The organism is Methylobacterium sp. WL12 (assembly GCF_008039475.1).
Taxonomy (GTDB): Bacteria; Pseudomonadota; Alphaproteobacteria; order Rhizobiales; family Beijerinckiaceae; genus Methylobacterium; species Methylobacterium cerastii.
In genome coordinates this window covers 1-43,717 of sequence record NZ_VRUW01000039.1, presented here as the reverse complement: position 1 = coordinate 43,717, position 43,717 = coordinate 1, and the positions used below count along the sequence as shown (strand labels likewise).

40 protein-coding genes and 1 tRNA gene are annotated in these 43,717 nt (G+C 70.6%); 25 read left to right on the top strand and 16 right to left on the bottom strand.

Annotated elements, in window-relative coordinates; translation table 11 throughout:
• Window positions 1-499 precede the first annotated feature (499 nt).
• The 3 genes from FV226_RS15610 to FV226_RS15600 form a co-directional block, all read right to left on the bottom strand.
• Window positions 500-1,264: a hypothetical protein gene (locus FV226_RS15610; RefSeq protein WP_187278770.1), complete on the bottom strand. Its 765-nt coding sequence runs from the start codon at window positions 1,262-1,264 to the stop codon at window positions 500-502.
• Window positions 1,265-1,485: 221 nt separating this feature from the next.
• Window positions 1,486-1,986, bottom strand: a complete 501-nt coding sequence (locus FV226_RS15605) for an HAD domain-containing protein (protein ID WP_147763627.1) — start codon at window positions 1,984-1,986, stop codon at window positions 1,486-1,488.
• Window positions 1,987-2,033: 47 nt separating this feature from the next.
• Complete coding sequence (locus tag FV226_RS15600; RefSeq protein ID WP_147763626.1) at window positions 2,034-4,307, bottom strand: ATP-dependent RecD-like DNA helicase; 2,274 nt, start codon at window positions 4,305-4,307, stop codon at window positions 2,034-2,036.
• 209 nt (window positions 4,308-4,516) lie between these two features.
• Here FV226_RS15600 and FV226_RS15595 point away from each other — a divergent pair, with 209 nt between their 5' ends.
• The 4 genes from FV226_RS15595 to FV226_RS15580 all read left to right on the top strand — a co-directional run bounded on the left by FV226_RS15595 (window position 4,517) and on the right by FV226_RS15580 (window position 8,041).
• On the top strand, window positions 4,517-5,410 hold the full coding sequence (locus tag FV226_RS15595) for a lipase family protein (RefSeq protein WP_147763625.1): 894 nt from the start codon (window positions 4,517-4,519) through the stop codon (window positions 5,408-5,410).
• 265 nt (window positions 5,411-5,675) lie between these two features.
• Window positions 5,676-6,089, top strand: coding sequence for a transposase (locus FV226_RS15590; protein ID WP_147763624.1), 414 nt, complete (start codon window positions 5,676-5,678; stop codon window positions 6,087-6,089).
• Window positions 6,086-6,433, top strand: a complete 348-nt coding sequence (tnpB, locus tag FV226_RS15585; RefSeq protein WP_147763623.1) for an IS66 family insertion sequence element accessory protein TnpB — start codon at window positions 6,086-6,088, stop codon at window positions 6,431-6,433. Before FV226_RS15590 ends, tnpB begins: the two co-directional genes overlap by 4 nt.
• A gap of 102 nt (window positions 6,434-6,535) precedes the next feature.
• The gene (locus FV226_RS15580; protein WP_210246522.1) at window positions 6,536-8,041 is read left to right on the top strand and encodes an IS66 family transposase; all 1,506 of its coding nucleotides are present in this window, start codon (window positions 6,536-6,538) and stop codon (window positions 8,039-8,041) included.
• Here FV226_RS15580 and FV226_RS15575 read toward each other — a convergent pair.
• A complete protein-coding gene (locus FV226_RS15575; protein WP_147763621.1) occupies window positions 8,017-8,325 on the bottom strand; it encodes a hypothetical protein in 309 nt (102 codons plus the stop codon). The genes FV226_RS15580 and FV226_RS15575 overlap by 25 nt on opposite strands.
• Window positions 8,326-8,412: 87 nt before the next feature.
• Here FV226_RS15575 and FV226_RS15570 point away from each other — a divergent pair, with 87 nt between their 5' ends.
• Window positions 8,413-8,673: a pyocin activator PrtN family protein gene (locus tag FV226_RS15570; RefSeq protein ID WP_147763620.1), complete on the top strand. Its 261-nt coding sequence runs from the start codon at window positions 8,413-8,415 to the stop codon at window positions 8,671-8,673.
• 256 nt (window positions 8,674-8,929) lie between these two features.
• Here the strand turns inward: FV226_RS15570 and FV226_RS15565 are convergent, their stop codons facing one another.
• The 3 genes from FV226_RS15565 to FV226_RS15555 all read right to left on the bottom strand — a co-directional run bounded on the left by FV226_RS15565 (window position 8,930) and on the right by FV226_RS15555 (window position 9,834).
• Complete coding sequence (locus tag FV226_RS15565; RefSeq protein ID WP_147763619.1) at window positions 8,930-9,283, bottom strand: hypothetical protein; 354 nt, start codon at window positions 9,281-9,283, stop codon at window positions 8,930-8,932.
• Window positions 9,284-9,321: 38 nt separating this feature from the next.
• Window positions 9,322-9,603: a hypothetical protein gene (locus FV226_RS15560; protein WP_147763618.1), complete on the bottom strand. Its 282-nt coding sequence runs from the start codon at window positions 9,601-9,603 to the stop codon at window positions 9,322-9,324.
• Window positions 9,604-9,758: 155 nt separating this feature from the next.
• Window positions 9,759-9,834: transfer RNA gene (locus tag FV226_RS15555), tRNA-Lys, on the bottom strand.
• 181 nt (window positions 9,835-10,015) lie between these two features.
• On the opposite strand from FV226_RS15555, the gene FV226_RS15550 reads away from it, so the two are divergent.
• A complete protein-coding gene (locus FV226_RS15550; protein ID WP_147763617.1) occupies window positions 10,016-11,095 on the top strand; it encodes a hypothetical protein in 1,080 nt (359 codons plus the stop codon).
• A 15-nt stretch (window positions 11,096-11,110) separates the two neighbouring features.
• Here the strand turns inward: FV226_RS15550 and tgt are convergent, their stop codons facing one another.
• Both tgt and queA read right to left on the bottom strand, forming a co-directional pair.
• Window positions 11,111-12,247: a tRNA guanosine(34) transglycosylase Tgt gene (tgt, locus tag FV226_RS15545; protein ID WP_147763616.1), complete on the bottom strand. Its 1,137-nt coding sequence runs from the start codon at window positions 12,245-12,247 to the stop codon at window positions 11,111-11,113.
• 267 nt (window positions 12,248-12,514) lie between these two features.
• The gene (gene queA / locus FV226_RS15540; RefSeq protein WP_147763615.1) at window positions 12,515-13,615 is read right to left on the bottom strand and encodes a tRNA preQ1(34) S-adenosylmethionine ribosyltransferase-isomerase QueA; all 1,101 of its coding nucleotides are present in this window, start codon (window positions 13,613-13,615) and stop codon (window positions 12,515-12,517) included.
• A gap of 339 nt (window positions 13,616-13,954) precedes the next feature.
• Here queA and FV226_RS15535 point away from each other — a divergent pair, with 339 nt between their 5' ends.
• The 8 genes from FV226_RS15535 to FV226_RS15500 all read left to right on the top strand — a co-directional run bounded on the left by FV226_RS15535 (window position 13,955) and on the right by FV226_RS15500 (window position 21,729).
• Window positions 13,955-14,197 carry a hypothetical protein gene (locus tag FV226_RS15535; protein ID WP_147763614.1) on the top strand — a complete coding sequence of 81 codons (243 nt, stop codon included), beginning with the start codon at window positions 13,955-13,957 and terminating at the stop codon, window positions 14,195-14,197.
• 46 nt (window positions 14,198-14,243) lie between these two features.
• Complete coding sequence (locus FV226_RS15530) at window positions 14,244-14,456, top strand: hypothetical protein (RefSeq protein ID WP_147763613.1); 213 nt, start codon at window positions 14,244-14,246, stop codon at window positions 14,454-14,456.
• Window positions 14,457-14,601: 145 nt separating this feature from the next.
• Entirely contained in the window at window positions 14,602-15,489 is an 888-nt protein-coding gene (locus FV226_RS15525) for a cation diffusion facilitator family transporter (protein ID WP_147754572.1), read from the top strand.
• A 343-nt stretch (window positions 15,490-15,832) separates the two neighbouring features.
• On the top strand, window positions 15,833-16,906 hold the full coding sequence (locus tag FV226_RS15520) for a polysaccharide biosynthesis/export family protein (RefSeq protein ID WP_246691615.1): 1,074 nt from the start codon (window positions 15,833-15,835) through the stop codon (window positions 16,904-16,906).
• Entirely contained in the window at window positions 16,903-18,498 is a 1,596-nt protein-coding gene (locus tag FV226_RS15515; RefSeq protein ID WP_147763611.1) for a lipopolysaccharide biosynthesis protein, read from the top strand. The genes FV226_RS15520 and FV226_RS15515 overlap by 4 nt, the downstream gene beginning before the upstream one ends.
• On the top strand, window positions 18,495-19,142 hold the full coding sequence (locus FV226_RS15510) for a CpsD/CapB family tyrosine-protein kinase (RefSeq protein WP_147753573.1): 648 nt from the start codon (window positions 18,495-18,497) through the stop codon (window positions 19,140-19,142). Before FV226_RS15515 ends, FV226_RS15510 begins: the two co-directional genes overlap by 4 nt.
• Window positions 19,139-20,791, top strand: a complete 1,653-nt coding sequence (locus tag FV226_RS15505) for an O-antigen ligase family protein (RefSeq protein WP_147763610.1) — start codon at window positions 19,139-19,141, stop codon at window positions 20,789-20,791. The genes FV226_RS15510 and FV226_RS15505 overlap by 4 nt, the downstream gene beginning before the upstream one ends.
• A complete protein-coding gene (locus FV226_RS15500) occupies window positions 20,788-21,729 on the top strand; it encodes a glycosyltransferase family 2 protein (RefSeq protein ID WP_147763609.1) in 942 nt (313 codons plus the stop codon). The genes FV226_RS15505 and FV226_RS15500 overlap by 4 nt, the downstream gene beginning before the upstream one ends.
• A 4-nt stretch (window positions 21,730-21,733) precedes the next feature.
• Here the strand turns inward: FV226_RS15500 and FV226_RS15495 are convergent, their stop codons facing one another.
• Window positions 21,734-22,516, bottom strand: a complete 783-nt coding sequence (locus FV226_RS15495) for a class I SAM-dependent methyltransferase (protein WP_238272757.1) — start codon at window positions 22,514-22,516, stop codon at window positions 21,734-21,736.
• A gap of 42 nt (window positions 22,517-22,558) precedes the next feature.
• Here FV226_RS15495 and FV226_RS15490 point away from each other — a divergent pair, with 42 nt between their 5' ends.
• Complete coding sequence (locus FV226_RS15490) at window positions 22,559-23,740, top strand: DUF1972 domain-containing protein (RefSeq protein ID WP_246691614.1); 1,182 nt, start codon at window positions 22,559-22,561, stop codon at window positions 23,738-23,740.
• Window positions 23,741-23,787: 47 nt separating this feature from the next.
• On the opposite strand, the gene FV226_RS15485 is transcribed toward FV226_RS15490, so the two are convergent.
• Together FV226_RS15485 and FV226_RS15480 are read right to left on the bottom strand one after the other, a co-directional pair.
• Window positions 23,788-24,459: a serine acetyltransferase gene (locus FV226_RS15485; protein WP_187278769.1), complete on the bottom strand. Its 672-nt coding sequence runs from the start codon at window positions 24,457-24,459 to the stop codon at window positions 23,788-23,790.
• Window positions 24,456-25,061, bottom strand: a complete 606-nt coding sequence (locus FV226_RS15480) for a serine acetyltransferase (protein WP_187275208.1) — start codon at window positions 25,059-25,061, stop codon at window positions 24,456-24,458. Before FV226_RS15480 ends, FV226_RS15485 begins: the two co-directional genes overlap by 4 nt.
• 173 nt (window positions 25,062-25,234) lie before the next feature.
• Between FV226_RS15480 and FV226_RS15475 the strand changes: the two genes are divergently transcribed.
• From FV226_RS15475 to FV226_RS15460, 4 genes are read left to right on the top strand one after another with little or no spacing between them, the layout of a single operon-like run.
• Window positions 25,235-26,707, top strand: coding sequence for a polysaccharide biosynthesis C-terminal domain-containing protein (locus tag FV226_RS15475; RefSeq protein WP_246691613.1), 1,473 nt, complete (start codon window positions 25,235-25,237; stop codon window positions 26,705-26,707).
• Window positions 26,704-27,666, top strand: a complete 963-nt coding sequence (locus FV226_RS15470; protein ID WP_147763607.1) for a glycosyltransferase family A protein — start codon at window positions 26,704-26,706, stop codon at window positions 27,664-27,666. Before FV226_RS15475 ends, FV226_RS15470 begins: the two co-directional genes overlap by 4 nt.
• Window positions 27,663-29,045 (top strand): right-handed parallel beta-helix repeat-containing protein, encoded by a 1,383-nt coding sequence (locus tag FV226_RS15465; protein ID WP_147763606.1) that lies wholly within the window; start codon window positions 27,663-27,665, stop codon window positions 29,043-29,045. The genes FV226_RS15470 and FV226_RS15465 overlap by 4 nt, the downstream gene beginning before the upstream one ends.
• Before the next feature lies 1 nt (window position 29,046).
• Window positions 29,047-30,174, top strand: coding sequence for a glycosyltransferase family 1 protein (locus tag FV226_RS15460; protein WP_147763605.1), 1,128 nt, complete (start codon window positions 29,047-29,049; stop codon window positions 30,172-30,174).
• Between the two features lie 51 nt (window positions 30,175-30,225).
• Here the strand turns inward: FV226_RS15460 and FV226_RS15455 are convergent, their stop codons facing one another.
• The 3 genes from FV226_RS15455 to FV226_RS15445 all read right to left on the bottom strand — a co-directional run bounded on the left by FV226_RS15455 (window position 30,226) and on the right by FV226_RS15445 (window position 34,703).
• Complete coding sequence (locus FV226_RS15455; protein WP_147763604.1) at window positions 30,226-31,176, bottom strand: hypothetical protein; 951 nt, start codon at window positions 31,174-31,176, stop codon at window positions 30,226-30,228.
• Between the two features lie 121 nt (window positions 31,177-31,297).
• Window positions 31,298-32,680: a 2-hydroxycarboxylate transporter family protein gene (locus tag FV226_RS15450; RefSeq protein ID WP_147763603.1), complete on the bottom strand. Its 1,383-nt coding sequence runs from the start codon at window positions 32,678-32,680 to the stop codon at window positions 31,298-31,300.
• Between the two features lie 364 nt (window positions 32,681-33,044).
• Window positions 33,045-34,703, bottom strand: a complete 1,659-nt coding sequence (locus FV226_RS15445) for a porin (RefSeq protein ID WP_147763602.1) — start codon at window positions 34,701-34,703, stop codon at window positions 33,045-33,047.
• A 570-nt stretch (window positions 34,704-35,273) separates the two neighbouring features.
• Between FV226_RS15445 and FV226_RS15440 the strand changes: the two genes are divergently transcribed.
• From FV226_RS15440 to FV226_RS15415, 6 genes are all read left to right on the top strand, one after another.
• Window positions 35,274-35,528, top strand: a complete 255-nt coding sequence (locus tag FV226_RS15440) for an acyl carrier protein (RefSeq protein ID WP_147754112.1) — start codon at window positions 35,274-35,276, stop codon at window positions 35,526-35,528.
• Window positions 35,529-35,653: 125 nt separating this feature from the next.
• Complete coding sequence (locus tag FV226_RS15435; protein WP_147763629.1) at window positions 35,654-36,796, top strand: acyl-CoA dehydrogenase family protein; 1,143 nt, start codon at window positions 35,654-35,656, stop codon at window positions 36,794-36,796.
• Between the two features lie 41 nt (window positions 36,797-36,837).
• Window positions 36,838-37,764, top strand: a complete 927-nt coding sequence (locus FV226_RS15430) for an amino acid--[acyl-carrier-protein] ligase (protein ID WP_246685438.1) — start codon at window positions 36,838-36,840, stop codon at window positions 37,762-37,764.
• 5 nt (window positions 37,765-37,769) lie between these two features.
• The gene (locus FV226_RS15425) at window positions 37,770-38,732 is read left to right on the top strand and encodes a DUF1839 family protein (protein WP_147763601.1); all 963 of its coding nucleotides are present in this window, start codon (window positions 37,770-37,772) and stop codon (window positions 38,730-38,732) included.
• A 12-nt stretch (window positions 38,733-38,744) separates the two neighbouring features.
• A complete protein-coding gene (locus FV226_RS15420) occupies window positions 38,745-41,192 on the top strand; it encodes a glycoside hydrolase family 2 protein (protein ID WP_147763600.1) in 2,448 nt (815 codons plus the stop codon).
• Window positions 41,193-41,199: 7 nt separating this feature from the next.
• The gene (locus tag FV226_RS15415; protein WP_147763599.1) at window positions 41,200-42,924 is read left to right on the top strand and encodes an alpha/beta fold hydrolase; all 1,725 of its coding nucleotides are present in this window, start codon (window positions 41,200-41,202) and stop codon (window positions 42,922-42,924) included.
• A 366-nt stretch (window positions 42,925-43,290) separates the two neighbouring features.
• Here FV226_RS15415 and FV226_RS28035 read toward each other — a convergent pair.
• Window positions 43,291-43,717, bottom strand: a 427-nt coding sequence (locus tag FV226_RS28035) for an ATPase (RefSeq protein ID WP_187278768.1), incomplete at its 5' end; no start/stop codon positions are given.

The following is a 43,717-nucleotide window of genomic DNA, read 5'->3' as shown; positions in this document are numbered from 1 at the left end:
CCGCACGATGATCATTCTGGTGTGGACGCAGGGCGCTTTGTCGACCGCACAGGCCGATTTGGGATTGATCCTTTCCCTGTCAGCACGCCGCAGCACGACGTCGGGCCGCCGCAGCACGACGTCGGGCTAGAAAAGCATCTCGTCACCGCAAAACATCCAGATCGGCGCACGGTCATCCCCTCGGTCAGCCGGCCTTCAGGAAGACGACGCGACCGAAATACAACGCCGAGCCTCCACCGAACGCTTACCGACCGCCTCGCGCACGCCTTCTGCAATTGATTGCACGAAGGATCGCTCGCTGGGGCTGATTGAGAAGGCAAGGGCCCGGGGGCCGGATCGGGCTTGCGCTCGTTCGGCATCACGTTGCAGCTGCAACATGACCGTATTCGATCGAACGACGATGATCCTCGGGAGCTAGGTTCCGTACGATGGAAACATCATCGGTTTCCCAGCTACCGATCTGATGCAACGGCGCAGTGCTGCGGCGTTGCCTTCACGATCAGGCGGGGACGGGGGCTCTACCAATTGCGTCGCCCGCAAACCGGCGTACGAGATCCGCGAAGCGAGCCGAAACCCGCAGGAGAGGCGAGCGCCACAGGCCGTAGCCGTCGTCGCACAGGGGGTCGTTGACCACGGGACTGCCATCGTTTCCGACGAGGACGTTACCGATGTTTGGGTCGAGGCTCTGGGGCGACACGGCCCGCAACGCGGCAACATAAGCCTCGTAGCCAGGCCACGCGGTCCTGAACGCCTCGCGGATGCCGTCGAAGCTCGGATGGTCGACCCGCGGCTCGTGCGCCGGCCATTCGGTCTTGAACCGATCGCGCACACCCTCATCCATCGCAATTCCTGGATGGTCCGCGATGACGGCGTGGGCGTAGGCCAACCACCATGTGTCGTGGGCGGGATTGGACAGTCGCGAGCCCACTGTCATCAGTGCACCGCAGCGGCTGACGTGCATGTCGTGGATACGCGGTGCATGCGGTCCGTTCGAACCAGCGAACCCTTTGCGGAGCAGAGCCGCATAGTCACCGAAGCCATCGGCCTTTTGTGCAAAGCGCACGACAACGTCCGGGTGGTCCTGATGCGCATGGACGGTGCCATGGTACCCAAAGCCGATCTCGGACCAACCAGTCGCTATGAGGGCCGCATAGGCCTTTGCCGCCGACCGTTCGGCGATGCCCAGCGCGGCAAGTGAAGGACTGGATGCATCGACCTGGTTTCTGAACCCAAACATCGCATCCACTCCTTCCTGCCAATCCACGATCCGACGCGACGCGCTCCAAGAAGCCGCATAGGTGCAGCGTCGAGGAGGGACCAGACGGGCGTGTCCGGCAAAGGTCGAAGTGACCCTGTCGATGTCGGGAGCAGAGTGACGCGCGTGTCACTCCACTGTCATGGAATGACCTGCGCCCTCGGAAAGTTCAATCCCTAAGGGGGCGTTAAATCGGCGGTCGCGAGATGAGATCCGCTCCGACCCATCGTTCAGCGAACGTGGTCCATCCCAGCCAGAAGCCTTCGAGCTTGGGCCACATCTGCTTCGCTCAGGCCGAACTCCGCAATCGGCCGGACGTGCCGGCCTACGTGAGCGGGACCGACCGCGACGTCGTCGAGTACGAGGTAGTCCGTGATGCGGTTCCGAGCCGCATGCTCGGCAATCTCGTCGCCACGCCCAGCTCGCTCGGCCGGGAGCATACCGCCCGTCTCAGCATTTCGGCTCGTTGGTAGGATGGCGGTCCGCCAGTCTGGGTGGAAGCAGGTTTCGGGAAGGCCGGCTTTCACTAGGGTCGGACGGCAGTCGTCGACGCGCCACGTCGATGAGACGACCACTTTGGCATCGAACTCTCTCACCAAGCCGGCCACGAGGGCGATCTGGGTCGGGTTGAGCCTGTCCTTGCCGGCCTGCTGTTGGTAGCCGACCGTCGTCACGACGCCATCGACGTCGAGATAGATCGTCAGCGGTGCCGCGCCTCTATGCTCGTTCAAGAGGCCAACCTCGCCTGGTGCAGCAACCCTGCATCTGTCGCGGACGCCTACAATGCGTTGCTGCTACCGTCCAGCACGCTGCTGAAGAGATAGTCAGGCTCAGGGCGCGCGACATTAATTGCACCAGCGGCCAGCCACTCCCGCAATTTCGTCCAGCGCCGCTTCGCGCTCCCGCCGCGAACTGCCATGCCTATGGCCTTGCGCTGGCCGATCAGCACGACGAGCTGCTTGCCACGTGTGACGCCAGTGTAAAGCAGGTTCCTCGCCAGCATGTTGAAGTGCTGCGTCACGATCGGGATCACCACGGCGGGATACTCCGAGCCTTGGCTCTTGTGGATCGTGGTCGCGAACGCTGGCACCAGCGTGTCGAGCTCGCCGTAGGGATAGATGACCTCGCGCCCGTCAAAGGTGACGATCACGGCGCCTTCCTCCTCGTCGATGCGCGCCACCATGCCGAGATCGCCGTTGAAGACGTCGCGGTCGTAGTCGTTCTGGGTCTCCATCACCCGGTCGCCAGGGGCGAAGCGCCAGCCAAAGCGCTCGATCTGCTGAGCCGGGTTCGGGTTCAGCACGCGCTGCAGCTCGTGGTTGAGGTTGCGCGAGCCGAGCGAGCCACGCAGCATCGGCGTCAGAACCTGCACGTCCCGGGTCGGATCGAGCCCGAAGGAGCGCGGGATGCGCTTGGTTACGACCTCGATCAGCTTGGTGACGCCGACCTCGGGATCATCGATCTCGATCATGTAGAAGTCGGCCTTCTCGCCGGGTTGTGGTCGCTCTGGCATCTGACCTTGGTTGATGCGGTGGGCGTTGACGATGATCCGGCTCTCGGCCGCCTGCCGGAACACCTCCGTCAGCCGCGCCACTGGCACGCGGCCTGAGGTGATGATGTCGGCCAACACCTGGCCTGGGCCGACCGAGGGAAGCTGATCGACGTCGCCGACGAGGAAAAGCCCTGAGCGCTCGGGCACGGCCTTCAGCAGGGCGTTCATCAGCGGCACGTCGATCATCGAGCACTCGTCGAGCACGAGCAGGTCGCAGTCGAGCGGGTTCTCCTCGTTACGCGAGAAGCCGCCGCGCTTCGGATCAATCTCCAACAGCCGGTGGATGGTCTTGGCCTCGAGCCGGGTCTGCTCCGTCATCCGCTTGGCGGCGCGACCCGTGGGTGCCGCGAGCAGGACCTTCACACCCTTGGCCGTGAGGATGCGCAGCAGCGAGTCCAGGGTGCTGGTCTTCCCCACGCCGGGACCGCCGGTGATCACGCAAAGCTTCGAGACCAGCATCAGGCGGATGGCCTCGCCCTGCGATGGCGATAGGGTCTTGCCGGTCTTGCCCTCGACCCAGGGCCGCGCCTTGTCGAGGTCGATGCTGGGCCACGGTGGTGAGCCGCGAGCCCGGATGATGAGCCGCTCGGCGATCGCCCGCTCGGCGGCGTGCAGGCCCTTCAGGAAGACGCAGGCCTCGGCCTCGACCGTGTCGGCGATGATCTCCTCGCCGCGCGCAAGCTCGTCGGCGACGGCGGTGCGGACAAGAGCGATGTCGACCTCGAGGAGCTTCTGGGCCAGCACGATCAGCCGCTCGATCGGCAGGCCGCAATGTCCTTCGTCCATGGCCGTCTGCAGCGCGAACGACACGCCCGCCCGCAGCCGCTGCGGTGCTTCCTTCGTCAGCCCGAGACGCATGGCGATCGCGTCCGCCGTGCGGAAGCCGATGCCGCGGATGTCGCGAGCAAGGCGGTAGGGGTCCTCGGTCATCACTACGATCGACTCGTGGCCGTAGGTCTTGAAGATCCGCACCGCCCGCGCCGTGCCGACGCCGTGCGCGTGCAGGAAGATCATGATCTCGCGCACCGCCTTCTGCTCAGCCCAACCGGAGACGATACGAGCGGCCCGTGTCGGGCCGATGCCGGAGACCTCCTTCAAGCGCTCAGGATCGGCTTCGATGACCTCGAAGGTGGCCTCGCCGAACAGCGCCACGATGCGCTTGGCCATGGCCGGGCCGATGCCGCGCATGTAGCCAGACGCGAGGTAGCGCTCGATGCCCTCGACCCCAGTCGGCGGTGTTGCCTTGAGCGTGTCGGCTTTGAACTGAAGCCCGTGCTGCCGGTCTGTGAACCAGATCCCGGTTGCCGTGATCCACTCGCCGGCGGCAATCGCAGGTGCATGGCCAATCACCGGCACAAGGTCGCGCTTGCCCCGCGCCTGGACCTTGAGCACGCAGAAGCCAGTGTCGGCGTTGTGGAAGGTGACGCGCTCGATCGTGCCGGCGAGCGTCTCGATCGGTGCGCTACGATCCAGTTGCTGCGGCGTCGACCTCTGGCTCATCGTTCACGCCTACACCCTCCTCGCACGACATTCGCCTTATGCTCGCAGCGGCCGCTATGCGACCACGGGCCAGACGACGCGTTGCCCTGCGTCTTCGCATCCACTCATTACAACGCATCCAAGCCCAAAGACCTGCGTTCATTGACGGATCTAATGGAGCTCGGTCGTAGCGAGCAGCCCGGAGTTTTCGAAAGGAACTTTCCTGATCCATGGAGCGCGAATGCATCGTCATCGGCATCCACGGTCTGGCGAACAAGCCGCCCGCCGACGAGAAGACGCGCTGGTGGAAGGCTGCCATCGCCGAAGGTATCGCTCGTAACCAAGGCATCGCCGCCCCGGAGTTTTCGTTCGACTTCGTCTATTGGGCTGACCTTCGCTACGACGCCCCGCTCTCCGAGGATGGCAACCATGAGCCATATCGGCCGTACGACGGTACGGGGCCACTGCCTGGAGGAGAGAAGGCACCGGCGCTCACCACTAAGGACGTGATGGCACCTGTCTACGCCGCGATCGACGCAGTGGAGGAGGCGACAGGCGTTACCCTTGCGGATGATGCCATTCTCGAACATCGCTTCGACGACCTATGGCATTATCACGCGGAGCAAGACTTCACTCGTCAGGTTCGCTCTCGGCTGGTCGAGCGCTTGAGGGCATTCCGAAGCCATCGCATCCTCCTCGTCGCGCACTCGATGGGGGCGGTCATCGCCTACGACGTGTTGCGGACACTGGAGCGAGACGACCCCTCGCTGCGGGTTGACCATCTCGTTACGGCAGCGTCGCCGCTCGGCCTCGCAAAGGTGAAGCTCAAATTCGAGGCGGAACACGGCCCTCTTCGCGTGCCGAACAACGTCTTGGCATGGACGAACCTCGCCGATGGCGAGGACGTCGTTGCCATTATGGGTGCCCTGGACAAGGACTACGCAGCGAACGACGTCGGCATTGGAATCAAGGACCAGCGGGTGGTCAACGCCTTCCGGCGCCCTGATGGGGAGCCGAACCCGCACAAGTCCTACGGCTACCTTCGGACCCCTGAGTTCTCGAGCCTCGTCTCACCTTATGCCATCCGTAGGCACGAAGCCGTCCAGGCCGCGGAACATTCTTGAGAGTCTTCACGGACCTCCCGGCTACAGCTGGCTTTTGCGCCTAGCGAGACGAAGCAACCATCAGCATCGCCTGGAGGATCGCCAGCGCGGCCCCTCCAACGTGGCGCACGGTATCGCTTGAGCCCTCAGGCACGCCGCCTACGTGATCGGGGGACAGCATCAGCGCCTCTCCGGTACGCCTCCGGTGAGGGCCGCGGTCGAGGGCATCGCGCTCTGCGCTGAAGTCTGACCTTAATGCTGGCGTTAAGGTCGGCGGGTCGGGGTGATGCGGGTCGAACTCCTGGAGAATGCCGAACGGCGGCGGTGCTGGTCGTTCGACGACAAGGCGCGGATCGTCGAAGCCTCGTACGAGGCCGGGGTGTCGGTGTGTTCGGTGGCGCGCCGGCACGGGATCGCCCAAGGCCTGCTGTTCACTTGGCGGCGTCAGGCGCGGGAGGGCCGTTTGGGCGGGGACGCGCAGGCCCCGGTCCTCGTGCCCGTCGCGATCGCCCCGGAGCCGTCACGTCCTGTTCCCGCTGCGCAGTCGGATGATCCGCGTGCTCCAGCGCCGCCGCGCCGGCTTCGTCGCAAGAGCGGCGTCATCGAGATCGATCTCGGCGGCGGTCGGCGTCTCACGGTCGACCGGGACGTCGACGCCGGAGCTCTGCGTCGGGTGCTCGATGCCCTGGAGGGCCGATGATCCCGCTGCCGGCCAACGTGCGGGTCTGGTTGGCGACCGGCCACACCGACATGCGCAAGGGCTTTTCCAGCTTGGGGATGATCGTCCAGGAGACGCTGCGGCGCGATCCCCATTCCGGGCACCTGTTCGTCTTCCGCGGCCGGCGCGGCGACCTGATCAAGGTGATCTGGCACGATGGCCAGGGCGCGTGCCTGTACACCAAGCGGCTCGACCGCGGTCGTTTCCTGTGGCCGTCGGTGGCCGACGGTGCCGTGACGATCTCGACGGCGCAGCTCGGCTACCTGCTCTCGGGCATCGACTGGCGCATGCCGCAGGAGACGTGGCGCCCGAGTGCGGTCGGATGAGGATAACGCGTTACAAAGCCTGAGCAATATGCTCTTCTCTCAGGCGTGCCGAACGCGTCCGAGCCCCCGCCGCTCCCCACCGATCTCGCTGCCGCCCACGCCATGATCCTGGCCGAGCGGGCGGCGCGGCTCGTGTCCGAGATCGCGGTCGAACGGCTGAAGCTGGAGGTTGCCCGGCTGCGACGGGAGCGCTTCGGGGCCTCCTCGGAACGCAGCGCCCGGATCGACCAGCTCGAACTCGTCCTGGAGGATCTGGAGGAGACGCTGGCCGAGACGGACGCGCAGGCGGTTGTCGAGCCCGATGCGCTCCCCGGTGTAGCTTCCTCGCGGCGCAAGCCCGCTCGTCGACCTCTCCCCGAGCACCTGCCGCGCGAGCGCATCGTCCATCCCGGCCCGACGACCTGCGCCTGTTGCGGCGGGGCACGCCTACGCCACCTCGGCGAGGACGTCACCGAGACCCTGGAGCGGATTCCGGCGCGCTGGGTCGTGATCCAGCACGTGCGCGAGCGCTTCTCCTGCCGCGACTGCGAGACCATCGCGCAGACCCCGGCTCCGTTCCATCCGATCTCGCGGGGCCGGGCCGGGCCGAACCTCCTGGCCGAGGTGATGATGGCCAAGTTCGGCCTGCACCTGCCGCTGCATCGCCAGAGCCAGCGCTTCGCCCATGAGGGCGTGCCGATCGACGTCTCGACCCTGGCTGGCTGGGTCGGGGCCGTCACCACCGCCCTGTCGCCTTTGGTCTCTCGGATCGAGGCCCATGTTCGGGAAGCCGACCGCCTCCATCTCGACGACACGCCGGTGCCGGTTCTGGCCAAGGGCAAGACCCGCACGGGCCGGCTCTGGACGGTGGTGCGCGACGACCGCCCCTTCGGTGGACCCGAGCCGCCGGCGGCGGCCTACTTCTACTCTCCCGACCGCTCCGGCGCGCATGCCGAGACCTGGCTCGGCGACTTCCACGGCATCGTGCAGGCGGACGCCTTCTCGGGGTTCGGCCGCCTGTACGAACCCGGCCGCAAGCCGGGTCCGATCCACGAGGCGGCCTGCTGGGCCCATGCCCGACGCAAGTTCTTCGAGCTGGCCGATCTGAAGAAGGCTCCGATCGCCATCGAGGCGGTGACGCGGATCGATGCGATCTTCGCCATCGAGCGCGCCGCCAATGGTCTTGCCCCCGATGAACGCTGCGCGCACCGCCGCGCCCGCTCGGCTGCTCTCGTCACCGACCTGGAGACGTGGCTGCGGGAGAACCGCGCTAGACTCTCGGCCAAAGCGCCCACGGCAGCGGCGATCGATGACCTGCTCAAGCGCTGGACCGCTTTTACCCGGTTCCTCGACGACGGGCGCATCTGCCTCTCGAACAACGCCGCAGAACGCTCAATCCGTCCCATCGCGGTGGGCCGCCGCAATTGGACCTTCGCCGGCTCGGATGCGGGCGGCCATCGCACGGCTGCCCTCTACACGCTGATCGAGACCGCCAAGCTCAATCGCATCGACCCGCAGGCCTGGCTCGCCGATGTGCTCAGGCGTCTGCCCGACCATCCGGCCCGGCGTATCGACGACCTTCTGCCCTGGAATTGGACCCAGCCTCAGCCACGGCAGATCGCCGCCTGACACCCGGTTAGAACCACAACCGCGGCCTTCACCGAAGGCGTACCCTCTCCGGCTCCATGACTAGCCTTAGTCACGACCCGCCAGTCCGGAAGTGCGCAGGCCACTGCGATCAACGCCGCCTCAGTCCACGCTTTAGCATCCATGAGGACGGCGAACCGACCTTTAATGTCGGGATGCTGCTTGCCGGTGGTGGCGAACCACACCTCGGCGAAGAGCTCACGCGACGGGGCCGGCGCATCCGCCACCCGCTCGATCAGGCTGTTAAAGCGGGCTGTGTGATCCATCCTGACCTCGGAGTGCAAAAGCTCTGCGGTGCTGCCCATTCGACGGGTAGGGTCCTCCGCTTGAGTCAACGTGAAACGAGCGACGGAATGAACACCGCCTTCATCCTCATGGCTCAGTACGGCGCGACGGTGGTGATCCCGATCGAATCCGTGTGCCGGGACTACTTCTCTCACCTCTCGCCCGAGAACCCGACGCGCAAGATCTCCGCGGGCGATCTCGACCTGCCGCTCGTGCGAATGGACGACGGGCACAAGTGCGCGAAGGGTGTCGCGCTGGTCGACCTCGCCGCTTATCTCGACCGCCGCATGGAAGCTGCCCGCAAGGAATGCCGTCAGTTTTGCGGCTGAAGAGGCCTACACCCGGACCATCGGCTTCCGAGCGAGCACCAGCGGAGGAGAGGCGACCGTATCCCGAGCGCCGCCTACCTGATGCGCCTGCCGGCCGGCGACCGCGCCCTGCGCCTCCGGCGGCTTGGGCAGTGGCACGGCGAGCGCCTTGCGGTGTTCACCGCCTCCGGGTCGAAGAACGGCGCTAGCCGCCACCGGAAGCGCCTGCGCATGGTGGTCTCGGTGGTAAAGCAATGCGAGATCGATATTCGCAACCTTACAAATCGCGCGGAGGCAGTTGAAGGCTTATGATGTAATGCATATAAGCTTTTGCGAATTCTGTTCTAGCGTAATACGGGATCCCACCCACATCTGCGCTGCTTGTGAGCAGGTCAACGTCGAGAAGAAATTTCAACCAGGAGTCAAATCCAAATTCTTCATAAGCTTTTGGGTACTGCTGGACCGTTGCTAAAAACATATCCTTTAGGTCTGGAAGCGAAATACGACCTCCAAGCATGTTGGCTCGAACAAAAGCATTTAATTGGCTTCCAAAAATAATGCGATGAATGCGCTCAAACTTTCTTTCTGTGGCCGCTATCGCATACAGCCGCATAGCAGCTTCTTTTTGCATCAACGCATCGTCGGCAAAATCTTTTTCTATTGTTTTCTTTAGATCAAAAAATCGGTCATATATATTTCATTCAATGGACTGGCCTGTTTGATTTTGCCGTCCTCTATTTTCGGCTGTGATGCCTCGGGCGGCGCCGCCTGAATATTGGCCTGAAGTTCTGTTTTGACACCAGAAGCCGAGGCTTCTGCTTTAATTATTCTTCTGATGAAGTCAGAAATTGATTGCTTGAAATTGAAGACGGTGAAAAAGGTGAGGATCAGGACCGCTATGGGCCAAGCCACGGCCTTAAGGACTGCTGCGATGCCAACCAAATCGCACAATTGCTGTGTTCCATCCGTGTTGCACGGACCAGCCTACGCCCTGCCGTAAGCCGTTGTAAACGTTAGGTTCGTGTTGCACGCAGTTGCAACACTAATTCAGCTGATAGCGGGCATGAAAAAACCCGCCAAGTCATTGACCGGGCGGGCTAAAATGGTGGTGAGCGCGTTGGGGTTCGAACCCAAGACCTACAGATTAAAAGTCCGTTGCTCTACCAGCTGAGCTACGCGCTCGCGTCCGCCGTGCGGTCGGCCGCGCGGGCCGGCCCCGGGGAGGCGTGGGTGGAATAGGGGAGGCCGCCGGACGGGTCAACATGGGGGTTACGCCGAACGGCGTCGCATCCGTGCCGCGCGGGCGCCATGGTCTGCTGGCATCGGCGGTCGGACGCCCGGATGTCGGGCCGGAACGTCAGCCGTGATCCCTCCCCGCCCTGCCCCGACCTCGCCTGCCCGTCGCTGGCCTCGCTTCGCCCTCGCCTTCGCCCTTGCCGCCCTCGGGTTCGGCCTGGCCGCGATCGGTTTCGTCGCGGCGATGGACCCTTACGGCCTGCGCGCGAGCCCCGGGCGGCCGGGCGCGATCATGGATCGCAACCAGCGCTTCATGTACCCGCGGATCGCGCGGGCCGGCGGATACGACGCGGCGGTGTTCGGGACCTCGACGGCGCGCCTCCTCGATCCGCACGACCTCGACCGGGCGTTCGGGGTGCGCTTTGCCAACCTCGCCGTCAACGCCGCGACGCCGGACGAGCAGCGCGCCCTGGCAACACTGTTCCTGCGCCGGAACGCCGTGCGCGCCGTGCTGTTCGCGCTGGATTCCACCTGGTGCGCCGTCGCCCCGCCGCGCCGCACCGCGCACCCGTTCCCGGACTGGCTCTATGCGGAGGGCGCCCCGTGGGGCTGGCTGCGGCAGGTGAACGGGCAAAGCCTCGGGATCGCGGCCCAGGTCGCGCTCCACCGCCTCGGCCTCGCGCCGGCCCGCATCCGCGGCGACGGCTTTTCCGTGTTCACGCCGCCGGAGGCCGCCTACGACCCGGTCCGCGCCGCGCGCCACATCCACGGCGGCGGCGGCCCGCTCGACCCGGAGTCGGGCATGGGGCCGGCGGCGCGGGCGGGCGACGCCGCGCCCGACGCCATTCATGACGCCATGCCGATGCTCGACGTCCTCGACGGGCTGCTCGCCGCGGTGCCGGAGGCGGCGCGCAAGCTCGTCGCCTTCATGCCGGTCCACGTGGCGGCGCAGGCGCCGGCCGGCACGCCGGATGGGGCGCGCGAGGCCGCCTGCAAGCGCCGTGTCGCCGCGATCGGCAAGGCGCGGGGGGCGGTGGTGGTGGATTTCCGCCTACCCTCGCCGATCACCACGCGCGACGAGAACTATTGGGACGCCCTGCACTACCGCCTACCGGTGGCGGCGCGCGTCGTCGCGGGCCTGCAGGCGGCGGCCGAGGCGGGCGCGGACGCCCCCGACGGCAGCTACCGGGTGCTGGCGCATCCGTGATGCGCGAAAGGGCTTTCAGCCGGCGGCGTCGCGCTCGGCCCTGGCCCAGCCCGCGCGGGTCTCCTCGCAGAACGCGTCGAGCCGGCCCTCCGTGATCGCCACGCGCATCCCCGCCATCAGGTCCTGGTAGTAGGCGAGGTTGTTCCAGGTCAGCAGCATCATCCCCAAGATCTCGTCGGAGCGCACGAGATGGTGGAGGTAGGCGCGGGAGTACGCGCGCGACGCCTCGCACGCGGAGGCCTCGTCCAGCGGCCGCGTGTCCTCGGCGTGGCGGGCGTTGCGCAGGTTGATCCGGCCGTGGCGGGTGTAGGCGAGGCCGTGGCGGCCGGCGCGCGTCGGCATCACGCAATCGAACATGTCGATGCCGCGCGCGACCGAGCGCATCAGGTCGTCCGGCGTGCCGACGCCCATCAGGTAGCGCGGCTTGGTGCTCGGTAGGTGCGGCTCCACCGTCTCGATCATCGCGAGCATCACCGCCTGCGGCTCGCCGACCGCGAGGCCGCCGATTGCGTAGCCCTTGAGGTCGAGGTCTGCCAAAGCCCGGGCGCTCTCGATCCGAAGCTCCGGCACGTCGCCGCCCTGCACGATCCCGAACATCGCCTTGCCCGGCTGCTCGCCGAAGGCGGTGCGGCAGCGCTCGGCCCAGCGCAGCGACAGGCGCATCGCCTTCTCGATCGCCTCGCGCTCGGCCGGCAGGCGCACGCACTCGTCGAGCTGCATCTGGATGTCGGAGCCGAGCAGGCCCTGGATCTCGATCGAGCGCTCCGGCGACATGTGGTGGGCGGTGCCGTCCACATGCGAGCGGAAGGTCACGCCCTGCTCGTCGAGCTTCCGCAGCGCGGAGAGCGACATCACCTGGAAGCCGCCGGAATCGGTGAGGATCGGCCCGTCCCAGCGCATGAAGCGGTGCAGGCCGCCGAGCCGCGCTATCCGCTCGGCGCCGGGGCGCAGCATCAGGTGGTAGGTGTTGCCGAGCACCACGTCGGCGCCGAGGTCGCGCACCTGGCTCGCATACATGGCCTTGACCGTGCCGGCGGTGCCGACCGGCATGAAGGCCGGCGTCCGGATTTTTCCACGCGGCATCGAGATCGCGCCGGTGCGGGCTTGCCCGTCGGTGGCGTGGACGGCGAAGGCGAAGTCTGTGTCGGACATGGCGGGGACGGCTTCCAGATGCTTTCGGATCGCACCTCTCTCCTTCTCCTCGACCGGTCCCTCCGTCATCCCGGGGCTGCGCAGCAGAGCCCGGGATCCAGAGCCGCCGACGATGCCAGGCTGGAACACGACCTGCGGTTCTGGATCCCGGGCTCGCCTTCGGCGCCCCGGGATGACGGGGAGGGTCTGGAAGCGGAGTCTAAGAGATCGGCGCGTTCGGCGACCTGCTTGCAGGGATGGGAAGAGGCGCGTTCGGCAAAAACCCTATCAGACCGGGGCGGGAAACAGCAGGCTCGAATCGCCGTAGGAGTAGAACCGATAGCCCTCCGCGATCGCGTGGGCGTAGGCGGCGCGCATGGTGTCGAGGCCGGAGAAGGCCGAGACCAGCATGAACAGGGTCGAGCGCGGCAGGTGGAAGTTGGTCATCAGCGCGTCCACCGCGCGGATGCGCGTGCCGGGGGTGATGAAGATCTCGGTCGGGCCGGCGAAGGGGTGGAGCCGCCCCTCCGCGTCGGCGGCGCTCTCCAGCAGGCGGAGCGCGGTGGTGCCCACCGCCACGATCCGTCCGCCGGCCGCCCGCACCGCGTTGAGGGCGTCGGCGGTCGCGGCATCCAGGATGCCGACCTCGGCGTGCATGCGGTGGTCGGCGGTGTCCTCGGCCTTGACCGGCAGGAAGGTGCCGGCCCCGACATGCAGGGTGAGCGTATGGCGGCCGATCCCGGCGGCGTCGCACCGCGCCAGCAGGTCGTCGGAGACGTGCAGGCCGGCGGTGGGGGCGGCGACGGCGCCGGGGTTGCGGGCGTAGACCGTCTGGTAGTCGGTGGCGTCCCGTGCGTCGGTGGGGCGCTTGCCGGCGATGTAGGGCGGCAGCGGCAATTCCCCGACGGCGGCGACGGCCTCGTCGAGGGCCGGCCCGGCGAGGTCGAAGCGCAGGGTGATCTCGCCCCCCTCGCCCTTGGCCGCGACGGTCGCGTCGAGGCCGCCGCGTTCGCAGGGCTCGCTGGCCCCGTGCCGGCCGAAGGCGATGCGGTCGCCGACGGTCAGGCGCTTGGCCGGGCGCGCGAAGGCACGCCAGAGATCGGGCGCCTCGCGCAGGTGCAGCATCACCTCCGTGCGCTGGCCCGGTGCGCCGGGACGGGTGCGGATGCCGTGGAGGCGCGCCGGGATCACCTGCGTGTCGTTGAAGACCAGGGCGTCGCCCCGGCGCAGCAGGCCCGGAAGGTCGGCGACGCGCGCATCCTCCAGCTCGTCGCGGTGAGAGCCTCCGCCGGGGCGCACGACGAGCAGGCGTCCGGCGCCGCGCGGCTCGGCCGGGCGGAGGGCGATGCTGGCCTCGGGCAGGTCGAAATCGAACAAGTCCACGCGCATGGGGCCGGCACCTGCACCGCCCCGCGCCGGGAATCAATCCGGGCGGGGGCAATCGCTTGGTAGCGCTTGCCCTCTTTTTCTTCCGGCCTCAATCGCCGGCGCCCGCCTCCGCGGGCTTGGGCTTTCGCTCCGCTCGACGCTTTTCAGAACCGAGGTCCTGAAAAGCCCGCTCTGCGGGGCGCTCTTCGCGCCCTGAAGCCGCCGAAAGCGGCTTCAGCGATCACCCTGCGTCAAGCGAAGCGGCGGCCATCGATGCGGCGGAGGGCGGGGAACCGCGTCCGACCGCCCTCCGTTCACGGCAGGCGTCGATCCCGCTTTGCTTCCCGACTCGGAGCCTCCATGCCCTGGTACGCCGTGCGCCCCCGCGATCCCGCCGACCCGCGCTGGCCTCTGCCGGGCAAGCCGCAGATCGTGCTCAAGGGCGCGGACCCGGCCGAGGCGCGCGAAAAATTCGAGCAGGCCTATCCGAGCACGCCCTTCGGCACGCCGTCCACCCCGGTGCCCGACGGCGCCGGCAGCTTCGAAGGCGACGCCGAGGCGCTGGTCGTCGAGGAGACCGCGGAACCGACCCCGCCGCGTTGAGCGTTCTCGGATATCGGGCGTAGGCCCTTTCCGGGCGGAGGGACGGATGACGGCGCAGGCGGAGCGGACCACCCTCGACGGGCAACTCGTCGGCTACTGGGCGCGGGAGGCCGCCCGCCTCGAGGCGCTGGCCGCCGCGGCCCGGTTCGGCTGGCAGAAGCGGCGCTTCCTGCGCCGGGCCGCAGACGCGCGGGCCCGGGGGGCGCAGAGCGAGGCGCGCGAGACCGCCCGCGCGAGTAGAGCCGCCTCCCCCGCCTGATCACAAGATAGCTTCGGCTAAGTTCCTTGCCCCGGCGTGCAAGGTGTGCAGCAGCCTCGAAGCTGTGCTGTGGCCTTGAACCTTTGCCGTGGCCTTGCGGGTGGGCGGTCGACTAGAGCCGCCGGGTCGTTTCCCCGGACCCGCCATGAGCCGCACCCAGAAAGCCGCCCTCGCCAGCGCCGTCGTCGGCCTTGCGGTCACGGGGCTGAAATTCCTCGCCTACTGGCTCACCGGCAGCCTCGCGCTGTACTCGGACGCGCTCGAGAGCATCATCAACGTGGTCGCGGCGCTGAGTGCGTTCGTCGCCCTGCGGGTGGCCGGGCTGCCGGCCGACGAAGACCACCCCTACGGCCACCACAAGGCGGAGTTCTTCTCGGCGGTGATCGAGGGATCGCTGATCATCGTCGCGTCTCTGCTGATCCTGCGCGAGGCGTATTATGGCATCCTGGCGCCCAGGCCCGTCGACGCCCCCGCCATCGGCCTCGCCATCAACGCCGTCGCCACGGCGATCAACGCGGTGTGGGCGTGGGCGCTGCTGCGCTGGGGCAAGGCCTGGCGCTCGCCGGCCCTGGTCGCAGACGGCCGCCACGTGCTCGCCGACGTGTTCACCTCGGGCGGCGTGCTCGTCGGCGTGGTCCTGGTGCTGGTGACCGGCATCCCGGTGCTCGATCCGGTGGTCGCGGGGCTCGTCGCCCTGAACATTCTCTGGTCCGGCTGGAAGATGGTCCGCGAATCCGTCGACGGCCTGATGGACCGGGCCGCGCCCGGCGACATGGTCGGGCAGATCCGCTCGCTGATCTCGCTCCACGGCGAGGGCGCGCTGGAGGCGCACGACGTCCGCACCCGCTACGCCGGTCAGGCGACCTTCATCGACTTCCACCTCGTCGTGCCCGGCGAGATGAGCGTGCGCGAGGCGCACGAGATCTGCGACCGGCTCGAGGACGCGCTGGAGACCACGATCCCCGGCGCCGTGGTGGTGATCCACGTGGAGCCGGCCGAGCACGCGAAGTTCCGCGGCGTGCCGGTGCTCTGAGACCGCGTCTCGAGACCAGGAATCCATGAGGTCCGGCGGATGACCGCCCCGCCGTCGCGGGGCGCGTCGGACCCACCGCATTCCGAGGCGACGCCTGCCGGCCGGAGCGTCTGCGCATTCTGCCACGCCTCCGGATCAATGCAACTTATGGTGGGATAGGACCCAGGGGTTTCAAAGTTCGTTAACCAGGTTCTCAGATTGTACCGGGTGCCACGATACGTTCACAGGTTGTTATCGAACGGAACGTGGCCGAGCATGGTGCGGCTGAAGGCCTATGATGGTGTGTGCTTCTCCTGTCGATCGCAATGCCGGCCGGCGCGGCCGGCGGGCGGCCCGCCTCGCGGTGTCGCTCGCCTGCGCGGCCGCCCTGTCCGGGTGCATGGCGACCCGCGCGCGGCAGGCCGCGCCCTCTGCGCTCGGCGACGTCGCGCGGACGGGCTCCATCCCCGAGGCGCCGCCGGCGGTCGTCGCCGCGGCGCAGGAGGAGGTCGGACGCACCATGCGCCTCGGGCTGATGAACTACCGCCTCAACGTCGGCGACAACCTCGAGGTCTCGCTGCTGATCGATTCCAGCGTGGTCCAGCCGACCTATCGGCTCAACCCGAACGACGAGTTCGACGTCGATTTCCGGACGCACCCTGAATACAACCGAACGGTTGTGGTCCGGCCGGACGGGCGGATCTCGCTGCCGGGCAAGAACGGCATCATGGTCGCCGGCCTGTCGCCCGAGCGCGCCGCCACCCTGATCCGCGAGACCTACGACGACGTCCTGATCAACCCGGTCGTCACGATCCTGCTGCGCAAGTTCCGCACGCCCATCGACGACTTCCGCGACCTGACCCAGCGGTCCGACATCGGCCGCGTCAAGCTGATGGCGATCGAGCCGGACGGCAAGATCAACCTGCCGATGGTGCCCCCGGTCCAGGCGGCCGGCCGCACCGTCAACGAGGTCTCGGCGGCGCTGTCCGCCGCCTACCGGCACCACCTCGCCTCGGTCAGCCCGAGCGTGCGGCTGGCCTCGCTGGTTCCGGCCAACACCATGGTGTTCGGCGAGGTCCGGGTGCCCGGCCCGGTCACCCTGTCGGGGCCGCGGACGCTGGCCCAGGTCCTCGGCACCGCCGGCGGCGTCCTGCCGACCGCGGCCGGCGAGGCGGTGCGGATCATCCGCTTCGACGCGGGCGCGCAAGGAACCGTGCAGGTCGTCGACATCAGCGTGCCGGGCCTGGCCGACTCGATCGTCGTGCCGCCGAACGCCACGGTCTACGTGCCGCCCTCGGTGCTCGCCAAGACCGCGCGCGCGGTCGACCTCGTGGTCCGCCAGATCCTGCTCTTCAACGGCACCGGCTTCGGCGTGAACTACATCACCGGCCCGTCCGCCTCGACCTCCACCAGCACCACGGCGAGGGCAGCCCTATGAGCGGCACCGAGACAGCCCTCGACCCGCGGGGCTTCGAGCGGCATGGCTTCGAGCGGCATGGCTTCGATCTGCGCGACGGGCTCGGCGCCCTGTTCCGCCACGCCCGCCCGGCGCTGCTGATCCTGGCCGCGGCCCTGGTCGGGGCCGGGATCTACCTCCTGCTGACCCCGACCGAGTACACCGCGGACGCCAAGCTCATCATCCGCCTCGGGCGCGAGAAGTCGGCCGCCCCGATCAATGGCGGCGCCAACCAGAACTACATGTTCTCCGAGCGCGCGCAGAACGTGAACAACGAGATCGAGATCCTGCGCGACCCGAGCATCGTGCGCGGCGAGTTCGAGGCGCTGAAGCGCATCATGCCGCTGGGCGACCTCGGTCCGTCCCCCGAGGAATGGGGCGCCTGGCTCGTCTACCAGGGGCGCCAGCTCGTGCGCGCCGCCAAGGCGGTCAAGACCTGGGTCGTCGACACCCTTCGGATCCCCTTCGAGGCGGTCGGCCTGCTGCGCCACCTCAGCCCGGACGAGAAGCTCTACGAGGCCTACCTCGCCTCCTTCAAGGTCGTGTTCGTCAAGGAGACGGACGTGATCGTCACCGGCTTCACCTGGACCGACCCGACCTTCGCGGCGGACGCCCTCAACCGCCTGCTCGACGCCTACAAGCGCCGCCACGTCGAGGTCTACGCCGACGAGACGCCGGCCTCGTTCTACGCGGGCAAGCTGGAGCGCGCCCGCGCCGAGCTCGCCGCGATCGACCGGCAGCTCGGCAAATACCTCAAGGGCGCCAACACCGCGAGCTTCGCGATCGAGCAGCAGAACGACCTCGGCACGCTGGCCGACCTCGCCCGCCAGAAGTCCGCGGCGCAGATCGAGCGCGAGGGCGTCGAGACCCGCCTCAGGCGCACCAAGGAATCCGGCCCCGACCGCTGGCAGCCGACCCCGGCGGACGCCGACCCGACGGTGGCCGCCTTCGACCAGCGCTTCGCCGAGCTGCGCACCCGGCGCTCGGAACTCGCCACGCGGTTCCGCCCGGCGGCGCCCGAATTCGCGAGCCTCGACCGCGACCTCACCGAGCTCGCCCGGCAGAAATACCGCGCGCTGATCAGCGCCGACACCACCCGGCTCGCGGTGCTCGCGGAGAAGATCGCGGCGATCTCCAACATCGAGGCGTCGCGGCGCCAGGCGGCGATCGGCCAGAGCGACGCCTCCCTCGCCTTCGGCCGGCTCGGCCAGCAGAAGAGCCTGCTCGGCGACGAGATCGCCCAGACCCAGCGTCGCATCGACGAGCTGACGACCGGGACCGGCCTGGATTCGCAGTCCGTCACCTCGTCCGCGCTCGTCGCCCGGGCGGTGCCGCCGCGGCTGCCGAGTGGGCCGAACCGCCTGCTGATCCTCGGGCTCGCTGCCGGCCTCGGGCTCGTCGCGGCTCTGGCCTACGTCGCGCTGGCCGAGATCCTGGCCCAGACCTACCGCAGCGCGTCGGACGTGGCGCGCTCGCTGGGGGTGCCGGTGCTCGCCGCCCTCCCCTTGCGCGACGAGGGCCGCGCCGCGCCGCGGCGCTCCCGCGCCCCCGGCCTCCGTGGAGCCACCGCATGATCGCCGCCACTTACGATCCGGCGGTGCCCGACCGCGCAGTGCTCGAGCCGGCCCTGGTGCAGCTCAACCGGCGCGAGGGGCCGCCGCTCCGGCGCATCGGCGTCACCGCGGTTCAGGCCGGCGACGGCGTCACCTCGCTCAGCCGCCAGCTCGCTGGGCTCTATGCCCGACGCGACCTCGACGTGGTGCTGATCGAGGCGAACTGGGCCAAGCCCGCGCTCGCCGCCGCCTACGGCCTTGCGGGCAAGCCGGGATTCGCCGACATCGTCGTCGGCGCGGCGGCGCCCCTGGACGGCGTCCACCCGGTGGCCGACGGCTTCCACGTCGTCCCCGCCGGCACCGCCGCCGCGATCCGCGAGGCCGGCCTCGACGACGCCCGCGTCGAGGCCTTCCTCGGGCTCGTCGACCAGCGCTACCACCTCGCGATCCTCGATTGCGCGCCGATCGGGCAGATCGGCGACACCGCGGCGCTCGGCCCCCTCGTCGACGGCTTCGTCGTGGTCGTCGGGGCCGAACGGACCCGGCGGGTCGTGGCCGAGCAGGCGATGCGCGACCTCGACGCCGCGGGCGGCACCGCCCTCGGCGTCGTCCTCAACCGGACCCGGCGGCCGATCCCCGACTGGCTCTACCGGCGGCTCGGATGAGGCTCGCGCTCCGCACCCTTCCGCCGCTGGCGATCGGCGCCGGCGCCGCAGCAATGGCCGTGTCGCTGGCGAACGCGCCGCCGAAGTTCGCCGTCGTCGGGCTGGTCGCGCCGCTCGGCGGCCTCGCCGCCCTGATCCTGGGGCAGCGCGTCCGGTTGACGCCGTTCCTGCTCGTCGCCTTCGCGGTCGGGCTCACGGTCAAGCTCGACGTCAGCGTCTTCCAGCACTTCGAGGCGGTCGGACAGTACCTGCCGAGCATCGGCGGCGGCGCCGGGCTGACCGTCAGCGTCGCCTTCCTCGTGGCGCTGACGCTGATCGCCTTCCGGCTCGTCGGGATCGGCGAGGCCGGCCCGCAGCGCGTGTCGCTCGATCCGCCCCTGGTGCTGACGCAACTCGCCTTCATGGCGGCCGGCGTGCTCTCCCTCGTGAACGCGGGCGACCCGACCTACCTGTGGTTCGACGAGTGGCGTTTCCTCACCCTGCTCGTCGTCTCGGTCGCGATCGCCAACCTCGGCCCGCAAGACGTCCGCACCCTGGCGCTGGCGATCTGCGTCCTATGCTTGGTCCAGACCGCGGCGGCGGCGGTGCAGTACGTCACCGGCTCGGAACTCGGCCTCGGAGTGCTCGGCGAGGAGCAGATCGTCGAGGAGAACATCAACTTCCAGGCCCAGCGCCGCGCCGCCGGCTTCAAGGTCCACCCGAACATCCTCGGCTACTATTACGAGGTGGTGTGGCCGCTCGCGCTGGCTCTGGCGCTCTCCCACGGCCCGGCCTGGCTGCGCCTCGTCGGGGCGATGGGCGCGCTCTCGGCGCTCAGTGGCGTGGTGCTGACCCTGTCGCGGGCCTCGTGGCTCACCTACCCGCTCTCGGCGTCGCTCGTCGTGCTGCTGGTCTACCGCGACCGGCTGCTCTCGCGGGCGAGCCTGGTCGTGGCGGGTCTCCTCCTCGCCGTGGGCGTCGTCGCAGCGATCGTCGTCGGTCCGATGATCTGGGAGCGGCTGTTCGCCGACGACGGCGGCTCGGCGGCGCAGCGCGGCCCCCTGAACGCGGCGGCGCTCGCGCTGTTTTCGCAGTTCCCGATCCTCGGGGTCGGATTGAACAATTTCGGCAACATGTTCGCGACGCTGGACCACACCGGCCTGTCGCGGCTTGCCGGCCTGTTCGACCGCTCGAACCACGTCGTCCACAACCTCCACATCCTCGTCCTCACCGAGGTCGGGATCGTCGGATACGCCGCCTTCGCCCTGGTCTTCGGGATCGGCCTGTGGCGCGGCTTTTCCGCGGTGCGGCGCGCGCCGGTCGGCGACCCCCTCGCCGCGATCGCCGGCGCCTCGGCGATCGGGCTCCTCGCCCACCTCCTCCACGGCCTCGTCGACCCCGGCTTCCGCCTGAACCTCGGCATCGCCGAGCTGCTCTACACCGCGCTCGGGATGATCGCGGCGGTGGCGGCGGCGCAGCGCGCCGGCCGCATCGCCGCCCTCACCGCACCGAGCGCGGGTCCCTTCTCCCAGGGGGAGCAGGACAGGATGAGGGGCGTGACCTTTCCGGATGACGCACGCCCCTCACCCCAGCCCTCTCCCGCTGGGAGAGGGAGTCGCGGCGTGGCGTCCCGCGCCAGATCCCAACGAAGAAGCGCGAGCTTGCGATGACCCCCGCCCTCAGCGTCCTCGTCGTCACCTACAAGTCCGGCGCCGACGTCGACACCTGCCTCGCCCTGCTCGCGGCGAGCCGGATCGACCGTCCCTACGAGGTGATCGTCGTCGACAACGCGTCCGGCGACGGCACGGCCGAGCGGATCGCTGCCGCCTGGCCCGACATCCGCGTGATCGCGGAGACGACGAACCACGGGTTCGCCGGCGCCAACGCCATCGCCTACGCCGCGGCCCGCGGCGACGCGATCCTGCTGCTCAACCCGGACGCGTACCTGCGCGACCCGGATGCGGTCGCGGTGGCGCTCGCCCACCTCGACGCCCACCCCCAGGTCGGCGCCGTCGGCCTGCGCCTCGTCTTCGAGGACGGGCGCCATCAGGTCGGCGACGCCGGGTTCGAGCCGCGCCCGCTCACCGTCGCGGTACACGCGGCCGGTCTGTCGGGGCGGTTCGGCCTGCGCGGGGTCTACCTGTCGGGCGGCCAGGCGCGAGCGCCGGGGCCGGTCTCCGTCGACTGGCTCTGCGGCGCCTTCCTGATGTTGCGGCGCGAGGCGGTGGAGGCGATCGGCGGCCTGTCGAGCCCGCTGTTCCTCTACGGCGAGGACGTCGACTGGGGCTGCCGGGTGCGCGACGCCGGATGGCGGGTCGAGTACCTGCCGGACCGCAGCGTGGTCCACCTCCAGGGCGGCTCGGGGAGCACCCGCTCCCCCCGCTGGCTCGACGGGCTCGCCGGCGTCTATCGGCTGCGCAACGGGGGGCGCCGGCTGTCCTCGCCGGCCTTCTTCGCGGTGCCGCTCTGGCTCGGGTTCACCGCGCGCGCGGCCGTCTACGGCCTGCTCGGCCGGCTGCGGCGCCGGCCGGACCTGTTGGGCAGGAGCCGCGACATGAAGCGGTTCGCGGACCACCTCGCAAATATAGAAACCACGAAGGCGCTGTAACCGCTCAGCGCTTTCGGATGAAGACCATGTGATAGCCCTTGAACGGACCCGGCGTGAGCCGGAACAGCAACTCCCAAAACTTGCCCAGGACGATGTTCTCGCCATGATAGAACGGTTGCCCGTCGAACGCGTAGGTGAAGTGCTCGAACCGGTCAGTTGGGAAAAGCCGCTTCCGCGCCGCCTCCGTGTTCATCGTGTAGAGCGGCACGAACGAGTCGATCTCGACGCGGCGTGGCTCGACCAGGCGCAGCACCCGGGCGTGCAGCCGCTTCGGGACCAGCCGGGCTCCGACCCCGACATAGCCCCAGCGGTTGGGCGTCCAGGCGCAGAGCCAGCCGCCGGGGGCGAGGATGCGGCCGAGCTCCTGCGCCGTCCGCTCGGGCGTCTCGATGTGCTCCAGCACCGAGAAGGCCGAGATCAGGTCGAAGCTGGCATCGGGGAAGGGCAGCAGCCCGTCGTGGCCGACGAGCTTGACGGCGTCCGCCGTCTCGTTTCCGAGCACCGCCTCGTCGACGTCGCAGGCGGTGACGTGGGCGCAGCGCCCGCGGAAGTCCCCGAGCTGGCGGCGCAGTGGAACCGGGTCATGGCTCCACTTGCCGCGCCCGGCGCCGAACTCCATCACCCGCATGTCGGGGCGCAGCAGCGTGTTGACGCGGACGATGTACTCCATCCGGTGGTCCTGCCGGGAATAGCCCCCGGCTCCCATCTCGCGAAAAAGCCGCTCCTCGACGGTGACCGGCTCTCGATGGGGCATCGCGTCCTGGCGCAGAAGGGTGTCGTGGCCCATGAATCGTCCTCCTCAAGCGATGGGGTGGTGGGGACGCGCCGCGTGCGGGCGTCCGATGGCGGGCGGCACGCCGGCGCAGCGCGCCCGGCGGTGGCGATCCTCGGCACGCGGGGCGTCCCCGCGGCGCATGGCGGCTTCGAGACCCTGGCCGAACGGCTCGCGCTGGAGCTGGTCGCCCGCGGCTGGCGGGTCGAGGTCTACTGCCAGGTCGACCGGCCGACCGCGCCCTCGACCTGGCGCGGCGTCGATCTGATCCCGGTCCAGGCGTCGGGCGACGGCCCGCTCGCCACGATCCTGTTCGACTGGAAATGCACCCTGCGGGCGGCGTTCCGCCCCGCCCTGCCGCTGGTGCTCGGCTACAACACCGCCGCGTTCTCCCTGCTCTACCGGCTCACCGGAAAGCGCAGCGTGATGAACATGGACGGGATCGAGTGGCGCCGCGACCGCTGGTCGAGGCCCGCCAAGGTCTGGTTCTGGCTGAACGAGCATTGCGGCAGCCTGTTCTCGACGCACCTCGTCGCCGACCATCCCGAGATCGCCCGGCACCTCGCCCGCGTGAACGCGACGCGGCGCATCACCACCATCGCCTACGGGGCCGACCCCGTGGCCGACGCGCCGGCAACATCGCTGGCCGCCCTCGGGGTGGAGCCGCAGCGTTACGGCTTGGCCATCGCCCGCATCGTGCCCGAGAACCTCGTGCTGCAGGTGGTCCGCGCCTGGAGCGAGGTGAGCCCTGGCCTGCCCCTGGTGGTGCTCGGCAAACTCTCGGAGGCGGACGCCTACCACCGGGCGGTGCGCGCGGCCGCCGGGCCGGACGTGATCTTCGCCGGCGCGATCTACGAGGCGGACCGCGTCGCGGCTTTGCGCCGGCACGCCCGCTTCCACATCCACGGTCACACGGTCGGCGGCACCAACCCCTCGCTGGTCGAGGCGCTCGGCGCCGGTTCGCCGGTGCTCGCCCACGACAACGTCTTCAACCGCTGGGTGGCCGGACCCGACGCCGCCTTTTTCGGCGACGAGACCGAGTTGCGCCATGGCATCGTGCGGCTCGCCCGCGCCCCGGCCGGGCAGCTCGCGGCGATGTCGTCCGGCGCGCGGGCACGTCACGCCGAGGCCTTTGCCTGGGACGGCATCGTCGACGCCTACGAGCGGGTGTTGCGGGCGCAGCTCCCCGAAACCCGCGCCCGCCGCCGGTCCGCGGCCCGCGTCGAGGTCGCGGGCTGAGGCCACGGGATGGCCCCCGGCCCGGTGATAGAGGTTACGGGGGCGTCTCATGCGGCGCTCCTGTCCCGGGCGGGCCCGGAGGCTTGCGCGATCGTGATGTCTTCGGCGAGCACAGGATCCGGCTCGCGGGTCGGGACGCTGGTCTGGCGCAGGCGCTGGACCGATACGGTCCCGGTCGGGATGTCCCGCAGGGTGGCGACCCCGACGCCGACCATCGCCCCGTCGCCGACCGTCACCGCCCCGAGGACGAGCGAATGGGCGCCGACCACGACGCCGTCGCCGAGGCGCGGCGCGTCCGCGGGGAACGGGTCGGCGGCCAGCACCGGGCGCGCGGGCGCGACCACCACCGCCGGCAGGATCACGAGGTCGCGCCCCGCCGTGCCACAGAAGCCGATCCGGGCCGGGTGGGGCACGAACAAGCCGGGGCCGATCCGCGATCCCGGGTGAAAGGAGGCGCCCGTGAGGCGCGTCGACAGCCCGGCGACGGCGGCAGCGCTCCGCCGCCATCCGCGCAGGTGCAGCAGGTGGGCGACCCGGTGGAACGCGGCGCATTGCATTGCCGGCAGCAGCACCATCATCGCCGCGCGCGCGCGCGACATCGGCCTGTCGCCGCTGATCTGGCGCACGATCCGCGCGAGGTCGGCGGCCAGCATCCGCCGCATCACCGCCGGGCGGGCGTGGTCGAGGTCCGGTTCGGGCAGGGGCCGGGCGTCGCTCACGACGCGACGCCCCGTCCCGGCAGCGCACGCCAGTCGGTCGGCGCCAGGTCGGTGTCGGGTTCGATGTCCTTGAGCACGAGGCAGCGCGGCCCGACACGGGCGCGGTCGCCGATCAGCACCGCGCCGAGCACGATCGAGGCCGGCTCGAGGACGACGTCGTCGCCGAGGCGGGGCAGGCCGGGGCCGCCGCCGACGTCGCGGTCCGGCGTCTTGTAGAGGCCGCCGATTGAGGCCTGGAAGCCGAAGGCGGCGTCGCGCCCGACGGCGCCCGCGATGATCGTGCCGTAGGGATGGGGCAGGAACATCCCGCCGGCGATCCGGGTCGAGGGCGGGATGTCCGAGCCCGTCAGCCAGCCGTTGACGATCCAGAGCAGCCACGCCGCCATCCGCCAGCCGTTCTCGTGGGCGTAGCGCGACATCCGATAGAGCCAGATCGCCTGGTAGCCGCGGCGCAGGCGCACCGGCCCGGGCATGCGGCGCGCCCAATGCGCCCGGTCGGCGCGGAGCGCCGCGCGCGTCTCCGCCCAGGAGATCGCGGCGACGCCGCCTGGATCGGTTCCGGCGAGGTCACGGGCTGCGAGCACGTCGGCTGACTTGGGCATGCCACTCTCTTTACGGTTGTATAATACTTATAGACGCAACCATAGGGCGTGTTCGCGGTATGCCCGTCCGGGCCGTGCGATCCTACAATCGTAGGTAGCATTCTTCCGGCGAAAATCACCGAAAGATGCGTATGGTGGTGAATCGAACCGACACGGGCCAAGACCGGAGGGGGATGCGCTACGGCATCAACCTCGTCGGGCAGGCGGCCGGCCGCGGGATCTACCTGCTGGCGGGCTTCGCGGCCTTCGTGATGGTCGCGAAGGTCGCCGGGCCGGTGGTGCTCGGCCATTACGGCATCGCGCTCGCCGCCCTGGCGATCGCCCTGATGGCCGCCGACTTCGGCACGACGCTGACCTTCGCCGCCCGCATCGGCGCCTGCGAGCCCGACGCGCGGGCCGCCGCCCTCGCCGCGATGCTCTCCGCCCGGCTGATCCTCGGGGCGGGAACGGGCCTCGCGCTGCTCTGCGCCCTGCCGCTGCTGCCGGCGCCGACGCGGCCCGCGCTGACGCTGGCGGCGCTCGCCATGCCGCTCGTGGCCGCCCGCTTCCTCGACGCGCTGTTCCAGGTCTGCGGCCGGCCCGGCTGGTCGGCCTATCCCTCCCTCGCCAACGCCGCCGTGCTGGTCGTCGGGACCGCGCTGGCGCTCTCCCTCGACGCGCCGGAGGCGGTGTTGCCCCTGGTCGCGGTGGCGGCCGGGACGGCCTACGGCGCCATCGCCCTGGTGCTCGCCGGACGGCTCGTGCCGCTGCGCGTCGCCGCTCTTACGGACGGCCTCGCCACGATCCGCGGGGCGGCCGGCGTCGGCGTCTCGAACGCGCTCGGCACGCTCAACGCTCGCATCGGCCTGCTCGCGCTCGCCGCCTTCGCGGGGGCGGCCGAGGTCGGGCTGTTCACCGCCGGCTACCGCTTCTTCGAGCTCGGGGTCGCCGTCGCGATCACCTTGGCCGCGCCGCTGCTGCCGGTGTTCGGGCGCGCCGTCGGCGCCGGCACCCTGCCGGCGCAGACCCGCCTTGCGCTGCGCCTCGTCCTGTCCGTCGCCGGCCCCGGCGTGATCGCGGCCTGGGTGCTGGCCGACCCGCTGGTCCGCCTGCTGTTCGGGCCGGACTACGCGGCCAGCGTGCCGGTCCTGCGCATCGCCGCGCTGATGGCGGCGGCGATGATCGCCGCGACGATCCTGTTCTCGGCCCTGGTCGCGCTCGGCCGCACCGGCTTCGCGGTGCCGTTCAGCGCCGCCGGCTGCGCGGTGAACGCCGTCCTCTGCCTCGTGCTGGTGCCGCGGGCCGGCGCGACGGGCGCCGCGCTCGCGGCGCTCGCCGCCGAGTTCGCGATGCTCGCGGTGGTTGTGTTCGCGTTCCGCCGGTCCGTCGGGGCACCGCTCCTGCCCCGCGACTGGCCGGCGATCCTGGTGCCGACCCTCGCCATGGCGACCTGCGTCCTCGCGAGCCCGGCCGCCCTCGCCCCCGTCGCCCTGCCGGCCGGCGCGCTGCTCGCGCTCGCCGGCGGCCTTTGGCTGCGCCCGCGCGATCCCCTCGCCGGCCCCTCCCTCACCAGCCCGCAATTCTCCAGCCCGCAATTCTCCAGCCGGCAACTCTCCAGCCCGCAACTCTCCAGCCCGCAACTCTCCAGCCCGGAAGCCTCGTCATGACGCCGGACACGCCCGCCGACACCCCGATCCTGTCGGTGATCATCCCGACCTACGGCCGCGCCGAGACCTTGCGGCTGACCCTCGCCGCCTTCGATCGCCAGGAGACGGAAGCCGCCTTCGAGATCGTGGTCTGCGACGACGGCTCCCTCGACGGCACCGGCGCGGTGATCAGCCGGGCGGTCGCGACCGCTCGGCGGCCGGTGGTGCACCTGCGCCAGGAGAACGCGGGGGCGAACGCCGCCCGCAACCGGTCGATTGAGGCCGCCCGCGGCACGCGCCTGCTCGTCGTCAACGACGACACAATCCCCGGCCCGAACCTCGTCGCGGCGCACCTGGCGGCCCACGCCCGGCGGGGGGGGCGCGAGACGGCGATCCTCGGGCGGATGACGATCGACCCGGCGCTGCCGTTCTCGCCGTTCGCGGCGCTCCACCACGACGCCTCCTACGACGCGCTCGCCGGCAAGGTCGAGCTCGGCTGGGACGCGTTCCTGACCTGCAACGTCAGCGTCGATGCCGGCTTTCTGCGCGAGGCCGGCGGCTTCGATCAGCAGTTGACCTGGCACGAGGACATCGAGCTCGGCGAGCGGCTGGCGCGGCGCGGGATGCGCCTGTTCTACGAGCCGCAGGCGCTGGCCTACCACCACCACTTCCTCGACGAGGCGGCCTACTTGGCGATCGCCGAGCGCGAGGGGGCGGCCCTGGTGCTGTGGTACCGCAAGCGCCCCGACCTCGCCCTGGACCTCGCCCGCCTCGGGCTCGTCGGCCCAGAACCCTTCGGTCGCGCGCGCCGCCACGCGCTGGCCGACCTCGTGATGCCGGAGGTCGCCCTGCCCGGCTGGCGCGCGGCGGCGCGCTCGCTCACCCGCCTCAGCCCGGCCGCCGGGCGGACGGTGTGGCGGCGGCTGTTCCAGCGCCGCAAGCGGCTCGCCATCGCCCGCGCTTTCGCGGAGGCCGCATGAGCATCCGCCTCCGGGCGACGGCGATCGTCGCGCTCCTGCCTATGCTGGCGGCCTCCACCGCCTGCCAGCCGGCGGAGCCCCCCAGCCTGCAGCGCATCCTCGTCGACCCGGCGGGCGCGACGATGCCCGGCTACCGGACGGTGGCGGCACTGTCCGCCGTGCCCTTCGCGAGCCTGGCGGCCGGCAGCGCGGTGCTGGTCAAGGGCGGCCGCTTCGACGGCGTGGTCGTCGTCAGCGCCCGCGGCACCGCCGAGGCGCCGGTGACGGTGGCTGCTGTGCCCGGCACCGAGCCGGTGCTGTCGAACTCGGTGGTGTTCGAGGACGCGGCCTACGTCACCGTGTCCGGGCTGACGGTGCGGGGGGCGGTGAATTCCGGCTTCATCCTGCGCCGGGGCAGCCACCACGTCACCGTCCGGGATTCGGCGGTGGACGCCTCGGGGCTGGGCATCTGGATCGGCGACGGCTCCGGGGCGGGGCACCGCATCCTCGGCAACCGGCTCACCGGCAACAAGACCCACGGCATCGCCGTGGACGTGATCAACGCGCCCCCCGACGACCCGACGATCATCGCGAGCAACACGGTCTCCGGCAGCGGCATCCACGGGATGGAGATCAACGGGTCGGGCTACGTCGTCGAGGGCAACCGGGTCCACGACAACGGCGTCTCGATGTCGGGCACCTCGGGCATCCACGTCTACGCCAAGGATGCGGGGCAGGACGCGGGCGACCGCAACACCATCCGCTACAACGTCGTCACCGGGCAGCGGGAGACCACGGGCCAGGACGGCAACGGCATCCAGGTCGATCAGTGGTGCGACGACAACCTCGTCGCCTTCAACGTGACGACCGGCAACGACGGCGCCGGCATCAACCTGTTCGACGCCGGCCGGACCCTCGTGTCCAACAACACCGTCGTCGGCAACATGGCCGATTCCGGCGGGCGGCACGCCTACAAGGGCGAGATCGTGCTGGCCAGCGACTACACGAAGCAGGTCGGCCGCACGGTCGACAACCGGGTGCTCAACAACATCGTGGTGGCGACGCGGGGCGGCGTCGCCTCCATCGTCGTCGAGGCGACGAGCACCGGCCGCGGCAACGCCATCGGCCCCAACCTGCTGCGGCACGCGCCCGGCGGCTGGCTCTACGCCTACGGCGCCGCACGCACCGACGACGGCGCGTCGCTGCCGCTGGGAGCGCCCGCGACGGACCTCACCGAGGCGCCGGCCTTCGCCGACCCCACGAAGCCCTTCGCGAACGGCTTCGCGCTGACGCGTGCGCTTTCGCGTCCCGGCATCCCGCTCGGTGCGACGCGCGACCTGATCGGCCGCCCCTACGCCCCCAACGAGGCCCCAACCTTCGGCGCCTATCGGAGCCCGTGACATGACCCGGATCGGAATCGACGCCCACGTCCTCGTCGGCAAGATGCAGGGCAGCCGCACCTGGCTCGTCAACGTGGTCGGCCGCGCGGTCGCGCGCCACCCGGACGCCACCTACGTGATCTATTCCGACGACCCCGCGCGCGCCGCGACGATGATTGCGGGCGCAAACGTCGAGCACGTCCGGCTGCCGCGTGTGCCCCGCGCCCTGCGGTTGCTGGCGGTCTGGCCCTGGCTCGTGCACCGCGACCGGATCGACGCCCTGCTGACCACCTACATCGCGCCGCCGCTGGTGCCGGGCGCGCGCCAGGTCGTCGTCGTCCACGACATCCTGTTCGAGACCCATCCGGCGTTCTTCGCCTTCGGCATGCGCTGGCGCACCCGCCTGCTGACGCGGATCAGTGCCAAGCGCGCCCGCCTCGTCGTGACGATCTCGCGCTACAGCCGCGATTCGATCGCCCGGACCTACCGGATCGATCCGGACCGCATCGTCGAGGTCCGCTGCGGGACGAGTCCGCCCCGCACCGGGGCGATCACCCGGTCGCCGATCCGCGACGGGCGCCCCTACCTGATGATGGTCGGGCGGCTGGAGCCGCGGAAGAACCTCGCGCTGACGCTGGACGCCTTCGCGCGGCTCAGCCCCGGCGCCGCCCGCCTCGTGGTGGTGGGCAAGCCCGACGGGGAGAACCCGGAGACGCTGGCGCGGCTCTCGTCCATGGCGGACGTGGTGCACGTGGCCGGAATCGACGACCGCGGCCTCGGCGACCTCTACGCCAACGCCGCCGCCCTGGTGTTCCCGAGCGCCGGCGAGGGCTGGGGCATCCCGGTTCTGGAGAGCCTGGCGCTCGGCACGCCGGTGATCGCCTCGAACGTCACCGCCATCCCCGAATCGGGCGGCGACGCGGCGAGCTACTTCGACCTCGACGCGCCGGACCGCATCGAGCGCCTCGCCGCCCTGATGCAGGCGGCGGTGGAGGGGCGCCTGCCTTTCGACGCGGCCCGCGCCCGCGCCCACGTCGCCCGCCACGACTGGGACGGCCCGGCCACCGCCTTCGTGGACGCGATGCGCCGCGCCTTCCCGGCCCGCGAAGCGGCGGCGGAGCCCGTGCGCGGATTGGTGAAGTCGCACTGAGGGACCCACCATCCCGGGCCCCCAAGAGGCCGAGGGGGCCGGCCCCCTCGGTCATCCGCGATGGAACGTCCAGCCGAACTCCGACAGCAGGAGGCGGGCGGCGGCCGCGTCGTCGGCGAAGCGCAGGCGCCCGCGGCCGCTCGCGATCAGGGCGGGGTCGCGGTCCGGCGCGAAGCCATGGTCCGTCGCCTCGCCGGCGCGTTCGAGCGCGATCGCCAGGGCGGCGCGCGGGAAGCTGCCGTCGGGACCGGTCGGCGTGCGGGCGGCGGCGCGGAGCAGGGGCGGCGCGTCCAGGGCGACCTCGGGTCCGACCAGGGCGCGGGCGGCCGCGCGCAGGTGCGGCAGGCCGATGGCGTCGTCGCCCGCCGTGCCGGCGGCCGCCCAGGCCTCCGCCACGAGGCGGTCGGCGAGGCCCGGCAGGCCTCGACACAGCGTCGCCGCCGCGCTGCGGCCGATCTTCGAGATCGCGGCCGCGCGCCGGGCGACGACCGCCTCCAAGGCGGCGGCGGTCTCCGATTCGGAGAGCAACGGGATCGGGACCGCCTGCGCCCCGGCGACGCTTTTGGGCGCGCCCGCGACCAGCCAGCCGAGCTGCGGCATCCCGGCCGCGAGATGCGCGAGCGCCCGCAGGAAGTTGGGCTCGGCGACCGCCCCGATATCGGTGAGAACGATGGCGACGGGGCCGGAAACATCCCTGGCGTCAAGGCCTTCGGCCAGGATCTCGGTGAGACGCGCGAAGGTGGTCTCGGGCGTGCAGCGCAGGCCGAGCACGCGGGTCCGGCGCGCCAGCGCGTCGGCGACGGCGGCGGCGATCGCGGTGCTGCCGCTGCCCGACGGGCCGGACAGGCACACCGGCTGCCGCGCTTCGGTCACCAGGACCCGGATCCGCCAGACGAGCGCATCGCGGCCGACGAGCCCGGACGCGTGGCGGGCTTCGGCGTCGCGCGGGCGGATCGTGCCGGAGCGGTTCGGCCGGATGAGGTCTCGGGCTGTCGCGAGCATCAGGGAGCGTTCCGATTCGGGCCGCCGGCGGCGGTCCCGAACCAGAGTGGCGGCAGAGGGTGAAGGTGATATTAACCCTGGGTTGTATTTAGCGCACCGGTTCCCGCGCTCATGGGCCAGGTCAGCCCGCGATGCCGGTCAGCCATTTCAGGGTGATCAGGGTGCCGGTCACCGTGAGCGCGCCGCCGATCCGCGTGGCGATCTGGGCGAACGGCATCAGCGCCATCCGGTTGGAGGCCGTGAGGATCGCCACGTCGCCGGTGCCGCCCTGCCCCGAATGGCAGGCGTTCACGATCGCGGTCTCGATCGGGTACATCCCGAGCAGGCGCCCGACGACGAAGCCGGTGCCCATCAGCGTGGTCACGGTGGCGACGATGGTGATCAGGTTGGTGACGGTGAAGGCCGCCATCAGCTTGTCCCACGGGGTGAGCGCGACGCCGATGGCGAAGAGCAGCGGATAGGTCATGCCGGTCTGCACGAACTTGTAGACCACGAAGCCGCCGGCCTGGAGATGGGGCGAGACCGCGCTCGAGAGCTTGGCCAGCACCGCCAGGAACAGCATCGCCACGGGCGCCGGCAGGCCGGTGAGGTGGTGGGCCATCACGCCGAGGAGATAGAGGGTGATCGCGGTGAGCCCGGCGGCGGCGATGGTCGAGACGTCGACCTGGCCGGAATTGGCCTCCTCCTTCGCGACCGCGTCGCCGGGGAGCGTCCCGTCGTGGTCGGGCTGAAGCTTTCCCTCGCCGGTCAGGCCGGGATAGCGCTTGCCGACGAAGTTCAGGGTGCCCGAGAGGATGATCGCCGTGAGGCTGCCGAGCATCACCGGCGGCAGCACCTGGGCGAACACGTCGCCCTGCGGCTGGCCGAGGATCTGGGCGTAGCCGATCGAGAGCGGGATCGCGCCCTCGCCGACGCCGCCGGCCATGATCGGCACGACGATGTAGAAGAAGGTGTGGTGGGCGCCCAGGCCCAGCATCGTCCCGACCAGCGTCCCGACCGCGGCCGCGACAACCGAACCCACCGCCAGCGGCACGAAGATCTTCAGGAACCCCTTGATCAGGACGTCCCGGTCCATCCCGAGGATGGAGCCGACGATGATCGCCGCGATGTAGATGTAGAGGAAGTTGGTGAACTTCGTGAAGTCGACGATCGCCTTCTCGACCTGCGGCGGGATCAACTTGTAATAGACAAGCGCCGACGGCACGAAGGTCGCGAAGATCGCCCCCGCGCCGATGTTGCGCAGGATCGGCAGCCGCTTGCCGATCTCGGCGCAGGTGAAGCCGCCGAGCACCAGCACGGCGATCATCGTCGGGCCGTCGGGGCGGATCTCGCCCTCGGCGGTCAGGATCGCCAGGAGCACCGCGACGATCACATAGATCGGCAGCGGAATGATGCCGATCTGGGTGTCGACCAGCCGCCACCAGCCGAGAGGCCAGAACCGGCGCGACGGCTCCGAGGCCGAGACAGGTCGATCCGCGAGCGGCGGTGAGGTGGGGCGCGTCACGGGGTTTCCTCCGAAGATCCGGCCTCTTGGCGGGCCGGTCCAGTCCTGCCGCCGGCGGCGACCTGCCGGGCGTGCGGCACATCGAGATCGGATCGCGGACGGATGAGACCGCGTTCGGTCCGACTCGGGCGGGCCGGACGTTGCCGGCGACGCTTTGATCTCATCCCGAAGCGGCTTCGAAGGTCAATGCCTCCCGCGCGTGCCGGTGGAGAGACCGCCGCGACTGTCTCAAACCTGCGACGACGCGCACGGCCCGGCACGAAAAAGGCCCGGCTGCGGCAGCCGGGCCTCGATCGTGCCGTGGGTCTCTCGAAGCCCCGCGTCGCGCGGTTCCCTCGGGGACCGCGCGACGTCTCTGCCTGACTTAGAAGTCGCGCTGGACGCGGGCGCGGACCTGGAAGACGTCGTCGCTGCTGGTGGTGCGCACGAACCCGCCGGCGTTGATCGCGGCGACACGGGCGGTCGAGTAGGCGGTCGGATCCTTGTCCTGGTCGATCACGCGGCCGTTCTTGACGCCGATCTGGGTGTAGAAGCCTTCCACACCGATATCGAGGTCCTTGACCGGCGACCAGATCAGGCTCGCGCCGGCGACGAACTGGTAGGTGTCGCGGAGCGCCTGGCTGAGGTTGTAGAAACGGGTGCCCGGGGTGCCGACGGAGTTGCCACCGAAGTTGGTGCCGTTAAGGTTGTTGTAGAGCGTGTAGGCGTTGCCCTGGCCGGCGCGGGCGCCTGCCGAGAACGACTGCTCGCCGTAGGAGCCGAAGAAGGCCGAACGCCACTCAGGCGACCAGTAGTGCAGAAGCGAGGCGACGGCGGTGAAGCTGTCGGAGGTCGAGAGCTGACCGGTGAAGGGGTTGATCGTCGCGTCGGAGAAGAACTGCGCGAACTTCTGGCCCTGGATGGTGGTCGTGCTCTGCGTGAACGAGCCGGTGTACGAGGAGTAGCCGGTGTAGAGCTGCGCACCGTTGCCGTAGGCGCCCTGCAGGTAGAGGGTGTCGCCGGGGGCGATGAACGGCAGGTTGACCTTCACGCCGCCCTGCACGGCGTAGCCGTAGGCGTTGTTGGTGTGGGCGATGCTGACGTTCGTGCCGGCACCGGTGCCGGCGCCAGCAGCGACGTTGCCGACGTTCAGCTCGTGCACGGCGGCCGAGAGCTGGGCAGAGCCCCACGCTGCGTCGTATCGGACAGCGCCGACGAAGTCGGGCATCCGGCTGCGCTCGATCGCATCGATGGTGCTGTAGCGGGTCGGGACCGCACCGGTGTAGCCGATGAACACCGGAACCGGCGAGCTGCCGAGCAGCAGGCCCGAGTTGGCGAGCGCCGAGTTGGTTGCCACGCCGGCAATGTTGATCGACGGCGAGAAGATCGGCGTGCGGCGATAGGCCGGGTCTTCCATCGAGATCGTTGCCGAGAAGCCGTTGCCGAGCGTCGCGGTGTAGGCGGCGAGGTTGGTCGAGGCCATGTCGGAGCCGGCGGTGGCACCGGCGAACTCGAAGTCGTGGGCGTAGAAGTCGAAGAACGACGCGGCGCGACCGGCGGTGAAGCCGGCGAACTGCACGAAGGCCTTGTCGACGTTCGAGTACTGCTGCAGGCGGCCGAAGCCGTCGACGCCAGTGGCGGCGAAGGCCGTGCCCTGGCGCTGCTGGGTCCCGGAGGTGCCGACGCCCGAGTAGCCGGAGCGGCTGCCGGCATCGAGGCGGATGAAGGCGCGGAGCGTGCCGTAGGCGGTCTGGGTGCGGGCATCGACGTTGATGCGCATGCGGCCCTGGTAGCCGGTCAAGTCGCCGTTGCCGGCGGCGCGGGAGTAGCTGGCCTGGTAGCCGGCCTCGAGGCGGGCGCGGCCCGAGAGACGGATGCAGGTGTCGGTGCCGGGGATGTAGAAGAAGCCGGCGCCGTAGGCGGTGCAGACGCGGACGTATTCGATCGGGGCGGCCTTCTTGACCGGCAGATCGGCAGCCTGGGCGCCGGCGACGGCGGCGAAGCCGGCGGCCGAAGCGAGCAGGGTGCTCTTCAAGAGCGACATAGATATCTCCAAAAGCTTCGAGACCCGAGGATCGTACGGTCGCGCGGCCGGGGCCGATCGCGACGTACGTTTCTTGTGCGGCCCGCTTTTTGGGTGCGGGCTCATCGGGCCCGCTTTTGCGATGCCCCCAGTGCCCGATCACTGTGTGCGAACCGGTTCCTCCGAGCAATGTCGAATCGTCCGCCAAGACCTCGTGCGACGCCGCTGTTGCATGACGGCAACGAATCGACTGGCCTTTAGCCAGCTTGCTGACGGATGTAGCAATCTGTTTCGCCCATCCCGTCGCGGAACGCGTCGAAACACAGATCCGGACCGCACTTCGCATTCCGATTGTGCGCAATGTCGTTCGTTCACTCTGCGGCATGCTTCGGATCGTGATCTTGCACGTCGCGTCATGGCCTCACCGCGTTTGGCCCTCGTGGCGTATGGCGGCGAATACCTGATTTCAGCGAGTTAGATGCGAGAACTCAGGCATTTACTAATAATTAAGTTAACTTTATTGTCGAGTAAGAATTGACGATCATAGTCTAGGCCGGCATCTTGGATTCGGTTCAGATGGTGTTGCGTATGATGATTTCCTCTCAAGACATCCGCGAGACCCTCGGCGGGATCGAGTCCCTCTCCGGCCAAGTGGACCGGCTCTCGGACGACGACGATCTGTTCGACAAGGGGCTGTGCTCCTTCGGATCCGTGCAGCTGATGCTGGCGCTCGAGGAGCGCTTCAACATCGAGTTCCCCGATCATCTGCTGAACCGCACCTCGTTCGCGACGATCCGGGCGATCCGCAGCACCGTCACGACGATCGTCGAGCCGGTGGACGCATGAACGCGCTCGCCCAGATGAGCGCGCTCGCCGAACGCATCGCCGCCGACCCCGCCCCGGGCGAAACGATTCCTCCCGAGCCGATTCTCGCCGAATCGCGCCTTCCCGCGCCGACCTTCGCCGAGCGCATGCGCCGGGTGGCGCAGGTGGCGGCGCTCCATGCCGACGCGGTCGACCGCGACGGGCGGTTCCCCGCCGAGGCGGTGGCGGCCCTGCGCGCGGAGCGGCTGCTCGGCATCCAGATTCCCGAGGCCTTCGGCGGCGAGGGCGCCGACATGAGCCGGATGGCGGAAGTGTGCTTCAGCCTGGGGCAGGCCTGCGCCGCCACCGGGATGGTGTTCGCGATGCACCAGATCAAGGTCGCGAGCCTGGTCACCCACGGGGCCGAGAGCCCCTGGCACCGCGCGCTGATGCAGCGGGTGGCGGAGCGGCAGCTGCTCGTCGCCTCGGCGACCACCGAGGGCGGCATCGGCGGCGACCTGCGCAACAGCCTCTGCGCCGTCGAGGCCGAGGGCGACGTGTTCGCCTTCCGCAAGGACGCCACCGTGATCTCCTACGGCGCCCACGCCGACGTGATCCTCGCCACCGGCCGGCGCCATCCCGAGGCCGCCTCCTCCGACCAGGTCCTCGTCGCGTTGACGTCCGACCAGTTCACCCTGGAGCGCACCAGCCGCTGGGACACGCTCGGCATGCGCGGCACCTGCAGCGACGGCTTCGTGCTCGCCGCGCGCGACGTGCCGGTCGCCCAGATCCTGCCCAAGCCCTTCGCCGAGATCGCGGCCCAGTCGATGCTGGCCGCCTCGCACCTCCTGTGGAGCAGCGTCTGGTTCGGGATCGCGAGCCATGCGCTCGACCGGGCGCGGACCTTCGTGCAGGCCGAGGCCCGCCGCCGGCCGGGCACGGTGCCCCCCGGCGCCCTGCGCCTGGCCGAGGCGACGAGTTCGCTGCAGGCGATGAAGGGGACGATCCAGGGCGGCCTGCGCCACTACGAAGAGGCGCAAGGGTCGCCTGCGGCGCTCGGTTCGATCGGCTTCGCGATCGCCCTGAACAACGTCAAGACCACCGCCTCGACCGTGGCGGTGTCCATCGTGCAGGTGGCGCTCGGGATCGTCGGCATCGCCGGCTACAAGAACGGCACCCCGTTCAGCCTCGGCCGGGCGCTGCGCGACGTGCTCTCGGCGCCGCTGATGATCAGCAACGACCGTATCCACAGCAACACGGCCAACCTTCTGCTGGTGCAGAAGGGCGGCGGCACATTCCTGGGCGCGTGATGGACAGCTTGGCCGATCCCACCTCCACGCCGTTCGAGGCGCTGCCGTCCGCCGGGGACGAAGCGGAACCGCGTTCCTTCCTCGACCGCCTGTTCGACCGGGGCCACCTGGTACGCACCGGGATCGACGGCCTCTATGGCCGCGGCGGCGACTTCGAGAGCGTGGTCGAGGCGCTGGACGCCCTCGTCTCCCGCCTCGGCGCGGCCGACGGGGCCGAGCGGATGCGCTTCCCGCCGGGGATGAGCCGCCCGGCCTTCGAGCGCAGCGGCTACCTCAAGGGCTTCCCCAACCTGGCCGGCACCGTGCACAGCTTCTGCGGCGACGAGGCCGCCCATGCGCGTCTCCTCGCCTGCGTCGAGGCCGGAAAGGACTGGACCGAGGACCAGGCCTGCACCGACATCGTGCTGACGCCGGCCGCCTGCTACCCGCTCTATCCGGTGGCCGCCGCCCGCGGTCCCCTCCCCGCCGAAGGCCTGCTGTTCGACCTGCAATCCTACTGCTTCCGCCACGAGCCCTCGGTCGAGCCGACCCGGATGCAGATGTTCCGCATGCGCGAATACGTCCGCATGGGCTCGCCCGAGCAGGTGCTGGCCTTCCGCGAGGTCTGGCTGGAGCGCGGCACCGCGATGATGCGCGACCTCGGCCTGCCGCTGGCGGTCGACCCGGCCAACGACCCCTTCTTCGGGCGCGCCGGGCGGATGCTGGCCAACAACCAGCGCATGCAGGGGCTGAAGTTCGAGCTCAACGTGCCGGTCAACAGCACGGAGCAGCCCACCGCCTGCCTGAGCTTCAACTACCACCAGGACCATTTCGGCAGCACCTGGGAGATCGGCCAGGCCGACGGCGCGGTCGCCCACACGGCTTGCGTCGGGTTCGGCCTGGAGCGGATCACGCTGGCGCTGCTGCGCCACCACGGCCTCGACCTCGCCGCCTGGCCGGCGGACGTGCGCAAGCAGCTCTGGGGCTAGGATCGGTGTCGGCCGCCCTCGCCCTCGTCCACGATGCCGCCCCGGCGCCCGCCTCGCATCCGCTCCACGCCCAGGACCGGACGTGGCCGGAGACCAACTGCTACGTCGACCTCTGGATCGAGCTGCTGCACGGGCGCGGGCTCGAGCCGGAGGCGATGCTCGGCTTCACCCTGCGGCAGGACTTCGAGGGCGACCAGTTCACCTTCTTCAAGCCGTCCATGGCCGACATCGAGGCGCTGTACGGCCTGCGCCTCGAGGAACTCGCCGTCTACGGCGAGCTCGAGCGCCACGCCGCAATCCAGGCCACCCGCGGCTGCCCGGTGCTCGTCGAGGTCGACGCGATCCACCTGCCCGACACCGCCGGCACCACCTACGGCCGCGACCACGCCAAGACGACGATCGCGATCCTCGCGCTCGATGCGCGGCGTCGCACCCTCGACTACCTTCACAATGCCGGCCGCTTCCAGCTCTCCGGCGCCGACTACGACGGGATCTTCGGCCCCACCCTGCTGCCGCCCTACGCCGAGTTCGTGAAGGTGGTGGCCCCGCCCCTGCCACCCGGCGCCCTGCGGACGGCCGCCCGCACGATGCTGGGCGCGCACCGCGCGCGCGCGCCGAAGACGAACCCCGTGCGCGCCTTCCGCGACGCGCTGGCGGGGACCGGAGAGGATCTGGTGCGCCAGCCCCTGTCGGTGTTCCACAGCTACGCCTTCAACACCACGCGCCAGCTCGGGGCGAACTTCGAGCTTCTCGGCAGCCACCTCGCTTGGCTCGACGCCTCGGGCCTCGCCGAACTCGGCGCGACCGCTGAGGCGGCGACGCGCCTGGCGCAGGAGACCAAGGCGTTCCAGTTCCAGCTCGCCCGCGCCTTCGGCCGCCGCAACGCCGCGCCGCTCGCGGCCGCCCTCGAACGCCCGGCCGCGAGCTACGACGCCGTCTTCGCCGCCCTCGACCGCGCCCTGCGCTGAGGGCACGGCGCCGTGGCCCGCCTCCACGCCGTCGACGGCGTCCCGCCCCGCCGGGTCGACGGCCCGTGGCAGCTCGTCGTCACGGCGCCCGGCGCCTGCGCCGGTCCCGGCGACGCGGCGAGTCTTTCGGGCTGGATCCCGGCCGAGGTTCCCGGCACCGCGGCGGCGGCGCTCCGCGCGGCCGGCCTTTGGTCCGAGGCCGCGCCGACGCCGCTCCACGGGTCGGACGTCTGGTACCGCACGACGCTGTCGCTCGACGGCCGCGAATCCCTGCGCTTCGAGGGGCTAGCGACGCTCGCCGAGATCTGGGTCGACGGCACGCTCCGCCTGGAGACGCGCTCGATGTTCCTTGCCTACGCCGTCGAGGTGGACGGCGCCGGCACGGTCGAGCTGGCCCTGTGCTTTCGCGCCCTCCAGGTCGCGCTCGCCCGGCCCAACCGCCGCGGGCGCTGGCGACCGCGGCTGGCGACGCCCGGATCGCTGCGCCACGTCCGCACCAGCCTCCTCGGCTTCATGCCCGGCTGGTGCCCGGCGGTCGACGCCGTCGGCCCCTACCGCCCCGTCACCCGGACCGCGCTCGGCGCCGGCGTCCCGCGCGTGCTGTCGGCCGACCTGCGCGCCGAGCTCGACGGCGGGACCGGCCGGCTGCGGCTCCGCCTCGCCCTGGCCGACGTTCGAGGCTCCCGGCTGACGCTCCGCTGCGCCGGCGCCGCGGCGGTGATCGAGGCCGGCTCCGCGGGCTGCTTCGCCGGCGAGGTCCTGATCCCGGATGTCGCCCCGTGGTGGCCGCACACGCACGGCGAGCCCCGGCTCCATCCGGTCGAGGCCGAGATCGACGGCCACGTGCTGGCGCTCGGCCGCGTCGGCTTTCGCACGATCGCGCTCGCCCGTCCGTTCGCCGAGGGCTTGAGCCTGACGGTCAACGGCGTGCCGGTGTTCTGCCGCGGCGCGTGCTGGACGCCGGCCGACCTCGTCGGCCTTTCCGCCGAGGCTTGCCGCCCGCTGCTGGCGCTGGCGCAGGAGGCCGGCATGAACATGCTGCGGGTGTCCGGCATCACCCTCTACGAGGCGGACGCCTTCTACGACCTGTGCGACGAACGCGGCATCCTGGTGTTCCAGGACCTGATGCTCGCCAACTTCGACTATCCGATCGACGACCCGGCCTTCCGGGACCGGCTGTTCGGCGAGCTCGACGGCTTCCTCGACCGGACGCAGGCCTCGCCCGCGCTCTGCGTCCTGTGCGGCGGCAGCGAGGTCGCGCAGCAGGCGGCGATGCTGGGCTTCCCCCGCGACGCCTGGACCGGCGGGTTGTCGGACGACGTGCTCGCCGCCCGCGTCGCCCGCCTGCGGCCGGACCTCGTTGTGGTGCCGAACTCGCCGTCGGGCGGGGACCTGCCGTTCTCGACCGATGCCGGGCTCGCCCACTATTACGGCGTCGGCGCCTACCGCCGGCCGCTGGAGGATGCGCGCCGCGCCGAGGTCGGCTTCGCCTCGGAATGCCTGGCCTTCGCCAACGTCCCCGACGCCGCGACCCTGCGGGAGGCGAATCTCTGCGACCCCGCGAGCCCGGGCTGGGCCGCCACGGTCCCGCGCGACCGCGGCGCCGACTGGGAGTTCGAGCAGGTCCGCGACCACTACATCCAAGACCTGTTCGGGCTCGATCCCGAGACCCTGCGCCGCGACGACCCGGATCGCTACTGCGCGCTCGCCCGCGCGGCCAGCGCCGAGGTGATGGAGGCGGTGTTCGCCGAGTGGCGCCGGGCGCGCTCGCCCACCGCCGGCGGGCTGGTGTGGTTCTTCCGCGACCTCGCCCCCGGCATCGGCTGGGGCGTCGTCGACGCGGCCGGCCGGCCGAAGTCGGCGTGGTACGCCCTCAAGCGCGCCTTCCGCCCCGTCCAGGTGACGATCTCGGACGAGGGCCTGAACGGCCTCCATCTCCACGTCCACAACGAGACGGCCGCGCCGCTTTCCGCCGTCCTGCGCCTCGTCTTCAGCGATGCCGAGGGGCGCGCCGTGGCGAAGGCAGAGCGTGCGGTCGCGGTCGCACCGCGCGGCTCCGCCACCTGGTCGAGCGCGACGCTGCTCGGGCGCTTCTTCGACGCCACCGGAAGCTACCGCTTCGGCCCGATGGCGCACGCCCTCGCCCATGCGAGCCTGGTCGATGCGGACGCCGACGCCGTCCTCGCCGAGAGCTTCCACTTCCCGCAAGGCCGCGATCCCGTGCCGCGCCCGGTCGGCCTCGCCGCCGCGATCGAACCGGGTGCTGCCGGTCCCGTCCTCCGGGTCTCGGCGGACCGCCACGCGCTCTGCGTGCGCATCGAGACCGAGGCGGGCGCCCGGCCCGCCGACGACGGCTTCCACCTCGCCCCCGGCGCGTCCCGCCGCATCGCCCTCGTCGGCGGCGGGAATCCGCACGGGATCGTTCGCGCCGTGAACACAAACGAGATCGTGAAGTTCTAAGACCTCGATGATGCACGCGCCGCCGCTCCCAAACCCGTCGCCCGCCGAAGCGGAACCGGTCGTCGTCGACGGCCTGTTCGGCTGGTTCAGCCCGGGCACCGCCCTGCGCGGCGTGATCCTGTGCGGGGCGACCGGATTCGAGCAGCTTTCGGCGCACCGCCCGTGGCGGGACCTCGCCGGGCGGATCGCCGCCACCGGCTGCGCGACCCTGCGCTTCGACTATCCGGGCGAGGGCGATTCCACGGATGCCGGCGCCGGCACGCTGGCGGCTTGGCTCGGGGCGATCCGCCGGGCGGTGCGCGTCCTGCGCGAGGAGGCCGGTGCGACGGAGGTCGTCCTCGTCGGCCTGCGGCTCGGGGGAACCCTGGCGGCGCTTGTCGCCGAGGAGGGCGGGATCGACCGGCTCGCGCTGCTGGCGCCGTGCCGGACCGGGCGCGGCTACCTGCGCGAGATGAAGCTGCGGGCGCCCGCGGTGAACCAGCTCTCGGACGGCACCGTGCCGACCGAGCCGCCCGGACACCTGTCGCTCGGCGGCTTCCCGATCGGCCCCGACCTCGCGGCCGACCTCGCGCGGATCGACCTCGCCACGGCGAAGGTCCGCCCGGCGCCCGAAATCCTGATCCTCGGCGCGGAGACCGACGCCCTCGCCAAGCGCTACGCCGCGCTCGGCGCCCATGTGACCTCGGGTGCCCTGCCCGGCCTCGCCCAGCTCGTCGGCAACCCGTTGTTCTCCGAGACGCCGGAGGCGGCCTTCGCCGACGTGGTCGGCTTCGCGACCGCCGGCGCCCTGCCCCGCCCGACGGCGGCGCCCCCGGTCGCGGCGCCGGCAAAGCTCGCCGGCGACGGCTGGCTGGAGGAGGCGGTCCGGTTCGGGCCGGGTCTTTTCGGCGTCCGCGCCCGTCCGGCCGGCTCGGCGACCGGCGCGCCGACGATCCTGTTCGTCGCCGCCGGCCTCAGCGCGCATTCCGGCTGGGGCCGGCAGGCGACGCGGATGGCCCGCGCCCTCGCGGCCGAGGGCGTGCCGTCGCTGCGCGTGGACCTCGCCGGCATCGGCGACAGCGCGGACCGGCCGGGCGGCGCCTCGCCGCTGTTCTCGCCCGACACCCTCCACGACTTCCGCCACGCCCTCGATTACCTGGAGGCGCGGGGCGCCGGACGGGTCGTCCTCGTCGGCAGTTGCAGCGGCGCCTACGCGGCGTTCCAAGCGGCCTGGCGCGACCCGCGCGTCGCCGGGGCGCTCCTGGCCAACCTCTACTGCTTCGACTGGCACCCGGAGGACGACGTCGACGCCGTGGTGCGCCAGACGGTGGGAAGCGCCGCGACCTATGCCGCCCTGCTCCGTCACGGCAGCACGTGGCGTCGCCTGCTCACGGGCCAGGTCGGCGTGCGGGCGATCGGCCGCGTGCTCCTGCGCCGCGGCCTCCGCCTGGCCGACCGCCGCTGGAAGGCCTTGTTCCGTCCGAGGCCCGCCGGCGGCAGCGTCCTGCGACGGATCGGGACGATGCGGAAACGGGGCGCGCATCTGCGCCTCGTCTACACCGCGGGCGATCCGGGCCTGCCCGCCCTGCGCCGCCATGTCGGGCGCACGCCCGAGCGCGCCGCCCGTCGGCTCGGCGCCCCGGTCGCGATCGTCGCAGGCACCGACCACAACCTGTCCACCCCCGCCGCGCAGGCGGAGCTGACCCAGATCCTGAACGACCTCGTCGCCGCCGTCGTCGCGGGCCCCCCCTGACGCCCGATCGGCGTCGCGAAGGCGGCCGAGGAGCCTGCCACGGGGGGCGGCGAGACAACGCAGGCGGGGGGCTTCACAGGGGCCGTCCCGCCACCTACCTTGGGGATCCCAGCAACGAACGAAAGGAGGTGATCCAGTGTCTCATTGTCATCAGCCGCTGTCTTCGGCTTACCGGACCTGGACCGTCGCCTCCGGCGCCTCCTTCTAAGGGCGCCCGGGCACTCTCGGGACAGTTTCGGCCGGACCGCGGTTCGGCAATGGAAGGGCCGCCCTCACGGGCGGCCCTTCGGCTTTTCAAAAGGGGCCGCCTGCGAGGGCGGCCCTTCGTCGTGTCCGACGACCGTGGCTCGCCGCGATCGACGCGCCTCAGCGCTTCTGGAACAACGGCTGGGCCAGCGCCTCGGTGCGGGTGCGCCAGAGGTCGCGCTCCTCGCGCATCGCATCGAGCTCGTCGCGGATCTGGTCGCGCTCGACCCGGAAGTGATCGCGCTCGGCCCGGATTTCGTGAAGGGCGTTCATCTCGATCTGCACGTGGTTGCGCAGCTCGCGGATCTCCTGGGCGAGCAGGGTCTGCAACTCGCCGTGGCGGTCGGATTCGATCCGAAGCTTCGCCTTCAGCATCAGGTTTTCGGCCATCAGCTCGGAGATGTCCTCGGCCTCCGGGTTCGAACGCGGGGCCTCGACCGGCTGCTGCACGATCCGGGGCGACCACGCCGTCTCGGCGGCGCGGGGCTCGGGGCGCGGCGGCTGGCGCGTCTCGGCCTGCGGCTGGAAGGGGGCCTTGGCCTGAGCT

Coding starts and splice junctions, on each gene's coding strand:
- FV226_RS15595 (WP_147763625.1), top strand. CDS start 4,517: ATGGAGCGCGAATGCATCGTCATCGGCATCCACGGTCTGGCGAACAAG.
- FV226_RS15525 (WP_147754572.1), top strand. CDS start 14,602: ATGAGCCGCACCCAGAAAGCCGCCCTCGCCAGCGCCGTCGTCGGCCTT.
- FV226_RS15475 (WP_246691613.1), top strand. CDS start 25,235: ATGCGCTACGGCATCAACCTCGTCGGGCAGGCGGCCGGCCGCGGGATC.
- FV226_RS15495 (WP_238272757.1), bottom strand. CDS start 22,516: ATGGGCCACGACACCCTTCTGCGCCAGGACGCGATGCCCCATCGAGAG.
- FV226_RS15570 (WP_147763620.1), top strand. CDS start 8,413: ATGAACACCGCCTTCATCCTCATGGCTCAGTACGGCGCGACGGTGGTG.
- FV226_RS15505 (WP_147763610.1), top strand. CDS start 19,139: ATGAGGCTCGCGCTCCGCACCCTTCCGCCGCTGGCGATCGGCGCCGGC.
- FV226_RS15445 (WP_147763602.1), bottom strand. CDS start 34,703: ATGTCGCTCTTGAAGAGCACCCTGCTCGCTTCGGCCGCCGGCTTCGCC.
- queA (WP_147763615.1), bottom strand. CDS start 13,615: ATGCGCGTGGACTTGTTCGATTTCGACCTGCCCGAGGCCAGCATCGCC.
- FV226_RS15470 (WP_147763607.1), top strand. CDS start 26,704: ATGACGCCGGACACGCCCGCCGACACCCCGATCCTGTCGGTGATCATC.
- tgt (WP_147763616.1), bottom strand. CDS start 12,247: ATGTCCGACACAGACTTCGCCTTCGCCGTCCACGCCACCGACGGGCAA.
- FV226_RS15600 (WP_147763626.1), bottom strand. CDS start 4,307: ATGAGCCAGAGGTCGACGCCGCAGCAACTGGATCGTAGCGCACCGATC.
- FV226_RS15455 (WP_147763604.1), bottom strand. CDS start 31,176: ATGCTCGCGACAGCCCGAGACCTCATCCGGCCGAACCGCTCCGGCACG.
- FV226_RS15590 (WP_147763624.1), top strand. CDS start 5,676: ATGCGGGTCGAACTCCTGGAGAATGCCGAACGGCGGCGGTGCTGGTCG.
- FV226_RS15465 (WP_147763606.1), top strand. CDS start 27,663: ATGAGCATCCGCCTCCGGGCGACGGCGATCGTCGCGCTCCTGCCTATG.
- FV226_RS15575 (WP_147763621.1), bottom strand. CDS start 8,325: ATGGATCACACAGCCCGCTTTAACAGCCTGATCGAGCGGGTGGCGGAT.
- FV226_RS15480 (WP_187275208.1), bottom strand. CDS start 25,061: ATGCCCAAGTCAGCCGACGTGCTCGCAGCCCGTGACCTCGCCGGAACC.
- FV226_RS15415 (WP_147763599.1), top strand. CDS start 41,200: ATGATGCACGCGCCGCCGCTCCCAAACCCGTCGCCCGCCGAAGCGGAA.
- FV226_RS15510 (WP_147753573.1), top strand. CDS start 18,495: ATGATCGCCGCCACTTACGATCCGGCGGTGCCCGACCGCGCAGTGCTC.
- FV226_RS15580 (WP_210246522.1), top strand. CDS start 6,536: ATGATCCTGGCCGAGCGGGCGGCGCGGCTCGTGTCCGAGATCGCGGTC.
- FV226_RS15535 (WP_147763614.1), top strand. CDS start 13,955: ATGCCCTGGTACGCCGTGCGCCCCCGCGATCCCGCCGACCCGCGCTGG.
- tnpB (WP_147763623.1), top strand. CDS start 6,086: ATGATCCCGCTGCCGGCCAACGTGCGGGTCTGGTTGGCGACCGGCCAC.
- FV226_RS15460 (WP_147763605.1), top strand. CDS start 29,047: ATGACCCGGATCGGAATCGACGCCCACGTCCTCGTCGGCAAGATGCAG.
- FV226_RS15440 (WP_147754112.1), top strand. CDS start 35,274: ATGATTTCCTCTCAAGACATCCGCGAGACCCTCGGCGGGATCGAGTCC.
- FV226_RS15530 (WP_147763613.1), top strand. CDS start 14,244: ATGACGGCGCAGGCGGAGCGGACCACCCTCGACGGGCAACTCGTCGGC.
- FV226_RS15435 (WP_147763629.1), top strand. CDS start 35,654: ATGCGCCGGGTGGCGCAGGTGGCGGCGCTCCATGCCGACGCGGTCGAC.
- FV226_RS15515 (WP_147763611.1), top strand. CDS start 16,903: ATGAGCGGCACCGAGACAGCCCTCGACCCGCGGGGCTTCGAGCGGCAT.
- FV226_RS15500 (WP_147763609.1), top strand. CDS start 20,788: ATGACCCCCGCCCTCAGCGTCCTCGTCGTCACCTACAAGTCCGGCGCC.
- FV226_RS15565 (WP_147763619.1), bottom strand. CDS start 9,283: ATGCAAAAAGAAGCTGCTATGCGGCTGTATGCGATAGCGGCCACAGAA.